The 57,398-nt window shown below is 44.2% G+C and carries 57 protein-coding genes (2 of these 57 cut by a window edge); 20 read left to right on the top strand and 37 right to left on the bottom strand.

Annotated elements, in window-relative coordinates; translation table 11 throughout:
- The 3 genes in view from AAAA78_RS01435 to AAAA78_RS01425 are tightly spaced (at most 9 nt apart) and all read left to right on the top strand, a layout consistent with a single transcriptional unit that may run on beyond the window.
- On the top strand, window positions 1–1,047 hold the end of the coding sequence (locus AAAA78_RS01435) for an ATP-binding protein (protein WP_340589953.1). 2,343 nt of this gene lie to the left of the window's left edge; the window shows 1,047 of its 3,390 coding nt (coding positions 2,344–3,390); its start codon lies off the left edge, out of view; it ends in the stop codon at window positions 1,045–1,047.
- A 9-nt stretch (window positions 1,048–1,056) separates the two neighbouring features.
- Entirely contained in the window at window positions 1,057–1,563 is a 507-nt protein-coding gene (locus tag AAAA78_RS01430) for a response regulator (protein ID WP_295900172.1), read from the top strand.
- 9 nt (window positions 1,564–1,572) lie between these two features.
- Window positions 1,573–1,980, top strand: coding sequence for an OsmC family protein (locus AAAA78_RS01425; protein WP_295900173.1), 408 nt, complete (start codon window positions 1,573–1,575; stop codon window positions 1,978–1,980).
- Here AAAA78_RS01425 and pbpC read toward each other — a convergent pair whose 3' ends face one another.
- From pbpC to AAAA78_RS01410, 3 genes are read right to left on the bottom strand one after another with little or no spacing between them, the layout of a single operon-like run.
- Window positions 1,981–4,023: a penicillin-binding protein 1C gene (pbpC, locus tag AAAA78_RS01420; protein ID WP_340589952.1), complete on the bottom strand. Its 2,043-nt coding sequence runs from the start codon at window positions 4,021–4,023 to the stop codon at window positions 1,981–1,983.
- A complete protein-coding gene (locus AAAA78_RS01415) occupies window positions 4,005–9,467 on the bottom strand; it encodes an alpha-2-macroglobulin family protein (protein WP_340589951.1) in 5,463 nt (1,820 codons plus the stop codon). The genes pbpC and AAAA78_RS01415 overlap by 19 nt, the downstream gene beginning before the upstream one ends.
- A gap of 54 nt (window positions 9,468–9,521) precedes the next feature.
- On the bottom strand, window positions 9,522–9,971 hold the full coding sequence (locus AAAA78_RS01410) for a Dps family protein (RefSeq protein WP_295898729.1): 450 nt from the start codon (window positions 9,969–9,971) through the stop codon (window positions 9,522–9,524).
- Between the two features lie 276 nt (window positions 9,972–10,247).
- On the opposite strand from AAAA78_RS01410, the gene AAAA78_RS01405 reads away from it, so the two are divergent.
- Window positions 10,248–10,832: a superoxide dismutase family protein gene (locus AAAA78_RS01405; RefSeq protein WP_340589950.1), complete on the top strand. Its 585-nt coding sequence runs from the start codon at window positions 10,248–10,250 to the stop codon at window positions 10,830–10,832.
- Between the two features lie 17 nt (window positions 10,833–10,849).
- Here AAAA78_RS01405 and AAAA78_RS01400 read toward each other — a convergent pair whose 3' ends face one another.
- Genes AAAA78_RS01400 through AAAA78_RS01390 form a run of 3 tightly spaced genes read right to left on the bottom strand, consistent with a single transcriptional unit; the run spans window position 10,850 to window position 13,079 of the window.
- Window positions 10,850–11,830, bottom strand: a complete 981-nt coding sequence (locus AAAA78_RS01400) for a fumarylacetoacetate hydrolase family protein (RefSeq protein ID WP_340589949.1) — start codon at window positions 11,828–11,830, stop codon at window positions 10,850–10,852.
- A gap of 9 nt (window positions 11,831–11,839) precedes the next feature.
- Window positions 11,840–12,382, bottom strand: a complete 543-nt coding sequence (locus tag AAAA78_RS01395) for an outer membrane beta-barrel protein (protein ID WP_340589948.1) — start codon at window positions 12,380–12,382, stop codon at window positions 11,840–11,842.
- 58 nt (window positions 12,383–12,440) lie between these two features.
- A complete protein-coding gene (locus AAAA78_RS01390; protein WP_340589947.1) occupies window positions 12,441–13,079 on the bottom strand; it encodes a hypothetical protein in 639 nt (212 codons plus the stop codon).
- 159 nt (window positions 13,080–13,238) lie between these two features.
- Here AAAA78_RS01390 and maiA point away from each other — a divergent pair, with 159 nt between their 5' ends.
- Window positions 13,239–13,895, top strand: a complete 657-nt coding sequence (gene maiA / locus AAAA78_RS01385; protein WP_340589946.1) for a maleylacetoacetate isomerase — start codon at window positions 13,239–13,241, stop codon at window positions 13,893–13,895.
- 317 nt (window positions 13,896–14,212) lie between these two features.
- On the opposite strand, the gene AAAA78_RS01380 is transcribed toward maiA, so the two are convergent.
- The 10 genes from AAAA78_RS01380 to fabG all read right to left on the bottom strand — a co-directional run bounded on the left by AAAA78_RS01380 (window position 14,213) and on the right by fabG (window position 22,791).
- A complete protein-coding gene (locus AAAA78_RS01380; RefSeq protein WP_340589945.1) occupies window positions 14,213–15,091 on the bottom strand; it encodes a protoheme IX farnesyltransferase in 879 nt (292 codons plus the stop codon).
- Between the two features lie 4 nt (window positions 15,092–15,095).
- Window positions 15,096–15,434 carry a cytochrome C oxidase subunit IV family protein gene (locus tag AAAA78_RS01375; protein WP_340589944.1) on the bottom strand — a complete coding sequence of 113 codons (339 nt, stop codon included), beginning with the start codon at window positions 15,432–15,434 and terminating at the stop codon, window positions 15,096–15,098.
- A 3-nt stretch (window positions 15,435–15,437) separates the two neighbouring features.
- Complete coding sequence (locus AAAA78_RS01370; RefSeq protein WP_340589943.1) at window positions 15,438–16,100, bottom strand: cytochrome c oxidase subunit 3 family protein; 663 nt, start codon at window positions 16,098–16,100, stop codon at window positions 15,438–15,440.
- Entirely contained in the window at window positions 16,087–17,697 is a 1,611-nt protein-coding gene (ctaD, locus tag AAAA78_RS01365; protein ID WP_340589942.1) for a cytochrome c oxidase subunit I, read from the bottom strand. Before ctaD ends, AAAA78_RS01370 begins: the two co-directional genes overlap by 14 nt.
- Window positions 17,698–17,708: 11 nt before the next feature.
- Window positions 17,709–18,665 (bottom strand): cytochrome c oxidase subunit II, encoded by a 957-nt coding sequence (coxB, locus tag AAAA78_RS01360; RefSeq protein ID WP_340589941.1) that lies wholly within the window; start codon window positions 18,663–18,665, stop codon window positions 17,709–17,711.
- A gap of 6 nt (window positions 18,666–18,671) precedes the next feature.
- Window positions 18,672–19,550, bottom strand: coding sequence for an SCO family protein (locus AAAA78_RS01355; RefSeq protein ID WP_340589940.1), 879 nt, complete (start codon window positions 19,548–19,550; stop codon window positions 18,672–18,674).
- A 13-nt stretch (window positions 19,551–19,563) separates the two neighbouring features.
- Entirely contained in the window at window positions 19,564–20,100 is a 537-nt protein-coding gene (locus tag AAAA78_RS01350) for a c-type cytochrome (protein WP_295898753.1), read from the bottom strand.
- Window positions 20,101–20,245: 145 nt separating this feature from the next.
- On the bottom strand, window positions 20,246–21,022 hold the full coding sequence (locus AAAA78_RS01345) for an alpha/beta fold hydrolase (protein ID WP_295898755.1): 777 nt from the start codon (window positions 21,020–21,022) through the stop codon (window positions 20,246–20,248).
- Window positions 21,019–22,020: an alpha/beta hydrolase gene (locus AAAA78_RS01340; protein ID WP_340589939.1), complete on the bottom strand. Its 1,002-nt coding sequence runs from the start codon at window positions 22,018–22,020 to the stop codon at window positions 21,019–21,021. The genes AAAA78_RS01345 and AAAA78_RS01340 overlap by 4 nt, the downstream gene beginning before the upstream one ends.
- A 21-nt stretch (window positions 22,021–22,041) precedes the next feature.
- The gene (fabG, locus tag AAAA78_RS01335) at window positions 22,042–22,791 is read right to left on the bottom strand and encodes a 3-oxoacyl-ACP reductase FabG (RefSeq protein ID WP_340589938.1); all 750 of its coding nucleotides are present in this window, start codon (window positions 22,789–22,791) and stop codon (window positions 22,042–22,044) included.
- A 252-nt stretch (window positions 22,792–23,043) separates the two neighbouring features.
- Here fabG and AAAA78_RS01330 point away from each other — a divergent pair, with 252 nt between their 5' ends.
- Complete coding sequence (locus AAAA78_RS01330) at window positions 23,044–24,048, top strand: ketoacyl-ACP synthase III (RefSeq protein ID WP_340589937.1); 1,005 nt, start codon at window positions 23,044–23,046, stop codon at window positions 24,046–24,048.
- 13 nt (window positions 24,049–24,061) lie between these two features.
- Window positions 24,062–25,555: an acyl-CoA synthetase gene (locus AAAA78_RS01325; protein WP_340589936.1), complete on the top strand. Its 1,494-nt coding sequence runs from the start codon at window positions 24,062–24,064 to the stop codon at window positions 25,553–25,555.
- On the opposite strand, the gene AAAA78_RS01320 is transcribed toward AAAA78_RS01325, so the two are convergent.
- On the bottom strand, window positions 25,552–26,352 hold the full coding sequence (locus tag AAAA78_RS01320) for a sterol desaturase family protein (protein WP_340589935.1): 801 nt from the start codon (window positions 26,350–26,352) through the stop codon (window positions 25,552–25,554). The genes AAAA78_RS01325 and AAAA78_RS01320 overlap by 4 nt on opposite strands.
- A 138-nt stretch (window positions 26,353–26,490) precedes the next feature.
- On the opposite strand from AAAA78_RS01320, the gene AAAA78_RS01315 reads away from it, so the two are divergent.
- Both AAAA78_RS01315 and AAAA78_RS01310 read left to right on the top strand, forming a co-directional pair.
- On the top strand, window positions 26,491–27,015 hold the full coding sequence (locus AAAA78_RS01315; protein WP_340589934.1) for a hypothetical protein: 525 nt from the start codon (window positions 26,491–26,493) through the stop codon (window positions 27,013–27,015).
- Window positions 27,016–27,162: 147 nt separating this feature from the next.
- Window positions 27,163–29,367 carry a phospholipase D-like domain-containing protein gene (locus AAAA78_RS01310; RefSeq protein WP_340589933.1) on the top strand — a complete coding sequence of 735 codons (2,205 nt, stop codon included), beginning with the start codon at window positions 27,163–27,165 and terminating at the stop codon, window positions 29,365–29,367.
- A gap of 2 nt (window positions 29,368–29,369) precedes the next feature.
- On the opposite strand, the gene AAAA78_RS01305 is transcribed toward AAAA78_RS01310, so the two are convergent.
- Complete coding sequence (locus AAAA78_RS01305; protein ID WP_340589932.1) at window positions 29,370–30,215, bottom strand: hypothetical protein; 846 nt, start codon at window positions 30,213–30,215, stop codon at window positions 29,370–29,372.
- 133 nt (window positions 30,216–30,348) lie between these two features.
- Here AAAA78_RS01305 and AAAA78_RS01300 point away from each other — a divergent pair, with 133 nt between their 5' ends.
- Window positions 30,349–30,990 (top strand): matrixin family metalloprotease, encoded by a 642-nt coding sequence (locus AAAA78_RS01300; protein WP_340589931.1) that lies wholly within the window; start codon window positions 30,349–30,351, stop codon window positions 30,988–30,990.
- Window position 30,991: 1 nt separating this feature from the next.
- A complete protein-coding gene (locus tag AAAA78_RS01295; protein WP_340589930.1) occupies window positions 30,992–31,645 on the top strand; it encodes a hypothetical protein in 654 nt (217 codons plus the stop codon).
- Window positions 31,646–31,648: 3 nt separating this feature from the next.
- Here AAAA78_RS01295 and AAAA78_RS01290 read toward each other — a convergent pair whose 3' ends face one another.
- Both AAAA78_RS01290 and rsgA read right to left on the bottom strand, forming a co-directional pair.
- Window positions 31,649–32,092 (bottom strand): outer membrane protein assembly factor BamE, encoded by a 444-nt coding sequence (locus tag AAAA78_RS01290; protein ID WP_340589929.1) that lies wholly within the window; start codon window positions 32,090–32,092, stop codon window positions 31,649–31,651.
- Between the two features lie 104 nt (window positions 32,093–32,196).
- The gene (gene rsgA, locus AAAA78_RS01285; protein WP_340589928.1) at window positions 32,197–33,285 is read right to left on the bottom strand and encodes a ribosome small subunit-dependent GTPase A; all 1,089 of its coding nucleotides are present in this window, start codon (window positions 33,283–33,285) and stop codon (window positions 32,197–32,199) included.
- A gap of 275 nt (window positions 33,286–33,560) precedes the next feature.
- Between rsgA and AAAA78_RS01280 the strand changes: the two genes are divergently transcribed.
- Window positions 33,561–33,683: a hypothetical protein gene (locus AAAA78_RS01280; protein WP_340589927.1), complete on the top strand. Its 123-nt coding sequence runs from the start codon at window positions 33,561–33,563 to the stop codon at window positions 33,681–33,683.
- Between the two features lie 9 nt (window positions 33,684–33,692).
- On the opposite strand, the gene AAAA78_RS01275 is transcribed toward AAAA78_RS01280, so the two are convergent.
- The 5 genes from AAAA78_RS01275 to AAAA78_RS01255 form a co-directional block, all read right to left on the bottom strand.
- A complete protein-coding gene (locus tag AAAA78_RS01275; protein WP_340589926.1) occupies window positions 33,693–34,292 on the bottom strand; it encodes a hypothetical protein in 600 nt (199 codons plus the stop codon).
- Complete coding sequence (locus tag AAAA78_RS01270) at window positions 34,273–35,064, bottom strand: hypothetical protein (RefSeq protein ID WP_340589925.1); 792 nt, start codon at window positions 35,062–35,064, stop codon at window positions 34,273–34,275. Before AAAA78_RS01270 ends, AAAA78_RS01275 begins: the two co-directional genes overlap by 20 nt.
- 51 nt (window positions 35,065–35,115) lie before the next feature.
- Window positions 35,116–37,788 carry a preprotein translocase subunit SecA gene (secA, locus tag AAAA78_RS01265; RefSeq protein ID WP_340589924.1) on the bottom strand — a complete coding sequence of 891 codons (2,673 nt, stop codon included), beginning with the start codon at window positions 37,786–37,788 and terminating at the stop codon, window positions 35,116–35,118.
- Between the two features lie 495 nt (window positions 37,789–38,283).
- Window positions 38,284–38,763: a tRNA (cytidine(34)-2'-O)-methyltransferase gene (locus AAAA78_RS01260; RefSeq protein WP_340589923.1), complete on the bottom strand. Its 480-nt coding sequence runs from the start codon at window positions 38,761–38,763 to the stop codon at window positions 38,284–38,286.
- Window positions 38,756–39,358 (bottom strand): gamma-glutamylcyclotransferase family protein, encoded by a 603-nt coding sequence (locus AAAA78_RS01255; RefSeq protein WP_340589922.1) that lies wholly within the window; start codon window positions 39,356–39,358, stop codon window positions 38,756–38,758. Before AAAA78_RS01255 ends, AAAA78_RS01260 begins: the two co-directional genes overlap by 8 nt.
- A 248-nt stretch (window positions 39,359–39,606) precedes the next feature.
- Between AAAA78_RS01255 and AAAA78_RS01250 the strand changes: the two genes are divergently transcribed.
- Genes AAAA78_RS01250 through AAAA78_RS01240 form a run of 3 tightly spaced genes read left to right on the top strand, consistent with a single transcriptional unit; the run spans window position 39,607 to window position 41,827 of the window.
- Window positions 39,607–39,945 carry a P-II family nitrogen regulator gene (locus AAAA78_RS01250; protein WP_295898810.1) on the top strand — a complete coding sequence of 113 codons (339 nt, stop codon included), beginning with the start codon at window positions 39,607–39,609 and terminating at the stop codon, window positions 39,943–39,945.
- Between the two features lie 40 nt (window positions 39,946–39,985).
- Window positions 39,986–41,401: a type I glutamate--ammonia ligase gene (gene glnA / locus AAAA78_RS01245; protein WP_445291986.1), complete on the top strand. Its 1,416-nt coding sequence runs from the start codon at window positions 39,986–39,988 to the stop codon at window positions 41,399–41,401.
- 24 nt (window positions 41,402–41,425) lie between these two features.
- Window positions 41,426–41,827, top strand: coding sequence for a glycine cleavage system protein H (locus tag AAAA78_RS01240; RefSeq protein ID WP_340589920.1), 402 nt, complete (start codon window positions 41,426–41,428; stop codon window positions 41,825–41,827).
- Window positions 41,828–41,874: 47 nt separating this feature from the next.
- Here AAAA78_RS01240 and AAAA78_RS01235 read toward each other — a convergent pair whose 3' ends face one another.
- A complete protein-coding gene (locus tag AAAA78_RS01235) occupies window positions 41,875–42,048 on the bottom strand; it encodes a DUF1328 domain-containing protein (protein WP_295898820.1) in 174 nt (57 codons plus the stop codon).
- Between the two features lie 175 nt (window positions 42,049–42,223).
- Between AAAA78_RS01235 and AAAA78_RS01230 the strand changes: the two genes are divergently transcribed.
- The gene (locus AAAA78_RS01230; RefSeq protein WP_340589919.1) at window positions 42,224–43,111 is read left to right on the top strand and encodes a DMT family transporter; all 888 of its coding nucleotides are present in this window, start codon (window positions 42,224–42,226) and stop codon (window positions 43,109–43,111) included.
- Here AAAA78_RS01230 and AAAA78_RS01225 read toward each other — a convergent pair.
- Window positions 43,092–44,348: a hypothetical protein gene (locus tag AAAA78_RS01225; protein WP_340589918.1), complete on the bottom strand. Its 1,257-nt coding sequence runs from the start codon at window positions 44,346–44,348 to the stop codon at window positions 43,092–43,094. The genes AAAA78_RS01230 and AAAA78_RS01225 overlap by 20 nt on opposite strands.
- 250 nt (window positions 44,349–44,598) lie before the next feature.
- On the opposite strand from AAAA78_RS01225, the gene AAAA78_RS01220 reads away from it, so the two are divergent.
- Entirely contained in the window at window positions 44,599–45,249 is a 651-nt protein-coding gene (locus tag AAAA78_RS01220) for a chalcone isomerase family protein (RefSeq protein ID WP_340589917.1), read from the top strand.
- 9 nt (window positions 45,250–45,258) lie between these two features.
- Window positions 45,259–46,242 carry a hypothetical protein gene (locus AAAA78_RS01215; protein ID WP_340589916.1) on the top strand — a complete coding sequence of 328 codons (984 nt, stop codon included), beginning with the start codon at window positions 45,259–45,261 and terminating at the stop codon, window positions 46,240–46,242.
- Here AAAA78_RS01215 and AAAA78_RS01210 read toward each other — a convergent pair.
- Genes AAAA78_RS01210 through AAAA78_RS01195 form a run of 4 tightly spaced genes read right to left on the bottom strand, consistent with a single transcriptional unit; the run spans window position 46,233 to window position 50,132 of the window.
- A complete protein-coding gene (locus AAAA78_RS01210) occupies window positions 46,233–47,654 on the bottom strand; it encodes a HAMP domain-containing methyl-accepting chemotaxis protein (protein WP_340589915.1) in 1,422 nt (473 codons plus the stop codon). The genes AAAA78_RS01215 and AAAA78_RS01210 overlap by 10 nt on opposite strands.
- Before the next feature lie 13 nt (window positions 47,655–47,667).
- Window positions 47,668–48,483 (bottom strand): transporter, encoded by an 816-nt coding sequence (locus AAAA78_RS01205; RefSeq protein WP_340589914.1) that lies wholly within the window; start codon window positions 48,481–48,483, stop codon window positions 47,668–47,670.
- 59 nt (window positions 48,484–48,542) lie between these two features.
- Entirely contained in the window at window positions 48,543–49,853 is a 1,311-nt protein-coding gene (locus tag AAAA78_RS01200) for a Na+/H+ antiporter NhaC family protein (protein ID WP_340589913.1), read from the bottom strand.
- Window positions 49,854–49,859: 6 nt separating this feature from the next.
- Window positions 49,860–50,132 carry a peptidylprolyl isomerase gene (locus AAAA78_RS01195; RefSeq protein ID WP_340589912.1) on the bottom strand — a complete coding sequence of 91 codons (273 nt, stop codon included), beginning with the start codon at window positions 50,130–50,132 and terminating at the stop codon, window positions 49,860–49,862.
- Window positions 50,133–50,186: 54 nt separating this feature from the next.
- Here AAAA78_RS01195 and AAAA78_RS01190 point away from each other — a divergent pair, with 54 nt between their 5' ends.
- Both AAAA78_RS01190 and AAAA78_RS01185 read left to right on the top strand, forming a co-directional pair.
- A complete protein-coding gene (locus AAAA78_RS01190) occupies window positions 50,187–50,942 on the top strand; it encodes a substrate-binding periplasmic protein (protein WP_340589911.1) in 756 nt (251 codons plus the stop codon).
- A gap of 133 nt (window positions 50,943–51,075) precedes the next feature.
- Window positions 51,076–51,780 carry a hydrolase gene (locus AAAA78_RS01185; protein ID WP_340589910.1) on the top strand — a complete coding sequence of 235 codons (705 nt, stop codon included), beginning with the start codon at window positions 51,076–51,078 and terminating at the stop codon, window positions 51,778–51,780.
- An 18-nt stretch (window positions 51,781–51,798) separates the two neighbouring features.
- Here the strand turns inward: AAAA78_RS01185 and infA are convergent, their stop codons facing one another.
- The 6 genes from infA to AAAA78_RS01155 all read right to left on the bottom strand — a co-directional run.
- The gene (gene infA, locus AAAA78_RS01180; protein ID WP_340589909.1) at window positions 51,799–52,023 is read right to left on the bottom strand and encodes a translation initiation factor IF-1; all 225 of its coding nucleotides are present in this window, start codon (window positions 52,021–52,023) and stop codon (window positions 51,799–51,801) included.
- A 36-nt stretch (window positions 52,024–52,059) separates the two neighbouring features.
- Window positions 52,060–52,365, bottom strand: coding sequence for an RNA recognition motif domain-containing protein (locus AAAA78_RS01175; protein ID WP_340589908.1), 306 nt, complete (start codon window positions 52,363–52,365; stop codon window positions 52,060–52,062).
- A 283-nt stretch (window positions 52,366–52,648) separates the two neighbouring features.
- Window positions 52,649–53,746 carry a tyrosine-type recombinase/integrase gene (locus tag AAAA78_RS01170; RefSeq protein ID WP_340589907.1) on the bottom strand — a complete coding sequence of 366 codons (1,098 nt, stop codon included), beginning with the start codon at window positions 53,744–53,746 and terminating at the stop codon, window positions 52,649–52,651.
- Window positions 53,736–54,176: a helix-turn-helix domain-containing protein gene (locus tag AAAA78_RS01165; protein WP_340589906.1), complete on the bottom strand. Its 441-nt coding sequence runs from the start codon at window positions 54,174–54,176 to the stop codon at window positions 53,736–53,738. The genes AAAA78_RS01170 and AAAA78_RS01165 overlap by 11 nt, the downstream gene beginning before the upstream one ends.
- Entirely contained in the window at window positions 54,176–56,491 is a 2,316-nt protein-coding gene (locus tag AAAA78_RS01160) for a DNA primase family protein (RefSeq protein WP_340589905.1), read from the bottom strand. Before AAAA78_RS01160 ends, AAAA78_RS01165 begins: the two co-directional genes overlap by 1 nt.
- 488 nt (window positions 56,492–56,979) lie before the next feature.
- Window positions 56,980–57,398: the 3' portion of a hypothetical protein gene (locus AAAA78_RS01155; protein WP_340589904.1), read on the bottom strand. The gene runs 178 nt beyond the window's last position; only the last 419 of its 597 coding nucleotides appear in the window; its start codon lies beyond the right edge, outside the window; the stop codon is at window positions 56,980–56,982.

Here is a 57,398-nt window from a genome sequence, read left to right as displayed (position 1 = left end):
AATCAGGACCAACAATATTACGTCACTATCTTTTGCAAAGCTGGTGAAGTTTTAATGGCCCTGATCAATGATATTTTGGATCTGTCGAAAATTGAGGCCGGTGAAGTCTCTATCGAAAATATTCCTTTTGATTTGAAGAAACTGATGATTGATGTCGAAGAAATGATGAAGCCTCGCGCTTTGGAAAAAGGAATTAACTATTCCTTTGAAATGACTGCGGGAATTTCTCCATACCTTATGGGGGATCCAAATAAGTTAAGACAAGTTCTGATCAATCTTGTCAGCAACTCTTTAAAATTCACCGAAACGGGCTACATCCGAGTTTCCGTGAGTAAAAATCCGTCAAAAAAGGACACACTCATGGTGAGTGTGAGCGATTCCGGCGTCGGAATTCCTTCAAACAAGCAGCATTTGATTTTCCAAAAATTCTCGCAGGCTGACAGCTCCATCACTCGACGTTATGGCGGAACTGGACTGGGCCTTGCCATTTCCAAGAGTCTTGTTGAGCTTATGGGGGGGCAAATCTGGTTTAAGAGCCGCGAAAACATGGGAACCACGTTCTTTTTCACTATTCCTTATCGTGAACAGGTCTACAACCCTGTCACTCACAAACCTCTTCACCTGCATGGGGGAGAGATGGACTTCCTTCCCTACAAACAACGCGACCCCGATAAAAAAATTCGCATCTTGATCGCCGATGACACGGAAGACAATCGCACTCTCTTCACGCACTACCTCAAAAACGGTCCTTACGAAATTATTGAAGCTGAGAATGGACTTGAAGCTATAGATAAGATAAAGTCAGGGCAGTTTGATATCGTCTTTATGGACGTGCAAATGCCAGAAATGGATGGGTATGCGGCGACGGATAAGATTCGTAAGTGGGAAGATGAAAACCACAAACAACACACTCCGATCATCGCGCTAACTGCTCACGCCCTTTCTGAGGACCGACAAAAATCCTTGCGTGCGGGTTGTGACGATCATATCGCCAAACCTTTCAAAAAGGATACGTTGTTAGGAGTGATCAATCGCTACTCATTATAGGAGGACTTCATGGGCACAGAAGAAAAAAGCCGTCTACTGATTGTTGAAGACGACGCCGATATTCGTGAGCTCCTTAAGCACTTCTTAAAAGAATTCGTCGACGAGATTGTTGAAGCTGAAAACGGAGCTGCAGCTTTGCAATACGTGAAATCTCAAGAGTTCGATACCATTCTTTCCGATATCGAAATGCCGCAAATGAACGGACTTAAATTTTTAGCTTATGTTCGTTCTTTGGGACAGATGACACCGTTCGTGGTTTTGACAGCTCATGGTGATCACTCCCGCGCTCTCGAAGCTCTTTCATTGGGCGCTTTTGATTTTATCACCAAAGATTCAAAACGAAAATTGGTTATCGAAAGTGTTTGTGCCGCTTTGAAATTCGGCCGTGAAATGAAAGCTTCTAAAAACGATCCGGTCCGCTCCAGTCACCTTCGCAAGATCTACACGGACATGTCTAAATCTTCTGAGATGCGCTTGCGCAAAATCATCGAAGAGATGTCATCGTCCTCGAATTAGGAGTTTTTCATGGTTAAAATGTCCGCCGTTTATCAAGGCCAAAAACATTGCGAAATCACGCATGAGCCTTCAGGTGCCCATATCGGTACTGATGCTCCCAAAGACAACAATGGAAAAGGCGAACTCTTTTCTCCCACAGATCTGGTTGGGGCTGCGACTGGAAGCTGCATGCTTACAGTCATGTCGATCGCCGCAGATAAAGATGGCGTTGAGCTCAAAGGTTCTCGCGTGAGTGTTGAAAAAGAAATGCACGCAAGTCCCCGTCGTATTGCCAAACTCACAGTGACTTTGCATCTTCCGCAAAGTGTGCCGCACGATTATCGTAAGAAACTTGAGACGATTGCTTTAAATTGCCCCGTGAAGCTAAGCCTTCACCCAGAGCTGCAACTTCCTGTTGTCTTCCACTACGATATCTAATTATTTCACTAGAACTTGAACAGATCCTTTGAGCTCATTGTCTTGATAGAGCTCAAAGGTGTGTTTTCCAAGCGAAGGCGTCCACAGATACGCTTGATGGGCCGAGACTTTGCTTTTGCCATCAATTTTCCAGTGAAGCGTGTGTGCTTTGGGACCCTCAACCAAAAGAGGCATCTTTTGATTCACAGACGGAATCGCCGGATCTAAAGCGAGCACCATGCCATCTTGCGGATAAACGATACGCGCATTTGGATACACTTGAGGTGCCTTATTTGTTTTATTTTGCGCAACAGGAGCAAGTGAAACTTCCGTATCTGGATACTTTTCGTAAAGCCACTCCATCACTTTTTTCCAGATGGGCGCAGCGCCGCTAATACCCATTACATTCCACATCGGCTCACCTGAGAAATTGCCAACCCAAACACCGACGGTGAAGCGCGAATTAAAACCGACACACCAGTTGTCACGCATGTCTTTGCTTGTGCCTGTTTTTACCGACGCCCCTTGCAGTGACAAGGCAGAATCTAAACCAAATCCCAAAGCGCGGTTTTCACTTTGTGAAATAATCTGCGCCACTTCTTTGGCACTTTCTTCGGTGAATATTCTTTTCTCGTTTGTGCTGTCTGTTTTTAAATCAAAACGCAAAGGAGAATAAACCCCTTTTTGCGCCAAAGTTCTATAAGCTTGTGTGAGATCTTCCAATGTCACATCAGCCACACCGAGAGCCAATGCGGGTCCATAATGGTCTGGCTCTTTAAGCTCACGAAAGTTCATGTCTTTAAGTTTGGACCAAAAAGAATCGTCATTAAGAAGCTTAAACACTTTCACGGCCGGAACATTAAGCGAAGACGCCAAGGCCGTTTTTACTTTCACCCAACCGTAAAACTGTCTGTCGTGATTTTGTGGCTTGTAAACTCCCCGATCAAAAACAATATCCACTGCGGAATCCTCAATCCAAGACTCAGCATGGAGAAGATTTTTTTCAAACGCTGTCGCATACAAGAACGGTTTGAGCGTCGACCCCGCCTGACGAAGAGCTTGAATTCCATCGACATAAGAAGATTTCTTATCACTTCCCTCGCTGCTGATGTATGCCCACACTTGACCCGTTTTATTTTCAATCACCAGAACGGCAGCGTTGTGTACGTTTTGACTTTCAAGACTGCGGAGCTGTGATGCTATGATTTCTTGAGCATAAACTTGCAAATCTTTTTGTAGACTCGTGATAACTTCGCCGTGCGCACCTGTTGAGCTGAGTTTCTGTGCTAAATGCAAAGCGTACTGCTGTGAAAGCGGGGCCGCGGATTTTTGCACCAGCTCTGCTATGCTAGCTTGAAATTCTGCGCATAACGAAGGCTCTTGCCAGCAAGCTCTTTGCGCCCACTCTGGGGGCTTTGCATTCGGTGAGCGAATTAAAACAGAAAGAAGTGTTGCCTCTTTTAAAGTTAAACCCTGAGGTCTTTTATCAAAAAGCGTCCACGAAATACTGCTCAGTCCGCGGTATTCGCCTCGGAAAGGGACTAAATTTAAATACGCTTCAAGAATTTGCTCTTTTGTCCATTGTGACTCTAGCTTGTAAGCAGCGACAATTTGTCTGAGCTTTCCCGTAACACCCTGATAGACTTTTTTATCTGTCGTGGTGAGCTTAAGTACCTGCATCGTGATCGTACTGCCTCCACGAGATGAATTTTTGAAAAGGCGTTGGTATAAGCTTGCAATCAAAGCTTTGCTATCGGCACCACTGTGCTCATAAAAATTCTGATCTTCGGATTTCAAAACAGCCGAAATCATTGCCGGAGAAATATCCTTAAGCGCACTCCACATAAAAGTACGTTCACGGGTATTTTGCCGCCACTGATGTAAAGGTTTTCCGTCTCGATCTAAAAGAAACAATTCGGAACTTCGGTACGACGATTTTACATTTTCAAACGATTCAATTGCAGGATTGGTCTGGAAGAACGCGCCCACACAAAGAGCGCCTCCCCCTAAAATAGCTGCTAATGAACAAATGAAATTTTTTTTCTTCACTCTTTCACCGTCCATGAACTTTCGGGAAGTTCAGCAAAAAGATCTGGGCTGTACATCGCCTCAACCCGTGTCACAGGTAATACATAATTACCTGCTTGATTAAAGCGCACCGTATATTCGATTTCCTGATTATCCGGCGTAAACCAAGAGAAATAGAAGCGGATAAGCTCTTCTTTTCTTTCCACGGCCGTCGCCCAAGAACTTTGCAACACAGTCGCTCCTCCTGGGACTGGATCTTCAACGACAACCCATGTCTGCGGAGCCTGTGATGTGATTTTTAATTTAATCTTTGCAACGTCTCCTACACTCCACACACCTTTGGTTTTTTGTTCCACAGGACTCACTGTTTTTTCTACTTTAAATCCCGCAAAGGTTGCTTTCGTCACAGGAGTCGCCGCTTTCGCCGAAACCGTGACCCATGGTTTGCCAGCACCTTTTTGTTCAAGCTGAACTTGCGCTTCTTTTTCTTTCCATGGAAGTTCAAAGATCGCAGAACTTCCTTTCGACCAATCATGCGTTGCTTTTTCCGATCCTAAATTCACTTGGAATGTACCTTGAACTTTTTCTTTAGAATAAGCGGCTTGGACTTTTCTCATTGTTAGAGAACCCCAGGCATTATCCGTCGTCATATACCAAGCTCCGTCTTTTTGACGAGACAGAACTCCTTGATACAGACGTGGTGTATCAGACTTCCATGAAGGCTCTGACATTGTTGCCAGAATCAGTCTTAAGATCGAGCTTTCCGAATCACGCATCAACCATGGCATGCTTTCGCGCTCTTCGTTCTTAAGTTGCAAACGTTTTGCTGAGAAATAAAAACGACTTCGCAAAAGAGCTTCAAGGTCCGCAATTTTCTTTTCTCTTTGCGGAATATTCTTTTCCCACAGGTGGATTTGATACCACTCTACGAGAGTATACAGCGGCCACTGATTTCCCTGCTCATCAATGGAAGTCAAAAGATCAATATTCAGACGACGGAAGCGAGACAACGCTTCAAAAGCTGTGATTTTTTTAAGCGTGTCATCTGCTCGACTGACATCAGTCTCTTCCTTCAGCTTTCCTTCTGCGTAGGAATTTAAAGCTTCGAGCATGCGGTTCTCAGTTTCTTCGGTAAACTTGAAACCCGCTTCATGGGCAATTGTTAAAACGTACGCGGTCAGATTCACACTTCCTTTAGAGTAAGAGCTTGGGAAATAGCGAAGAAGACCATTGCTGTCTAAATAAACGTTCAATTTAGATTCAATCTTCTGCCACAGCTTCTTATCATTTAAAGAAATAGCTCTTGAGACCTGTTGTTCTAAGCAAGTGTATTCATAGTTTTTCCAGAATTCTTTGATTCCTGCTTGAGAGCCGCCTAAGCCTTCCGAAAGTTCAACAACAACGGAACTTTTATTTGCTTCTGCTCCTGCAGGCTGTTGTAAAGCGAGTCTATTAAAATCAGGCCAAGAACCCCATTCACTTTGATAGATACGGGCAACACGAACTGGTAAAACTTTTTGGACTTTTTTAATTTCATCCAAAGTTTTTCCCTTCTCATTTTTCGCCGTCATCACGTATTCGAGCGAACCCGCTTGAGGCGCCCGAATCTTCCAATGCACTTCCTTAGCTTCTCCAGGATTTAAGCGCATCTTCTGAACTGTGAGACCTTCCATCTTTGGCGTCACATTCAAACTTAAATCCAAGTTTTGCATTTCTTTAGAAGCGTTGCGGATCGTGAAGCCCGCAAGGAAATCATCACCCTCGCGCGTAACACCAGAAAGTCCCGGCAATATCATCAAATCCTGGGACGATTGAATCGAAGTCCATCCTGTACCGAATTGATCGGCCCCCTGAAGAGCCACAGCCACGATTCTAAAACTTGTTGTTGAGTCATTCAGAGGAATTTCAACTTTGGCCTGACCTTGAGCATTGAGAGTCACTGATGGATTCCAATACAACAACGTATCAAAGAGTTCACGGCGAAGGGCTCCGCCACCGTCACCACCGATAGGAACTGCTTTTAAACCAAAGTGTCTTTTACCGATCACCAAGGATTGAGCCGTCGCCATAGACAATGTGTGAGGACGCATACGCATCATGGCACTAAGAATATCCCAAGAGTGATTATCACGAAGTTCAAGAAGTCCTTCGTCCACAGCCACCAAAGCGACTTCACCTTTTGCAGCGGGTTTGCCACTGGCATCCTTCACACTGACAGTCACCAGAGACTTTTCGCGCGCTTTATAAGTCTTGCGATCTGTGTTCACTGTGACTTTTAAAGTATTTTCCTTCCAACCGACCTTGATATTGGTCATACCAAGCTTGAAGGCAGGTTTTCCAAGATCGACAAGGGCCGTAGGTTTTGGATCATTTAAACGTCCACGAATTGCAAAAGCAGAAACAACAACGTTCGGTGCATACTCTTTTTTAATCGGTACGCGAATAACCGGACGATCCCCTTTGACATCAATCACTTCAGAGTAAAGAACAGTGTCTCTTTCTACTGTGACTAACACTTTTGCTTCCGGAAACGGTGTGCGCAATTGAAACTCTGCAACCTCTCCAGGCTCGTAAGTTTTTTTGAACGGAATTAAATCAGCTCGGTCATTGTCCTCAGATCCAAACCACTGAGTTTCTCCCGGTTTTACAATCCACTGATTCACATTGGCAATGCTTTGCCTTCCTTGAGAATCTTTCGTCGTCACAACCGCAAGAACAGAGCCGCTGACTTTGGATTTTCCGGCGCAGTTAAAGACACCTTTTGAGTTCGTTTCACCACTGCAAAGCTCTCCGATTTTTTTGTATTCACGGAAGTCTTCGTACGCATAAAAGCCCCCGACCAAGCGTTTGCGATGTGAGTAATAACGGCTGGTATAAAGATCGACTGTCACTTTCTGCCCTTTTAAAGGCTTTTGCAGAAGATCTAAAGCGACCACATCAAACTCAACAAAATTCGGCGTGGCCCACCATGATTTCGCCTTAATTCCCAAAACAACTGACGAAGGCCACATTGTGAACGAACGAATCACACTTTGAATTTCACCATTAGGATCTTTATATTCGGCTTCAGTGCGAAGTTTTTGTGGCCCTGCTCCGTATTTAAGATTTTTGACATCGACTTGATAAGCACCTTGCTTATTGAGTTGAAAATTCTCAACTCCACTTTGCGGAATGTGACGTACCCCCTCATCTTCACCAGAACGGAAAAGACCTTCTTTCACTCCGCCATTGGCAAAAGTAAAATCCTGGAAGTCGTCGTCCTCAGGGTTGAAATAACTAGGCTCAACACTCCAACGCATCTTCATTGGAAGATCCACTGTCGGTCCGCCCGAAAAATAAGTGCCACTGATTTGGATCGGAATATTTTTTTCCAAAACAAATGACGGTGTCGCACTTTGCAAACGCACTTGAATCAAAGGGACACGGAAGCTTTCGATCGCAAATTCTCCGACAGACAGGGACAAGGCGGGCGTCTGCTTTTCAAGCGTCAGCGTCCAGCGTCCCATCTTCACTCCTGCTGGCGAAGTCCATTTCAAAAGAGCCACACCTTTTTTCTTATCCCACTGCAAAGGCAGCTTAAACGATTGCAAACCCGAATCGTGAGATAGATTTAAAGTCGTTGGCCATTCTTTTTCGGAAGGCAATCCTAAGCCTTTGCTTTGAACTTTTCTCAAAACAATTTTCGCAGAAAGAGTTTCTTCAGGTTTTAATAGAGTGCGATCCAAAATCGCGTGCCCCATCAAAGAAGACGAAGAATCGCTCATTCCCAGTTGATAACGCCATGACTCGATACCTTTATCCCACGAAGAGTGCGTAAAGCTAAAGTCATCTCCTTTTTCTGCAACGGCAAAAAAGCCATCATAGAACGAGCCTTCGTTATTGCGTGGCCAATCCATTAAAGATTTTTTGAACTGAACATAAGCAAGACCTTTGGCATCGGTCGTTGCCTGCGCTACCACATTACCAGTGACGTCATAGATTTTTACTGCAGCGCCAGGAACGACCTTCGCACTTTTAAGTTCCGTCACCCACACCCAAGCTTCGTTATTGCTGTATTTCACATGCACAGCCATATCCGTCACCAAAGCAGCAGAACGAACAAAGAAAGGAGCTTTTTTATCCAGAAGACTTTGTCCTAAAAGAGGACTTTCCATTTCAACAATATAGAAGCCTGATTTTTTAAGAGGGATACCTACGACTTCTGTCTCTGCAGCCTTATTAGGTTTTTGTACCTGCATCTTTTGCACTGGCAAGTTCTTCCAAGTGCTTAAACGAGTGTCTCCTGTAGGATTGCGATTGATCTCGTTTAGATTTTTTAGAATTTCTTTAAAATTATTTGCTTCAATTTTTCCAGACCAACCAAAGAATTTCGTCTGGATATTTTTTTCCACACGACGCAAAGTTACAGCCATCGCGGCTTCAGGCCCGGCCTCTACAATACCGAAGTTCGCTGCGAACTTTAAAAGTGAAGGGTTCTCTCCAGTTTTAATTGTCAGAGGAAACTGGGACTCATTTGAAAGCCTACGTCCATCTTCATCTTTAATATCTGACGGGATCATCAACTTGTAAGTTCCGTTCTGCGCGAAAGGACCTTTAAATTCCAAATAGCTGATTCGTTCCTTTAAAGAAGATTCGCCATCCATATTTGTCACAAGGATTTTCTTTTTACCGGCGTCTTCCAGATAAATAGCTTTGGCATCTTTAACGGAGATGGGACTCGAAAACGACAAACGCATTGGCAAAAGTGGGATACAAGGTTTTTCCGGCGCTTCACGCTCGCAACTAAATTCAGCCTTAAAAGATTCCGCTACTGTGAACTCAATCACTTCATCTTCTTTTGAAGAAGCACCTGATGCTGACTGAACTTTTTTAGACCACACAAGGCTCACATGAGAACCAGGAGCAAAAGCGCGGTCTGCTTTTACGACAACGTAATCTCCTTTAAAACTGTCTTTTTCGTAGATGTACTCTTGTTGAGCCGCTTCCTTGATTTTCTTCGCTTCGCTGTCCCCTAAAGCTTTTGCAGGAATACGATCACCCAATCCTTCAACAACAAAATAAACGCCGTCATTGATGGATTCTTTTTTCACCGGAGAATCTACAAAAAGAACAAAGCTTTGCTCTGGATCAATCGGACGATAGCGAAGTGGGAAGGTTTCTTTAATATGCGGACCACCTGTATTAAAACTGTAATTTTTCCCCATCGCCGAAATTGTACATGCCGCTCCCCCCGGTAGAGCTTCATTGAAGTCATAGACCCAATTGCGCGTGTCAATCCAACGACCCTGTCCGTTTTTAAAACACTCACTTGTTGCGGGAGCGTCCAGCTTAATGTCACCAAAGCGAACCATAGGCTGTGAAAACTCAATACGAACCTGGCTGACTGATTTCACAAATCCCTGCGGAGTGACGGTTTTCACCTGCACTTTTTCTTGAGCAAAAGAAACCGAAAATAGAAAAGAAAAGAGGAAGCTTAACATAGGAACTCCTTGTCCCTTCAAGCTTCCTCGGCGAATCACTTGTGTGTCATCTGTTTATGCCCTATGGCTACGAATCATCCACGCGGCTTTCTCATGAAAAGAGATCAGATCCTCGTAGACGACAACGGCATGTGTGTCGCCTGACTTCTCCGCTTCTTCATGATGCTCTTTAAGACGTGCGGCCATGGCCAAATGATCCTTGTTTAAAATCTCAATCATTTGGTGAGCGGTAATAACGTCAGATGGCGCTTCATCGATCAGAGCGGTCTTTAAAAAATCACGAAAACTTCCCGGGGCTTTAGCTCCGTACGCACGAATGGTTTCCGCGACGGTATCGGCATTCTCTCCTAGACTCTTGTATTGAGACTCAAACAGGTTATGTAAAGAAAAGAACAAAGGTCCTTCCACGTTCCAATGAAAGTTTTGTGTCTTCAACATCAAAACGTATTCTTCGGAAAGAGTTTTCGACAACGTCTGCACTGTTCTGGTCGAGTTCATGTTCATAGATTCCTCCAGTGATTTATCTATATGTCACTTAGATATTATCTATTGGTTCGGTTCTGGCTACTTGTGAGATAATTGACATATTAAGGAGGGCATTATGACAACGCTGCAAACACGCGCGCTGCTTGCCCCGAAAATCCGTCTGGGTCGAGCCGTATTATTTTTCTACCTGACGACCTTCATTGTTGTAGGACTTCTGACTTATCTTTCGAATCGGTAATGACTTCTTTCTGAAGAGGAGTAAACTACTCCCATATTACTAAAAGAGGAGACTTCATGAAGAATCTGATTCTTGCCACCTTTGTCACAGTGGCTTTAAGTGCGTGTGCTCAGTTCCATAAAAAATCAGAAAATGGTACAGCACCTTCTCAAACAACCACGACGCCTACTGCAACTCCTGTTGCAGCAACAAAAGCTCAAGCTGTTCTTAAGCCTTCCATCAACTCGAAGGTAAAAGGTATTGTGCACTTTAGCGAAGACGGCGACGCCGTAAAAATTGAAACGATGGTGGAAGGTCTGAAACCAGGACCTCACGGCTTTCACATTCATGAAGTCGGAGATTGCTCTAAAGCAGATTTTTCTTCTGCAGGCGGACACTTTAATCCAGGCCACGGCAGTCACGGTTCTTTAGATTCTAAAGACGCAAAAAAACGTCATGCCGGAGATTTAGGAAATCTTATGGCCGATACGAAAGGCAAAGCCAACGCCATAATTATTGTCGATGGTCTTACAGTAAAACCAGGACCTCACAGTATCTTGGGAAAAGCCATTATCATTCACAATGACAAAGATGATTTGAAATCACAACCAGCTGGAAACTCCGGCCCCCGCGCCGCTTGCGGAGTGATCGAAGCTTTATAGAAAAGAAAAAGGCCGTTTTAAACGGCCTTTACTTTTTGAGAGATCTTTCCAAAAATGCTCTGTCCTTTTTCATTGAGCATTTGCATTTCCACCGTATCACCGGACTTCATGAACGGGGTTTTGATAGATCCCGTTTCAATTTGTTCAATCATACGTTTTTCAGCTAAGCAGCTTGAACCCTTGTCATGACTTTCATTGGAAACAGTTCCACTTCCGATCACAGAGCCAGCTGCTAAATTTCTTGTCTTCGCCGCATGAGCAATCAACTGACCAAAGTGAAAGTGCATTGCACCTGCGTTGGCTTTACCAAAGAATTGACCGTTGTAATTCACTTCCAGTGGCAAGTGAATACGTCCGCCCTTCCAGGCTTCGCCTAGCTCATCAGCCGTGACTGCAAATGGAGAAAGTGCTGAAGCTGGTTTACTTTGGAAGAAACCAAAACCTTGCGCCAATTCTTCAGGAATCAAACCGCGCAATGAAACGTCGTTAATGAGCACAAACAAACGAATGTACTTAAGAGCTTCCTCTGGCGTTACACCCATCGGAACAAAATCAGTCACTACTCCCACTTCACCTTCGAAGTCTGTTCCGTGAGAGAAATCCCTTTGCGGAATATCTTCCGTCGGCGCCAGGAATTGACCACACTCACCTTGATACATCAAAGGCACTGTTTCCAATGTCTCTGGAAGTGGAGCTTTACGAGCCATACGTACAAGTTTGATATGATAGATGAAAGCCGAACCATCAGCAAAAAGCCACGTGCGCGGAAGTGCTGAGTGAAAGTTTTTTTCATCAACAGGAAAAGCATTCGCCGCTTTTCCCTCATTCAGATCTGTGTAGAGCTTTTGCAAAGAAGCTTCTTTTTCTTTCCAATGCTCCAAAGCCTCGCGCAAATTTGCAGAAATGTGCGTCGCTTTGACAGCCGTTTTTAAATCACGGCTGACCACACAAAGCTCCCCGTCTAAACTTTGCGGGGATTTTAAAGAACCTAGTTTCACGTCTTATCCTTAGTCAAAAGTGATCATCAAGTTGGCGCCGACAGCACGGTAGTTTTTCAAACCTTCCGCTGCTTCACCGCTAGCGCTTTCATAGTACAACGTCGCACCCAAGTTTGGAGCGAACTTGAAGCTCGCACCGATCAAAAGCGGAATCAATGGAGACTTCACGTCGTTCACAGTTCCAACGTCTGCGTTTTTATCAAGATTCAAACCCAAAGAAACACCGGCAAAAACACCTGCGTATTCTTCGAATTTGTACATCAATGCCACCGGAATATCGAGGTAGTTCATTGTGATTTTGTTGTCTGTTACACCTTCAACAGTCAAAGGTCTTTGCGTGTAAAGCATTCCCGTTCTTAGGTGCCAAGCACCAGAAATTGGAAAGTGCGCCGTCGCACCAAACTGCATACCCATTTGAGATTTTGTAGAAGCGCCATCCACGTCACCAGATTGCTGACGGATTCCTACTTCTAAACCGTAATCGATATCCGCCAACGCAGCAGAAGACATCATTCCTACAGCAGCCACTAATGCTAGAGCCAACTTTTTCATTCTAAACTCCTTCACAATGCCTTCTTAAAAAGGCTTTCAAATAGTCCCACATTTTATTTTATTTATCAAAACACCACACAGCATTAAGAGCCATTTCGTTTATAGCCTTTATTGTCGACACTTCGCTGTGCTCCAAAGCTAAATGATGCGGTTCGACTGTACCACGAGCGGCCAAAACAATAACGATCAACGGAAGCAAAATGCGCAATACTGTTTCAAGTTTTGAACCAGGATGCGGAGAGTATTCGTCTTTCCATTCTCCGAACTTGATACTTTTTGTCAGCATGTAGCCCAGGCTGAAAAGCATCACTGTGATAATACAAAAAATCCACACTTGGTTTTGCTGCAAACCGCGAGCTTGCTCCAATAAGACATCAGGTGTCCACGCCATGTAATCATTAAAGCGCATGCGAACACCGTGGCGCGCGAAGTGGAAATAATCGATAAACGTCAAAGTACAAATTAAAAACCACACGCCGACAAAATAAACCTTGTAAGCTGCAAACATCGAGCGAGGCCATTTTTCCGTCAGAGTCTGCAAAAGAATAACGAAATAAAGAGGAATAAAAAGAAATCCAAAGATTAAAAGATCAAAACGGAAGCCCGCAATAAACGACTGCGCAATTTCGGTAAAGACAGCATCAGGTGTCGCATGAAAAACCGAAAGAAAATACAGATTCAATCGGAAGAGCGTCATAAACAGAATCATCGCCAATGCTAAAATTCCAAGTTTAAAAAACACCTTCGTTGAAAAACGCAGCGAAAAGATAAATCTATTCGGCACTGAAAAGTCCTTTGACTGAGCAAACACAAGTGAAATAATGAGCCATCGAAAGCAGCCTTTATAGGAGCGTATATGGCGTCTATGGTACTTTACAACTATTTTCGAAGTTCCACTTCCTACCGTGTTCGTCTGGCAATGCACATAAAGGGCCTCGACTTTGAATACAAGCCCGTCAATCTTTTGAAAGCAGAACAGCGCTCTCCGGAATATCTAAAAATCAATCCTCTTGGAGGGGTTCCAACACTCGTTCATAACGGTAAAGCGATTCCAGAATCTTTTGCGATCATGGAATATCTCGATGAAGTTTTCCCCGAACCAGCGCTTTTCCCCAAAGATGTTTACCTCAAAGCACGCATTCGCCAAGTGTGTGAGGTGATTAATTCCTTTATGCACCCAATGGGGAATTTAAAAACTTTGAAGTACATGGAGACCCATCACGGTTACACTCAAGAACAAAAAGAAGAGTGGTTTAAGCACTGGGCGACTCAAGGACTCGAGACTTTAGAATCAACACTTAAGGAATTTTCGGGCACGTACAGTTTCGGCAACCAAGTCACGATGGCGGATCTTTTCTTGATTCCACAGCTCGTGACTTGCCAACGCTTTAAGGTGGACCTTTCACCTTACCCAACTCTGGTAAAGATCAGTGAAAACTGCAACAAACTTGAAGCTTTCCAAAAAGCTCATCCATTCAAACAAATCGATACACCGGAAGAATTTAAGAAGTAGATCAATCGAAAAATTCAGGCCCTAAAAATGCAACAGCGGATCTCTGCTCTCGCCAGATCCGCTGTGAGTGATCCCTTTGTCCGAAACACAAAGGAGGTCCGATATGCGTAACCACCAGTTACGTACTATTCGGCGTATTTTACGCATCACTAAAGCTCTGTTGATAATTATTCTTCTCATTCTGACAATTATCGCGAAGCTAAAAGCTCTTTAATAACTTTGCCGCAACCTAAATCCCAACAAGTAACATAGGACTAAGGTCGGGACTAAAAATCCCGGGCAAAGCGAATCAGGGATCTCAGCCCTGGCGAGAGCGCCTAATTAGAATGGATAAAAAGGAAATTCCATTTGTCGATCACGGGAATCGTGATGAAGACCAACATCGAAATATTAAGCCACATGAAAAAAGCCAACCAGCGTTCAGTGCCGTTGGATTTGTAGTAGCGATAAAATTCCTGCATGACTTTAAAACAGAATGGGAAAGTTAGAAGGATAAACATCCAACTTGCGTGCACGAACATCGGTGCTGCCAATGCAACTCCAACGTACACGAATGTATAAAGACCTACATGGAATAAAGTTCTTTGCATTCCCAAAGCGACCGGCAAAGTGGGGATTCCGCCTTTAGCGTAGTCATCTTTAAACTTGATCGCCAAAATCCAGAAGTGCGGCATCTGCCATAAGAACATGATCAAGAATAAATACAAAGATTCAGGATTAAAGATATCGGGATTCGCAACTGCGTATCCGATGGTCACTGGCAAAGCGCCCGGAATGGCCCCCGGAACGGCGGCAAACACCCAACGTCTTTTCCAAAACATCGTGTAAGCAATATTATAAAGAAAAACGCAGAACAATCCCACCCAACCTGCAACAGGTTGAAGTGTGAAAAGGAAATTCAAACCGACAACGATAAAGCTCACGGCCAAGATACCCGCAGCAGCTGGTTTGATTTTTCCAGCAGCAATCGGACGTTTTGCTGTACGAGGCATTTTTTGATCGAGCTTCCACTCTTGAACTTGATTCAAAGCCAAAGAACCCGAACTTAGGAAATAAATCCCCGCCAAGGTCTCTAAAAAGATTTTCCAGTCAAAAGTGTGTTCGATTTGAAAACCGGTGGCATAGCCGGCCAATCCCGCAAGGACCGAGAACACGACTATGCCAAACTTAGTAAGATCCGCGTAAATTCTTAACACGGTCTTATAGAGGACTTACCTCAACAACGCGTGTAACGATGTCCACAACGCTAAAGAGGAGAAGAACAATTAGGAAGAAGAAACCTGTCGCGAAGATCGCACGATTCATATTTGTGTCGTCTTTCAAGTGCATGAAATACAACAATACGAATGTCGCTTTAACAGCCGCGATCAAGAACGCGATCGGAGCTGCGAAAGCACCCAATTGCGCGTTGAAGTGATGCGCGATCACCGTCAAGAAAGTCAAACCGAACAAAGCACCAGCGACTTTAAGGTAAGTCGACATGGGTGTGATGTGCGGATGAAGAACGTTAGCTTCGTTGTTTGAATTATGATTCGCCATTGATTACCCCACCAAATAGAGAAGAGGGAACAGGAAGATCCAGATCAAGTCGACGATATGCCAGAAAATACCGACACCTTCTACAGGCAACCAGTATTGAGAGTGGAAATCGCCACGGATAGTTCTGATCAAAAGCCAAGTGATCAAACCCATACCGATCAACACGTGGATACCGTGAAGACCCGTCATCGCAAAATAGAAACCAAAGTACATACCAAGGTTTGCATGCTCAGGGTGAACTTTCGCGATGTCCAACAAGTGACCCGGGAAAAGACCCATGTGGAACTTATGCGTGTATTCGTAGTACTTGATACACATGAAGATCGCACCGCAAAGAACTGTCGTCGCCAAAGCGATTGTCGCATTCTTTGTTTGGTTCTTCTGGATGAAAGAAATCGAAATCGCCATTGTGAATGAAGAGAAGATCAGAACAAGAGTGTTCACGAATCCCAATCTCCAGTCCAAATACTTCGCGCCTTCAGCAAACATCTCAGGATAGATGTTGTGGAAGATCGCGTAGCCTACCAAGATCGCTCCGAACATGAGGATCTCGGTAACCATGAACAACCAAATACCTTGTTTACCAGCATCGTACTCTTGATTCGCATCTTTAAAGTGGTGCGAAACGTGAGCTGAATGGGTGTGCTTAATGTTATCTGTACTCATATGGCCCCGCTGTTACAATCGGTTCAACCGCAAAGTTATCGTGAGGAGGAGGAGAAGCCGTTTGCCACTCCAACGTTTTAGATCTCCAAGGATTCATTGGAGCCTTCTCACCTTTTCTGATCCCTTGAACGATAGTCCAAAGACCGAACAAGAAACCAGTTAGAATCAACCAAGATCCGACAGTTGAAACCTTATTCAAAGTTTCGTAAGCCGGGATGTAATCGAAGTAACGACGTGGCATACCCATCGCACCCAAGATGAATTGAGGGAAGAATGTCACGTTGAAACCAACGAAGATGAATACGAAAGACAAACGCGCTGTCGTTTCGTTGAACATCTTTCCGAACATTTTCGGGAACCAGTAGTAGAAACCACCCATCAACGCCATCAAAGTACCACCCACCATCACATAGTGGAAGTGAGCTACGACGAAGTATGTATCGTGGAAGTGAACGTCGATTGGAAGAGTTGCAAGCATGATACCTGTCACACCACCGATCGCGAACAAGAACAAGAAGCCCAAAGCAAACAACATTGGAGAATCAAAAGACACAGAGCCTTTGTACAAAGTTGCTACCCAGTTGAACATCTTGATCGCCGTTGGAACCCCCACCAGCATCGTGATGAAAGAGAACAAGATACCTGCTGTTGCTGACTGACCAGATACGAACATGTGGTGACCCCAAACGAAGAAGGAAACCGCTGCAATACCTAGTGAAGAGTAAGCAATCGCAGTGTAACCGAAGATCACTTTGCGAGAGAATGTTGTGATTAATTCAGACACAACACCCATCGCAGGAATGATCATGATGTAAACCGCAGGATGCGAGTAGAACCAGAAGAAGTGTTGGAACAATACCGGGTCACCGCCCAATGCTGGATCGAAGATACCAACACCGAACAATTTCTCAGCCGCCAACAACAACAATGTGATTGCAAGAACTGGCGTTGCCAACAATTGCAAGATCGCTGTTGAGTAAAGCGCCCACACGAACAAAGGCATTCTGTGCATTGTCATGCCAGGAGCTCTTAATTTGTGAACCGTTACGATGAAGTTCAAACCCGTCAATACAGAAGACATACCCATGATGAAGGCACCAAGCACCATCATCACTGTCGCAGTTCCAGTTCTGATTGAGTAAGGAGTGTAGAACGTCCAACCTGTATCGATTTTCTTAAAGAAGAAAGTCAAAATCGCAAGAGCCGCACCCGCCATAAAGCAGTACCAGCTTGCCAAGTTGATTTTCGGGAAGGCCACGTCTTTTGCTCCGATGTGCAGAGGCAAGAAGAAGTTACCCAAGATCGCCGGAATACCAGGAACGATAACCATGAAGACCATGATCGCACCGTGATAAGTAAGGACTTGGTTGTATACGTCGCCGTTTTTCAAAACTTGACCCACGTTTGCTGCGGTATTTGGAGCGAAAAGTTCCAAACGAAGAAGCAAGGCCATGATTCCACCGACAAGGAAGAAGAACATAACCGTGATCATGTACATAAGGCCGATACGTTTATGGTCAACAGTCGTTAACCAAGACCAGAGGCCTTTTTCGTGATTAATATAGTTGTCACCGTGATGAGCTGAATTTGTAGCCATAGGTGCGCTCCTTATTTCAATTCCTTGATGTACTCAACAAGCGCGCTGAGTTCATTTTCGTTTAACTGACCCTGGAATGTTGGCATAACACCTTTAGGGAAACCTTTTACGATATGTTTGTTCGGCTCAAGAATCGATTCGCGGATGTAGTTTTCATCCACCATGATTTTTGCACCGTCATCGATCGTCTCTTCTGTGCCGAATTTCTTGAACAAAGAAGGACCGACTTTAACCGCAGGAGAATCAACAGAGTGGCAAGAAGCACAAGCTTTCACCGCAAAAAGTTTTTCACCTTTTTTGGAAAGAGGAAGATTTCTTTCTTCCTGGCCTTGCTCTAGGTATTTGTCGAAATCTTCGCGAGAAACGACTTTCAACTTACCGATCATGCCCGAGTGAGAAGTTCCGCAGTACTCTGTACAGAAGATGTGGAAGTCACCCAATTTATCCGCGCGGAACCACAAAGCTGTGTAACGACCCGGAACGGCGTCTTGTTTAATACGGAAAGATGGAACGAAGAAAGAGTGGATCACGTCGTTCGAAGTCAAAAGAAGTTTTACATCTTGTCCAATTGGAACAACAACTTCATTCACGGTTTTGTAACCGTTTTTGTATTCGATTTCCCACGCCCATTGTTTACCAAGAACGTTAATTTCTAGAGCGTTCTTCGGCATTGTGCGCATGTCGTGATAGATGTACCAACCCCAAGCAAACACCGCGAGGAAGATCACAAGTGGAATGAATGACCACAAGAACTCCAAGAAAGTGTTGTGAGAGATGTAGGCAGTTTTGTCATCTGGAGTTTTACGACGATACTTCCAAACGAAGTAGATCATCCCACCGATAACAAGAACGCAGGCAATGAAGCTTGTGATCAACAAGAAACCATAAAGATTGTCTACCTGCTTTGCAATCTCGGTTGCTTGTGTGGGCATGAAGGATTGGGCCTTCGCTAAATTAAACCACATCATGTACTTTTATCTCCCCGCCGACTTGGTCTTCGCTCTGCGAGAGCGGATGTAAATCGGCAATAACCATAAAACCATCACCAGAACCATCAACGCTCCACCGATCTTCATCACATTGAAGGCCGCTAAAGTGTACTTGCTCTGTTGTGGGTCATACTTAAAACAATAAAGCACCAGGTGCTCAACGAAACTTCCGATTTTTCCATCAGCAGCTTCGTTCAACGCAAGCTTAATGTCCTGAGGATTAAACATAATCCCTGGCAAATAACGTGAGATTGTTCCGTCAGGAGTGATGATCACCGCCGCAGAAGCATGTGCCCACTCTTGAGCTTTTTCGTCCCACTTAAATTTAAATCCCAAAGACTTCGTCAGCGTTTGAACTGTCGCTTCATCCGCTGTGATAAAGTGCCAGCCTTGTGCGGCTTCAGGGCGCTCATACAGCTTCATGTAAGTCTCTTTTTTCTTGGCAGCCAAGTCGGGAGTCTCTTTTGAGTCAAAACTCACAGAAAGAATTTTATACTTCTTTCCTACCGTCCAATTTTGGTCCATCAATCGCAAAGCGTCTGTCAGACCGTTCAAATGGAAATTGCAAAGACCTGGGCAAGAAAAATAAACTGGAGAAAGAATCACAGGGTGCTTGCCATCGAAGAAAGAACCCAAAGTCACTTCTTGGCCGTTATCGTCTTTCACCTTAAGTGAAAGATCGATTTTTCCGCCGAGCTTTTCATCAATGCCGACACCTGCAAGTTCCTTCGGTTGCTCGTTAGCGACCATCGGCGCAGGCTGTCCGTCATAAGCTTGTGCATTCAATGAAAACAAAACGAGAACGACTGCAGAGAGAGCCGTTCCCATTGTTTTCATTTTCAAAACAAGCTTACTGTTTCGCATTTTAAATCCCTAATTATTGTGCTGTTTTTGCAAACTCAGCAACTTTAGCAGGATCGTCTTTAGATTTATTATTAGTGATAGAATCGATGTACCATACAAGGGCCCAACGGTCTGCCGGCTTGAAGTGAGCGTAAGAAGCCATTGAAGAACCTTTGATACCGTTCTGAAGAACTTTAAAGTGAGCAATCACGCCTTCACCTTGAGTCCACTTACCTTCAACAAGGTTACGAGGTTTTGGGTTCAAAGCCGCACCGGCAGCACCATCACCGAGACCTTTTTCACCGTGGCACATAGCACAGTTTGTTTTGAAAAGCTTTTCACCGTAAGCAACAAGCTCAGGAGTAGAAACCCAAGGTTCTTTTACTTGAGTGATATCGAAAGCCGGAGCAGCTCCTTCAGCAACTGGTGCGTTCGGATCAACTACGTTTTCCGCAAGATCCACACCCTTGTTCACAACAACAAGGTAGAAGAAGAAGGCAAGGCAAAACGCCATGGAGAAAGCAAATGCAATCAAACCAGCGCGATTATATTCATCTCTATTTTCAGACATAGGTTGGCACTCCCTAGGGGACGCAAAATAGTTTTGTCACAATATTGTAATGTATTGTTCTAACTAACGTAAAACCCGAGTGTCGGCAACTAATTACGCCGACACCGTCGAGATACTTAATTGCGACGCTATGCGCCAAGATGAGTTAGAAAAGATAACCGCGAGTGATGTTCACAAACTTTTCAGGAGATTCCACGTTGGCGCAGTGGCCTTGACCTTCAATAACCTGAAATTTTCCTCGAGAAAAAAGACTCGCCAAAGCCTTCGATTCATCCATCGACAAGAGTTTGTCGTGTTCGCCGTGAAGAACCAGAACTTCATTGTTCACTTTTTTCATATCTGCACGAATATCAAGCCCATCAAGGGCTTCAAGGACCCAGTGGCCCACAGTTTTCACTGCGTGAAACGCATCTTCTACAACAACTTGTTTAAAGAAATCCGTCTCAGGATTATTATTATGAATCGTAGAACCGATCACTGCCGCTGTCAGATTCTTGTCTTGTTTCATCTGCTCAAAGGCCGCAATCATCGAGCGATCAAACGTAACACCTTGCGCTCCGACAGGGTCCAGTAAAACAGCCTTCTTAAAAAGACCGGGTTCTTTGGCCATCATCAAAGCTGCAATTAGACCCCCGGTGGAATGCCCAACGACATGCATTGGACCACGGCCTGACTTCTTGATTACAGAAATAAAGTCATCAGCAAAAGTGTGCAAATTCACTTCGCTCGCGTCTTTAGGAGGCGTGCTCTTACCGCAACCGCGAAACTCCGCATAGATCAAAGCCCCTTTGTAGTCCTTCCCAGCAGCACCCTTTTTCCAAATCTCTTCAGAAGGATACCACCAACGATTCGAAGACAGATTTCCGTGAATAAAGAAAACATCTTCAGGAACTAAACCTTCTTTGACTTCAAAGTGAATCATTCGCGACCTACCTTGATTTCGTCATTTCCAGAGCGAACTTCACCACGGAATGGATAACCTTCGAAATCCTGACCTTTGAAAAGTTTTTTATTCCCAGTCACGATTTCGTAAACCCAAGCCGCTGTGAAATTAGGAACTGCTTCCACCATTTTGTGTTCAGAACCGTTGATATATAGACGGCTTGCACGAGCTTCCATCGGAACCGCATCCCAGTATTCATCAAGAACGCTGGTGTTGATGTACTGATCTTGACGAGCGATCATCAAGTGCAAGGCGCGCGCAGGAATAGAGGCTGTTTGATCAATAGGACGAGCTTTGCGAATCCCTTGCACCAAACGATAAGTCGCCTCAAGCTTGAACGGATTTTCTAAAACAATCGGCTCTGCTTGCGGATATGTCGCATACACGATTTGGTGAAGATAATAATCATACAAATCATCGTCTGACATTTTGTTGAACGGGAAAATCTGACGAGTCGCCCAGATCTGCGCCTTGATCCAATTATCTGTGCCATCAAGAGGACGCGTGAACGGCGCCATCATGACCAGATTCTTCACAAGGTTTGGATAAGCAGCGGCAAAGCCTGCGGCAATGCCGCCACCGTAGGATAGCCCAACTAAATTAAAAGGGCCTTTAAAATTCATTTTAGTCAAAAGTGCTTTCAAATCTTGAACTTGATTCTGAAAAGGAATCACTTCCAAAATCGGCGCATACTTTAAAAGTGTTTGTCCTTGTCCGATAGGATCATAGCGGAAAACACCAATGCCTTTTGCAACAAGAGCTTCTGTGAAGCTATCCCATTGACGAGTGCTGTAAGTAAGACCGTTGATCAAAATGACCGTCGGCTTCTGACCTTCAGCAGGCACATAATCAACGTACAATTCTTTTTGCGGAGAAATTGCCACGAAACCCTTAAAGGCTTCTGCTTTCGCGAGAGACTCCATTGAAACGAACAAACCGGAGCAAACAACCAAAGTAGCCAGAATCAGAGATTTCATAAAAATTCCCCCTAAAGAATTTTATAGAACAATACCGCCGTCGACGCTGATGACTGCGCCGTTAATATAGCCAGCCTGTTCACTTGCCAAGAACAAACATGCGTTTGCAATATCTTCAGTTTCCCCAAGGCGTGCCACGGGAACTTTGGCTGCCATAGAGTCGATAACCTCTTTAGGCATTGCGTTTGTCATCGCTGTTCTAATGAAGCCTGGAGCAATGGCATTTGAAGTAAAGCCTTTGCGACCCAATTCTTTGCCCCAAGTTTTCGTCATACCGATCACGCCTGATTTTGCAGCGGCGTAATTCGTTTGACCAAAGTTTCCGTAAAGACCCACAACAGAAGAGATGTTGATGATGCGTTTACTATTTGAAGATGCGTTGAATTTTTCCAATAACGTTTTCGTAACGTTGAAAAGACCCGTTAGGTTTGTGCTGATCACCGCATCCCAATCTTCAGGCGCCATCTTCGCAAAAGATTTATCGCGAGTGATACCGGCGTTATTCACAAGAATATCCACAGCCCATGGAAGAGAAGCCGCTGCTTTCGCAACGGAATCACGATTTGTTACATCGACTTGTGCAATGTGAACTTGCTCACCAAATTTTGAAAATTCTTTTTTGGCGTTTTGCAAAGCTTGTTCAGAATAATCCCAGATAGAAACATTTCCACCGGCTTCTAAAAAGTTTTGTGTGATTTGAAAACCGATACCGGAAGCTCCTCCAGTAACGATGGCATTTTTATTTTTAAAATCGAAATTAATATTTTTCATATAACGGGCTTACCCCGACAAGCCCCGGTGCCGTCAAAGGAAATCGGACTTTTTCGCTCTGTGAATAGAGCAAATACTCAATATTTCTTTTCTTGCCAAAAGCCGAAAAATGCTTTGTAGATTAGCGAAATCGTGAGCCTATTTAAAAAGGCCAGATGCAAGGCACGAGGAGGAAAGCGTACTCCTTGTACGCCGACGACGAGTAACGCAGTCAGCTGGCCTTTTTAAATAGGCTCAAAAGGAAATATAACGATGAATAGACAAAAAGCGACAATCGTAGGAACCGGAATGTACGCGCCCGAGCGAGTCATTTCCAATCAATATTTCAACGATCTTTACAAAAAAGACATCGGAACTTTCTTAAGCGAGCAAAGAAATATTCGCGAGCGCCGTTGGATGACGGAAGATCAACGCACTTCAGATCTCATCATTCCTGCTGCGGAAGAAGCGATGAAAAAAGCGGGCATCACAGCCAAGGATCTTGATCTTATTATTGTCTCTACAGACACACCTGATTATCTCTCCCCTTCAACAGCCTCTGTTGTTGCTTATCGCATGGGAGCCGCGAACGCCGGTACTTATGACATTAATACAGCGTGTGCGGGTTTTGTTGTCGGTTGTGATATCGCTTCTAAATATATTGCAGCGGATAGCAAATACAAAAACGTGTTAGTTGTTGGTGCCTATGCCATGAGTAAATATTTGAACTTCGACGATTACAAAATCGCTTCGTTGTTTGCAGATGGTGCGGGGGCTGTGATTCTTCAACCTTCTAAAGACGGCACCGGATTTATCGACAGCCAAATGTACACTGACGGCCAATACCATGACTACATGGGGATTTATGCCGGAGGTTCTGCCCAACCTGTTACTCACAATGTGATTGAAAACAAAGGTCACTTGTTGGCTTTCCCAAAACGCATTCCGCCAGAGACAAACGGCATTCACTGGCCACGCCTAACGGGAATGTTGCTGGATCGTTTGAATAAAAAACCTCAAGACATCAAACATTTCTTTATCACTCAATTTAACGTTCAGAGCATTTATGAAACTTTGGATAAATTAGAACTTCCTCGCGATCGCGCTCATTACATCATGGATCGCTATGGCTACACGGGCTCTGCTTCTATCGGTATGGCCGTTGCGGACGCAGCCAACCAGAAGAAAATGAAAAAAGGTGATTTGGTCTTTATGTTGGGTTCTGGCGGTGGTATGAGCATGGCTGCTCTCGCCCTAGAGTGGGGATACGACACATAACCGAGGGTGATTTATGGAACTAGATTGGCTAAAACGCTGGAAACTTTATTCTCCGAATAACATCGCTATTAAAGATGGCGAGACGGGCCGTGAATTTTCTTACGCTAAACTTTTTGATTTAGCCAACCGTGGCGCTCACCTTTTGCATAAAGAATTCGGCATTTGTAAAGGCGACCGCGTCGCCGTTCTTGCCACCAACGAACTTGAATATGTGTTTTTGTTTTTCGCTTTACAAAGGCTCGGCGCCATCATGGTGCCGGTGAATTTCCGCCTCACTCAGCGCGAGGTGGATCACATCATGACGGATTCATCTCCGAAATTGATTTTGTTCCAAGAGCCTTATCGTGAAATCGTTGAAAATCTTCCGAAGTCTGTGAATCCGGCAAAGCTTCTTTTACAAGGTGAAAACAGTTTTGCAACGAAGCTTGAAACGACGGAAGCTTCTGAATACAAATTCAATGTTCAAGAAACTGATCCTGTGATGATTCTATATACGTCAGGCACGACAGGCTCTCCAAAGGGCGCGATCCTCACGTATAAAATGCTTTTCTGGAATTCCATCAATACCACATTCCGACTGAATATCTCTCAATCCGATTGCACGGTGATCTTCCTTCCGTTCTTTCACACGGGCGGCTGGAATGTTCTTACGACTCCTTTCATCCATCGTGGTGCGAAGGTTGTGTTCTTAAAGAAATTTGATGCCGAGCAAATTCTAACTCTGAGCGAGCAAGAAAAAGCGACGATCATGTTTGGCGTTCCGACAACAATGGACATGATGGCGCGCTCTGCGATCTTCGAAAAAACGAATTTACAAAGTGTTCGTTATGCCATCGTCGGCGGCGAGCCGATGCCGATTGAACTTATTAAAGTTTGGGACAAAAAAGGCATTCCGATTCGACAAGGATACGGTCTGACAGAGTTTGGCCCGAATGTGTTTTCTTTAAACGAGGAAGACGCTCTTCGCAAAATCGGTTCGATTGGTTTTCCTAATTTTTATATCGAAGCGAAAGTCGTTGATAACGACGGCCGTGAGCTGGGTGACAATGAAGTGGGCGAACTTGTTTTGCGCGGACCGATGTGCATGCAAGGTTACTGGCACAATGAAAAAGCGACTCAAGAGACGATTAAAGAGGGCTGGCTTTATACCGGAGACCTGGTTCGTCGCGACTCTGAAGGTTATTTCTATGTTGTGGGCCGCAAAAAAGACATGTTCATTTCTGGCGGAGAAAACGTGTATCCTCCAGAAGTAGAACAAATCCTGCGCAAACATCCTCAAGTGCTTGAAGCCGCTGTCATCGGTGTTCCTGATGACAAGTGGGGCGAAGTTGGCAAAGCGTTTGTTGTCGCAGGTAATACGTCGCTAACAGCGGATGAGCTTCACAATCACTGCTTACAGAATTTAGCGAAATTTAAAATTCCAAAACATTTTGTGTTTTTGCCGTCATTGCCAAAAGGTGATAGCGGAAAGATTTTAAAACGCAAACTTGCGGAAACAGCTCTTTAATCCTCGCCGTTCCATTCGGGCGGACCGAAGAAGTGTTTTATTTTTTTTGTGATTCCTGGGGCTCGTTGAGCCCCTTTGCACATATCAATGAACTCACGCATGTTTGACTCAAAGGGATTTCGATAATTCACTTTTTTAGTAATACCGTAAACGCAAGCTTCTTCTTCAGGCACAAATGTTCCAAACATTTTATCCCAGATAATCAATACTCCAGCATAGTTCTTATCAATGTATTGCGGGTTCTTTGCATGGTGCACACGATGATGGCTTGGTGTATTTAAAATCCATTCTAAGGGGCCTAAGGATTTCACAAGCTGCGTGTGCACGAAAAATTGATAGGCTAAATTCAGTGACACGATAAACGTGATCCACTCTGGACTAAATCCCAAATAAGCCAACGGCAGCCAGAAAATCCACATGCCTGTGAATGGATACAGCACACTTTGGCGAAGGGCCGTGGAAAAGTTCAGATATTCAGAAGAGTGGTGCGCGACATGAGCTGACCAGAACCAGCGCACTCTGTGGCTTACCCGATGAAACCAATAATAAAGAAAATCCTGCGCAACAAAAAGCACCACAAACCACAGCGCACTGATATTTTCCGGGACAAGATGCAGACCGCGCTCATAGAGATTTGTATAAAGTGTCACAACGAAAAGCCAATTGATAAAAAGAAACAAGAATTCGGCTCCTTGTTGAAGCAAAGATAGCGCAGCGTTATTCGCCATGTCTTTTAAATCAAATCTCTCAGGATGATTCTTACGGCTGAAAAAATATTCGCCGACAATAAAGAGCACAAATATTGGCCCCAATCCTAACAACAAAAATTCGGGCTTTATCGGAGGAGCATTCATACAAACGCATAATATCATAAAAATTTTGAATTATACATCGGCGTTTGGTGGGTTTATACCAAGAGACCTTTAGGAGGCCGTATGTTCAAAAAAATTCTCATTTTCGCACTGGCTGTGACTGCTCTTTCTTTGAATGCGCAAGCGGATCAACATTTCGTGGGCGCTCGTCAATTTGCTGACATGATTGAAAAGTACAAAGAGGCTTGTGCGCAAACTTGCCAAAAACCTTTCCGTGAAGCTGTCCTCTATAAAAACGGAAAAAATTATTCCGCGTTTCTTTCAAACACGGAAATGCTCGCGCTTCAAAAAATCGCTTTCCGCCAATCTTACATTTGGGCGGATACGATTCTTGAAGGCGACTTCTATGCTGACGGCAACACGGTGTTAACTGAAGTCATCGGCATTTTCAGAGGCAGCAATCTTGTTGGTTACAAAATCGCTTATGCAGAGCGCGCTTGGGACACAAGTGCTTGTGACTTTGACGGCGAAAACATGTCGACGTTGGACTCTTGCACTGAAGGTGTGATCCGCGAAACAAGTTATGTTTCCAAAGATCTTAAGACTTTCATTCGTAATCACGACGACATTGCGAACTTCTATAATTAATATTTCTTCACAAAGAGCCCGACCTTTCTACAGCACGGGCTCTTTGCGCGAACTTCACGGAATATTTCTCAAAATTTCCCCGTCTCAATTCAAGACTTCTCGACTAAAAATCTAAACTTTTCCCAATAGATAGCCGAATGAAAAAGAATGAAACGGTGTCTATTCCTACTTCTATTTTCATTCGGAATTTTATCTTGCACGAACGTTCAGCGCTCACCGAGTTCTGAAATGTATGATGCCGATCGCGCCAACCGCGTTCAGGAAATTGATTTAGAACTTTCAAAGTATTGGAATAACGACTGGCGTGCCAGCCAGCAAGCTTTTCAAACAATGCGCGAAGCCACCAATCAAACTCTTTTTGATGGCAGTGCTTTGCGTGACCCTAAGGTTCGTCAGCAAGTGGAAAAATTGATGGGCGAAAGACAGTTTCACGTCAATCAACTTTCTTCGAAACTGCAACTGCGTGACTGGTCCGGTTTGGGACCATGGTTTGAAGCGACATTCCGTCCCCGTCTTTTTGACAAAGAAGAAGTGATGGAGGTTAAGAACCTGGCCGATTTCAAATTAGGAACGAAAAGAAATCCTTTTCCGCTAGAACACCGCTTTTACGATTCGTATACTTTGCGTTTCGCAAATCTTCTACCTGCGGGTTCAGAGGCTCCCTTTGCTGGCGACAGAGACGATCGCCAGCAAAAATACTTAAAAGCGCGACTTGAGTGCAATAACGATATTATCTATGACGACGGCTTTTTGTTTTTTACAAGTGAACGCCACAGTCGCGTTTACGAATTCAATTGGTACTACAACAAAGTCAACGGTCAGAAAGTGCGCGTGAAGTTCGCCTCGGCTGTGAGCTACTGCCAGTTTAAATTCTATGACCCTGACGTCTCTTCGACGTGGACTCATGGTTTTGAGCTTGCCGATATAGCAGATGCTTCCCCTGAGTGGATTAAGCTGACAAACCAAATCGATATTTGCGCGCGTCCCGAAGGAAACTTCGGCAATACTCCGACAAGTTTTTTCTGGCAGCAGGATTTTAACTTTACGACATGTCCTCAGTCTTTTGAAAAAATGGTGAATCTGCGTGATCCTTACGTTTCTATGAACCGCAAGGTTATGTCACTCACGGGATCAGGTCTTAAGCGTAAAGACTTTAATGATAAAAACCCGATGGCAGAGCTGGATTTTTCAAAAGCACCGAAATTTGACGTCATTTGGGTGTCGTCGCTGAATTTTTCTGCCGACTTTTACGGAATGATCATGGCACGAGCTCTTCGTTACCACGCCGAACGCGGTACGCAAGTTCGTATTCTGGTTCCTGAAGTCACGATGACGAAAAAAGACAAACATATTTTGGAATGGCTGCAAGTCGGCGTTCCGAATATCAAAGTTCAATACTACAAATACCGTCTTTCAGAAAGGCACGACGGTGGTTGGCTGGATAAGTTTCACCGTGTGAATCACACAAAGCTTATCATCGGCTACTCGGCTAAAGATCCAAGTGCCAATTTCTTGATTACGGGTGGCCGTAATATTCGTGATTCTTATATCTTTAGTGATACGCCTTTTTATAAAGCTTATAAATATTTAAAAAACTATGGCGAAGGTGAAGAGGCATATATCTATTATAACGATTTCGAGATTGAACTGCGTGGTTATCAATTTGTGAAATCTGTAACATCACAGATGTTGGCCTTCTGGATGCGCGATCCGGAAACTCAACGTTTTAGATCAACAAATCTGAACGTTCCAAAACTTGCAGATGCAGACCAAGTTCGTCGTCTGACGTCGTTACCGACGTTGTATCCACTAGTCCGTCATATTATGTCTTTGCCTTACTTTGACGGTTATCAGTTGGAAAGATTTTATATCAATATGATTGATTCTGCGCAGTCAGAACTCCTTCTTACCACTCCTTACTTCCGTCCTTCAGTGGCGATCAGTGCGGCCCTAGACCGCGCCGTGCAAAGAGGTGTGAAGGTCAAAGTCATGACCCGTATTCACTTAGCCGGCGACGGAACTCCGCAAATTGCAGAGGATGTGAATAAGCAAGGCGTGAATAGACATCTAAGCAATGTTGATATTTACGAGTGGACGGACGAAAAATCCATCCTGCATGCAAAGCTTCTCGTGATTGATCGCAAGCTTAGTTTTGTAAGCAGTGTAAATTTAAACCGTCGCAGTTTTATTCATGACACTGAAAGTGGCGCTTTGATTCTTCATGAAAAAACGGCCGAAGAATTACGCACAGAGATTCTGAACTTCTTACGTCAGGGTCGCAAGATCACAAATCAAGAAAGAATTTCTTGGATTAACGGTACTCTGATTGATTGGGCGGATTCTTACTTCTAAAACTATCGATATGGAGCCACCGGCGGCACTAGCTCTGAAGGCTCCACATTAACAAAAGCCAGCGGTGTTCCCCTTAGCAAAAATTCTTGGTACTCCTTTGAAGAAACATCGGCAAACGAATTGAGTTTGCTTTCTTCCCCTAAGTTATCCACAGAATGCTTGCAGGATTTTTCTGAAGAACATTTTTCACAAGTCTTCGTCCACCCTTTTTCATTTTTCTCGTAGGAAATATGTTTAAATCCATCTTCTGAATCGCCAGAAATTTTTACCGCTTTCACAACCGCGCCGTTTTCTTTCTTAACAAAGAGCCCGTGCAAATTGCGCACGTCAGAAATGCTACCCTTCACTGGATTTATATCTACCGTTGCCAACATACGAAGATGCAGATTTTTCTTAGCATCACTCCATTCATAGCGAAGCTTGCCGGTTTTACGCTCAACCCACATCGACCATCCGGCGGTGGAGTGAGCCCCTACGTACTTTTTATCCTGGCGTGTATAGAGAACAAACGGGGCGTGATCTTTGATTTTGATTTCTACAGAATGATCCCACGCAAACATAGCGTGCCCAGTTGGCAGCGTTTGGCTGCGAAACTCCACCTGCTGGTAAGATTCATTTTGATTCTTCTTGCGGCATTTAACAGGAACCTTGAGCGAAGCTTCTTTCTTCCAGCGATTGTCGTAAGAAAGCAGGCGTTGATTCTCAAGACTGCAAAGGATTTGCTCTTCAAATGCCATTTCGGCCGTCGCGGCTTCAATTCCTCCCACATGTTCAGCCGCCCAAGAATCCGCTTCCGGGAAATGGCTCCATACGTTCAGAAGAAAAGAAAAGACCAACTCCATTAACATGGCCCTATCTAAAAAGACTTTCAGGCGGATTGCAAAACAAAAAGCTGTTGGCTGTTTGAAATCGAACAAAACTTTCGTCGAGCTTTAAAAATCCCGCAAGATATACGAAGAGAACTCGTGTAAACTGACAGGTATGTATAAATACCTCATCCTTCCTTTTATTATGTTGGCTTTATGCGCATGCCAGCAAGGACCTACGCTGGGCCCAGGAGATGAGGATCATTTGGCCAGTGCCGCAGAATCTGACTGCGGTTTCGTACAAAATGCCTATGGGCAGCGCGTTTCTTGGAAAAAAAATATTCCGGTTGTTTTAGAACTCCATAAAAGTTTCGCGCCCGAATACGAAGACATTCTTCAGCGTGCAGCCCAACACTGGAATGATGCTGCGGGAATGACTTTGTTCCGTTTTGAAAGAACGGCCAGCACACTTTCTGAAAAAGCGACCAAAGATTCCATGAACACTATTCACTGGATGCTGGATTGGCCAGAGTCGCAAAAAAGTCTGCAAGCTTTGACAAATCTCTATTGGCGCAGCAATCAGCTTTATGAAGCCGATATTGCTGTCGACAATAAATACTTTAATTACTTTAGCGATGTTGCGACAACTCCCTATGATGTTCACTTGGAGAGTCTTTTAATTCACGAATTGGGACACGTTTTAGGACTGAAACATCGAAGCACCGTTCCCAGCGTAATGTGGGCCGTGCTCAATGGCGCTATTAAAAGAGACACCTTAACTGCCGCAGACCGAGACACACTGAAATGCGAGTATTGAGATGAAGAAAAAACTAATCTTGATTCTAATTCTTGTAGCACTTCCTGTGGCGCTTTTCTTTTTGGATAAGAAGTTTTCTTCCAAAAGACACGTTGCCACTGATGGCAGTGCAAGTGAAACAGCGGCGGAAGACAAAGATCTTTCCAATGCTTCGCCTGAAGAATTTAAAAAAGCTTTTAAGTATCAGGTTCTAAAAGATGCTTCCGCTGTGGAAACTTCAGCGGGCCCCGGCGTGCGTTTAGGTTTGTTTTTGATGAAAAACCAAAGCGGCAGCAAAGTTTTTGTCTGCGATGAATATCCTACGGTTGATTTGATTTTTTCGGCCGAAGGTGTTGCGTTTTCTGGTGAAATTCCTCAAATGGTTGTCCGAGCTCCTTGCCTTGTAGGTTCTGACCAAGAGCATATCGAAGCTTTGCCCGTTCCGTTTTCGCAAATCGGAAAAAGCCCTTTGTCACAATACGAATTCACAGTGGATCTTCCTGGCTCTCGTGAGCAAGGAAAAGTCTTTTTCCGAAATGTCGTTGAGTTTTGGCCCACAGAGTGGACATGGACCGGCGTAAAGTTCTACGGAAAAAATCCAGACGATGTTTTAAGTATTAATGGCTATGAAGTGATCTCGGTTCTAGGAGAGCCTTTAGTTATCAAAGCTCCCTAATCATTAGCGGACGGGTTCAAAACTTGGAACGTAGCGGACTTTATCCTCACCTTTGCTTTGTGCTTCATACTCTTCATAGCTGCGACGGTGCTTTTCTACATCACGAGCAATCTGCTCATCGATCTCTCTGTTTTTAACGTCATTCGTCGTATCCATCGCAACGGCTGTTCGATTGGCTTCCGGTTGCGAAATATCACCGACGTAAATAGCACTGCCATCAAAGAATTGAACTTCTTTTTCGAAGCGAATGCGTTTGTCATAGAAAACGTAGGTCCAACGGTCTTTGCCATGATAGCGCTGCGTGCGAGTGGGAGTTCCCATCAAATCCAGGACATCGTCTTTTTCCATGCCGGGTTTTACTTCTGAAAACTGCTTGAGCATTGATGTCTGACAAGCTGTCGTTAGAAGCCCTATTAAAACGACAGGAATAGCCAAATATCGGAGCATAGTTCCCCCATCCTTCTACGTTACCAGTTTACTCGGATCCGTTAAAGGTCGCTACTCCCTTTTGTCTCGTTTTGATGCATTTTTTAAGAGCCCGAAGGCCGGGGTTAAATTTTTCCCCGGCCTTTTTGTTTTAAACGGACGCGCAGGTCTTTACTGATCTGCTTCCATTTTTTCTTATCTTCCGCGAACTTGTTTTTATCCTCTTTGCGAGCTTGGAAGGCGACTTCCTTTTGCAGTTTTAAATAACTTTCCCACCTGTCTTCCTGCAAAGTTCCGTCTTCAAGAGCTGCTTGAATTGCGCAGCCTGGTTCTCCATGATGAGCACAATCCCTGAAGCGACATGAAGAACCTAATTCTACGATGTCTTCAAAAAGTCCTTCGACACCCTCTTCCTGATCTACCAATGCGAGCTGCCTCATCCCTGGTGTGTCCATCAAAAGAGCGCCTTCTGGTAGTTGATACAGAAAACGTGACGTCGTTGTATGTCGGCCGCGATCGTCATCTTCTCTGGCACTTTGAGTTTTAATAATTTCTTCTCCTAAAAAGAAATTCGTCAAAGTGGATTTGCCAACCCCTGAGGAACCCATCAACACGACGGTTTTTCCTGGTTTTAAATATGTTTTTAAAACCTCGCACGTTTCAGGATTTAAAACACTCACTCCATGAATCGGAATACCGACATAAGTGTTTTCAAGTTCCTGAATAAGGGCTTCTGCGTCTTCGGCCAGATCCATCTTGCTTAAAACTACAACCGGTGAGGCGCCACTGTCCCAAGCCATGCTGAGATAACGATCCAAGCGTTTTAAGTTCATGTCCCTATTCATAGAGGTCACAATAAAAACGACGTCCATGTTCGAGGCCACGACTTGCACACCTTGCATCGGATCTTTGCGATAAAAACAAGAACGACGGTCGAGCACTTGTTGAATGAGTGCTCGATCTTGTTGCTCTTCATTCTTACAAACGACCCAATCACCGACCGCAGGGAAAGATCCTGACGACATTTCATGATCATGGCGAAAGCGCCCTGAAAGCTGCGCCCAGGAGGTTTCCTCTGCGGAAAAGGCCACACGATATAATTCGCGTTCCTGGCTGATCACGCGGCCGACTTGAAATCCTTCGTTTAAATTTTCTAACTGTTGTTCAAAAAATACGTCCCACCCCAAAGGGATGAGCTTTGAATATAAATTCACGCAATAACTCCAAATAATTTTTAAAAATTAAAAATAAAAGCGGAGCTCTCGTGGATTTGAGATTTTAAAATTTTAAAGAGAAATTAAAACTGAAAACCCAGAGAGCTGTGGTTTGATTTAAAGAATGTGACAATCATCGAGCCCTCCTGGTTTGTGGATTGATAAGGTCATACTACTTTTTTTGAAATGCCGGGTCAAGCCCCCCCTTGAGCACCTTACAAGTTCGTAGTGATTTTACAGCCTAATTGAAATATACAGAAGCCAGAGGGAACAACATGACTGAAAAAAATATTGAAAATGACGAACAAAGAGCCCGCTCTAAAACCCTTTGGGTTCTTGGCGCCACGTTCTTATTACCGATAATCATCACTCTGATTGCTGTGTACGTTTATCTTTAGGATCGAAAATTATTTCTTCAAAATCACCGGATCAATAAGTCCCGGTTGTGGTTCTTTGACTTGTTTTTGCTTCGACTCAGAAGCGGTCTCTTCGTGATGTTTACCCGGCTCGCCATATTGTGAACGGACTTTTTTTAAAGTGCGTTTCACGGAGGAACCCAAGCTCATCTGCGTTTCCATATCTTCGATGGATTTAAGCTCGATGCGTTCGTATTCTCTTTTTTCGACTTGGCCTTTTTCAGGATAACGGTATTTCAAAAGAGCACGTTGTTGATCGTATTCTTTGAGCGTATTCGCAACATCCTTATGTAAAGCCATCATCTGACGAATGATCTCGTTTACTTTTTCAGGATCTGTTGTGTGTTGTTTTTCTAGAATCAACTTTTGAATTTCAGCTTCGCCGGCGTGAACTTTCGCCTCCAGCCCCTGAACACGGGCTTGAACAACGGCGTAAGTTTCTTCTGAGGATTTGACTTCTTTAGGGGCTGCTGCCGGAGCTCCATGCTCCCCGCCGCTGCTTTCTTCTTTTTTCTCGCCACCTTCATTGGCAAACGCCAATGAAACCACTGTCAAAGAGATCAACAAAATCTTAGGAACCAGAGAGAACATCCTGCCTCCAGGAAATTTTAAACGGCAGATATTTAATTCGGTTGATTAGCACCGAGGCTTTAGCGGGAGACAGTCCTTTTAACACCAATCGGCCGCCGCCCACTTGATTTAAAAGTTCATTCACATCCCAACCAAAACGAGAGTCCGTCATGGCTTCTTTTAATTGCATTAGAAGACGACTGGATTCGATACCTTCGATAACCACAGCATACGTTAAAGGTCCCGCAGTCGTATCTGCATTGGCGAAATCCGTAACGTCAGAAAAATCAGCATTATCAGTCGTACCAGATGGAGTTAAAGCCTCAGGAATGCGATCCAAGGTCTGACTAAAATCATACGGAGTTTCTGACTCCGCAGGAACTTCCGCTTCATAATTCATGGGCGTTTCAATTTCAGTTCCCGGAGGAATTTCTTCTGCCGGAGTAAGATAAGGATCTTCCGGAGGAGTCATTTCATCAGGAATATTTTGTGGGATCTCACCACTAAAAACAGGTTCGGGATGAGGAATCATCTCTTCGCCAACACCACTCGCCCCCGCAGGAGGAGTGTAAGCGTAATCTTGTTGTGGAGGATTTTCAAAAGAAGTTCCTGATTGAAAGTCGGCGCCACCTTCGAAATCGGTGCCGCCTTCAAAGGACTCAGGAGTTTCAATCTCTTGTTCTAGTTCTGGCTCGGGCACTTGTTCAGGTTCGTGCTCGGCCATCTCGGGTTGCCCATTCCAATCGATAAAGTAAACCGCATTGCAGTGGGGACACGTGAAGAGGGTCCCCATATGCTTCTCGAGTATCTCTATCGGCTTCTGGCAACTCGGACAAGGGATCAATTATCTTTTTCCTTTACCTTGTTTATCCAAACGACGACGTTCTTCGCGGTTCATCGGACGATCATCACGAGGTCCGCTTTGGAAAGTCATCTTACGCGTTGGAGCTTCAGCCGTCTCCATCTCAGGCAAACTGTGCCCAATGTCAGACTCTGAAGGAGATGAATAATCTAACTCATCTAAGTCTGCCTCTTCGGGCCGAAGGCTTTCAAGAACTTGCTCCTCAGATTGCTGAGCAACAAGCTGAACACGCATGATTTTTTCAATGGCGTCGTTTTTGATTGTGTTATTCAAAGTTTCAAACGCTTTGAAAGCTTCTTTTTTGTATTCAATCAAAGGATCTTTTTGTGCGTAACCACGAAGGCCGATACCTTCTTTCAATTTATCGATCACGTACAAGTGGTTCTTCCAGTGATTGTCGATGCTTTGAAGCAAGATCATTTTTTGAACTTGTTCAAAGAAAGGACCCATTGAAGATTTTTGACGTTCAAAGACTTCTTTCACGCCGTTTTTCACAGCGTCCGTCACCGTTTCTGAATTGATCGCCATTTTTTCAAATTCAACTTTGAATCCGAAAGTCTGCGCCAAAGAGTTGTTAAGTCCGTCAAGACTCCACTCTTCTTTTTTACCGTCTTCAGGGATGTAAGTATCAAGAAGACTTGAAACCACGTCTCCCAACCAATCCAATGTTGTTCTTTCGATTTCTTGGCCTTCAAGAACTTTTCTGCGCATTCCGTAGATCGCGTTTCTTTGCGCATTCATGACAGAGTCGTACTCCATCAAGTTTTTACGAATGTCGAAGTTGTGTCCTTCAACTTTGCGTTGCGCGCCTTCGATCGCGTTCGTCACCATTTTCGCAGTGATTGGTTCATCTTCAGGAATGTTGAGCATTTCCATGATTTTTTGGATGCGCTCGCCGTTGAAGATTCTCATCAATTTATCTTCCAATGAAAGATAAAAACGAGATTCCCCTGGGTCCCCTTGACGGCCGGAACGACCACGAAGCTGATTGTCGATACGACGAGATTCATGTCTTTCCGTACCGATGATGTACAAACCACCAAGACTACGCACTTCTGCACGCTCTGCTTCCACTTGTGGTTTTAGTTTTTGATACATCTCTTGATATTCTGGAGAGTCGTCATTACCAACGGCCGCTTTTGCCAACATCTCAGCGTTACCACCCAGCATGATATCCGTACCACGACCCGCCATATTTGTTGCGATTGTCACGGCACCTTTACGACCCGCTTGCGCGACGATTTCCGCTTCACGTTCGTGTTGTTTTGCGTTCAGAACTTCGTGCTTGATACCTTCTTTACGAAGGAAGTTGCTCAAAGCTTCTGATTTCTCAATAGACTCTGTACCGACGAGAATCGGCTGGCCTTTTGCGATACGCTCTTTGATGTCTTTTGTGATCGCTTTGTATTTTGCGTTCTCAGACTTATAAACCACGTCCTCTTGGTCTTTACGTTGGATTGGTTTATTTGTCGGGATCACGTTCACATCAAGCTTGTAGATTTTTTGGAACTCCACGGCTTCTGTGTCAGCTGTACCTGTCATGCCCGAAAGTTTTTCGTACATGCGGAAGTAGTTTTGGAAAGTGATCGTCGCCAAAGTTTGGTTTTCAGATTTAACTTCGACACCTTCTTTAGCTTCGATAGCTTGGTGAAGACCATCACTCCAACGACGACCTGGCATCAAACGACCTGTGAACTCATCCACGATCACGATTTCGCCATCTTTGATCATATATTCAACGTCGCGACGGTAAAGATAGTAAGCCTTCAAACCTTGGTAAACGTGGTGAAGAATTTCGATGTTTTGTGGATCGTAAAGGTTGGAAAGACCCATAAGTTCTTCCACCTTCGCGTTACCTTCATCCGTCAAAGATGCTGTCTTCGTTTTTTCTTCCATTGTGAAGTGAACATCGCGCTTCAATTGCGGAATGATCGCGTTCACAGCGTAATATTTATCAGTGGAAGATTCCGCAGGACCCGAAATGATGAGCGGCGTACGAGCTTCATCGACAAGGATGGAGTCACACTCATCCACGATCGCAAAGTAGTGACCGCGCTGAACGTAATCAGCCAAATCAAACTTCATGTTATCGCGAAGATAGTCGAAACCAAGTTCATTGTTCGTGCAGTACGTGATATCGCAAGCGTACATTTCTTTACGTTGCTGGTCGTTCAAACCGTGAACGATAATTCCTGTTGTAAGACCCAACCATCCGTAAAGACGGCCCATCCATTCGGCATCACGACGAACAAGGTAATCATTCACCGTAACAAGGTGAACGCCTTTTCCAGTCAATGCATTCAAGTACACAGGCAAAGTTGCAACAAGTGTTTTACCTTCACCGGTTCTCATCTCGGCGATGTTGCCACGATTCAGAACGATACCACCGATCAACTGTACGTCGTAGTGGCGCATTCCCAAAACGCGCTTCGCAGCTTCACGGCAGACCGCGAATGCTTCTGGTAAGATGTCATCAACTGTTTCGCCTTTTCTAAGGCGCTCTTGAAATTCAGGCGTCTTGGCTTTGAGTTGTTCATCCGTGAGCGCTGCCATTTTAGGCTCTAGCGCATTGATACGATCCACCGTTGGTTGGATCTTTTTCATTTCACGGTCGTGCTTCGTTCCGAACATTTTTGTGAGAATTTGTGTAACCATAGGCTATGAGAATAGACTGAAAGACATGCTAGCGACAAGCAAAGGGGTGATTTCTAGTCGCGTCATTAACTCGATTTCATTCGAGAAAATGAATTTCAGGACCAAAGACGAAATTCGTGCAGAGCCCACCTTGACGAACTCAAATACGAATACAAGTTACGCATTGAATTTATTGGCGCCCTCACCAGACTCATCCATGTTTCAACTCCTACCAGATTAAACAGTCCGCATCTCAGTCACCAGTCCCTGGACTGTGCTCGTTACTTGTTGGAGGTTTGAATTAAAGAGCCTTGAACTTTGCGACCATCGTCAAGATTAGAACAATGATGATCAAAAGACCTTTAGTAATCTTCAAAACACGTCGAATACGTAAGTACTGTTGTTTACGCATCGGACACCTCCTGTAAGTTTTCGGACAGGAGATCCACCAAAAGCGAGTCTGGCAAAGGCCATTCTCGCTTTTGCATTTTTAGAACCACATTAAGATCTTATTTATTACTTTTTGAAATTAATCTGTCGTACGCCTTCGTAGGCGGCGATGGCGACACTTGTTGCGAGATTCAAACTTCTTGCGCCTTCACCGATCATCGGAATGGTCACCGTTTGATTGGGATATTTTAAAAGCAAATCTGGGTCTAGACCTTTCGTCTCTTTTCCGAAAACAAACCAATCGCCCGGTTGATAATCAGGTTCAAAGTAAGTGCGTTTTGTTTTTGTCGTGAAAAGCCAGATGCGAGAAGGATCTTCGACGTGCTTCCACCAGTCGGCGAAGGTTTCATGACGATGCCACGTCAGATGCGGCCAATAGTCAAGACCCGCGCGTTTTAGATTCGTGTCGTTGATTTCAAAACCCATTTTGCCCACGATGTGCAGCTCACAGTTCGTGGCCACACACGTGCGCCCGATGTTTCCTGTATTTTGCGGAATCTCGGGCTCGATCAATACAATGCGGAATAATTTCTGAGTCTCAGGCAAGATGCTTATAAACCTCTTGGCCGAATTTTGAGAGAGCCAAACGACGACCTTTATCGACGATCAACTCTAAGTTCATCAACTCACGATACAAAGTGAGATCAATAGGAACAATCTCTCGGCCTGTCGAGCGTCCTAATTTTTGAATGTACGTGACTTGTTTTTCAGTCAATTTTGACGTCAAAACAGGTTGCTCCTCGATCGACTTTTTCCAGTCTCCGCCAGGAATCACCGCCGCATTCACCGGAAGTTTTAACGGATTTAAAAAATAAGTCCAAGCTTTCACAGCCTGCGATGCTCCCTCAGGGAACACCTCGATCTCTTCCCTAGAGTAAAGGCTCTGCTCCGGATCTTGGCGGTTAAAGCCAAAAAACTCATCCAAAAGACCCAGCAGAAGTTCGGAGCCTTTGAGTTCAACAAGCTGCCCCGGAACCAAGTCAGAACCGCCTTTGACCATCGCAGGAAAGCCCACTTTAAGGCGGTAAGCCGTGGCTTTCACGCGCGCAAATATTGAAGATTCCACGAAATTTTGGATCTTTGAAAAGTGAACCATGCCCTCACAAAAAGATCCGTAAACGAAAAAACGTGTTGTAGTCATTATCCCCCCCGAGCACGACAACAATATAGGTTTTCCGAAAAAGAGGTCCCGTGTGTACCAAAAACCACATGGCACCGCAAGCCGCTTTCTGGGGGCCTCGTCATTTTTTCCAAAACGGTGACACTTACTGTTTCGCGTTATTGGAAATTAAAAAAATCAAATGACTTTAACAGTTTTTGCTTTCTTCAAGACCTTTGCTATCCTCTTCAAAAGTTGTTTTAGGACATTCCTTAGCACGAAGAAGTTAAATGAAAAAAATTGAGGCCATTATCAAACCCTTCAAGCTCGATGATGTGGTCGATGCTCTCTCTGAGGTCGGCGTAGAAGGGATCACTGTCTCAGAAGTTCGTGGATTCGGAAGACAAAAAGGTCGCACTGAAGTTTACAAAGGTGCGGAATACGTTGTCGATTTTCTCCCAAAAATAAAAATTGAAGTGGTTTTGCCTGACGCTCTTATAGATAGCGCGGTGGAAGCCATTCGCAAAACAGCTCATACAGGAAAAATTGGTGACGGAAAAATCTTCGTTATTCCTGTAGAGTCAGCTCTTCGCATCCGCACCGGTGAGAAGGACGAACAAGCTTTATAGATTTAAGTTTTTAGCAAGGCTCGGAGGCCCCATGACCCAAATGACAGGAAAAGACGTACTGAAGTTCGCCAATGAAAAAGGCGCAAAGATGGTAGATCTCAAGTTCTGTGACATGATCGGAACTTGGCAACACTTAACAGTTCCATTGCATCAGCTCAATGAAGAGACTTTTGAAAATGGTTTCGGATTTGACGGCAGTTCCATTCGCGGATGGAGAGGGATTGAAGAATCAGACATGGTGATCATGCCAGATCCTTCCACTGCGATGATGGACCCGTTCATGCAAGTGCCGACACTTTCTGTGATCTGCGACGTGTGCTTGCCGGAAACTTTGCAACCTTACAATCGTGATCCTCGTCAAGTGGTTAAAAAAGCGATCGCTTACATGCAATCAACAGGGATTGCAGACACAGCTTACTTCGGGCCTGAAGCTGAGTTCTTTATCTTTGATGATGTTCGTTATGAACAAACAAGCAACTCTGCTTTCTATATGATCGACAGTGATGAAGCTTCCTGGAACACAGGACGCGACGAGGGCGGAAAAAATTTGGGTTATAAAATTCGCTCGAAGGAAGGTTACTTCCCAGCTTTGCCAACGGACTCTCAACAAGATCTGCGCAGTGAAATCTGCTTGGAACTTGAAAGATGCGGTATGCAAGTTGAACGTCATCACCATGAAGTCGCGTCTGCGGGTCAAGGCGAGATCAACTTCCGCTTCGATACGGCGTTAAATATGGGCGACAAAATGATGTGGTTCAAATACATCGTGAAAAACGTAGCAAAACGCTATGGAAAAACAGCGACGTTCATGCCGAAACCACTTTTCGGTGACAACGGCTCTGGAATGCACATCCATATGTCTTTGTGGAAAGAAGGAAAAAATCTTTTCGCGGGAAATAAATATGCTGGTCTTTCTGAGATGGCTCTTTATTATATCGGTGGAGTTTTGAAACACGCTCCGGCTCTTTGCGGTATCATCAATCCAACGACAAATTCTTATAAACGTTTGGTTCCGGGTTTTGAAGCTCCGACGAAATTGGCTTATAGCTTTAAAAATCGTTCGGCGGCGATGCGTATTCCAAACTCGGGTCCAAATCCGAAAGCGAAACGTATTGAATTCCGCACTCCAGATCCTGGTGCCAACATTTATTTGGCGGAAGCGGCGATCTTGATGGCGGGTCTTGATGGTATTATCAATAAAATTCACCCAGGTGATCCACTTGATAAGGACATCTATGGACTTCCTCCGCAAGAAGCGGCGGCGATTCCTTCTGTTCCAGGCACTTTGGAAGAAAGTTTGAATCACCTTCGCGAAAACTGCAGCTTCTTGAAAAAAGGCGACGTTTTCAGTGAAGATTTGATTGAGACATGGGTTCACTATAAAATCGACAAAGAAGTTCGTCCGGTTCAACAAAGACCGGTTCCCTACGAGTTTCACTTGTATTATGATTGTTAAAAAACTTACAACTTAGGATAAGACATGGCATCAGACGACGTTAGAAATTTTATGGGATACCTTTGGGTCCGCCAGGAAGATGGTATCATCACTATTGGTATCAACGAAGATGGACTTGAGGACTTTGAAGAGATCAGTTCTGTTGAGCTTCCTGCTGAACAGGAAAAAATTGATGCTGACGTCGTTATCGGTACTTTAGAAACAGATGACGGTCCATTGGACATTTACTCTCCTGTTTCTGGAACTGTGATTGAAGTGAACAGCCAAGTTGTCGAAGATCCGTCTATTATTATGGAAGATCCTTACGAAGAAGGATGGCTCATCCGCCTTGAAGCTGATGAAGACATGGACGACGACGATGAGGATGAAGACGATGATGACGACGACGATGAGGATGAAGACGATTACGAAGATGATGAAGATTAATTAAAAAAAGCCCCGGACATCCGGGGCTTTTTGTTTTCTGGGCCTGGTCACCGCTGCCCCTTTCGCCCCATAAGATTGATGAGAAAGCTGACCACCGCCAAAGCTAAGAATACCAACAAGAGCAATCGGCCGATTTCCATCGACATCCCTGCAATTCCTGTGGCTCCAAAGATAAAGGCGACGATAGCTATAATAAAAAAGACTATAGCTGCTCTTAACATGGTGGGCCCCCTTTCTTGCAATGAAGGTTCACGATTATTATCCAATGCTCTTCTAAAAAGCGCATGATTCTTTGATCTCTTTGATAAGATTCAATGAATATTCTGTGCTTTCACAGTTAGACAGTGACCCTCATATTGTCCTCTGTTACAAACAAGATATTTACAGGACTTCAGAATGACATCCCGATTTGAAAATCTAATTCTCTATTCTATCTGCACATTGATCTGGGGTTCGACATGGTTGGTGATCACTTTTCAAATTGATTCCGCATCGCCTGTGACTTCGGTGTTCTGGAGATTTCTACTCGCTGCGGGAATTCTTTTCGCCTTTTGCTTTTTTAAAAAACAAAACCTCAAATACTCTCGCAGAGAACATTTTCTTTTTGCGGCTCAGGGAATTTTCATGTTCTCGGTCAATTACATGCTGACTTATATCGCCGAGACGATGATCAGCTCAGGCCTTGTGGCTTTAAGTTTCACCGCTTTGGTTTACTACAATATGTTTGGCATGCGGATCTTCTTTAAAAAACCCATCACAAAAAATGTGATCCTGGGTTCTTTATTGGGTGGCCTTGGAATTGTCTTTATCTTCCTGAATGAAATTTTGCATTTTGATCCAAGCTCGCAAACGATTGTGGGTCTTTGTGTCGGCTTCCTTGCGACGCTGTCCGCTTCCACTGGAAATATGGTGGCGCAAAAAAGTTATCAGTTACGAATTCCTGTTGTAGTTACAAATACTTTTGGAATGCTTTACGGAAGTCTGTTCACACTTATCATCGCGCTGATTCATGGTGATAATCTGGCGATTCCTCTGACTGGAAAATTCTTAGGAGCACTTTTATATTTGGCCTTGTTCGGATCTGTGATCGCTTTTGGCGCTTATCTGTCCTTGGCGGGAAAAATTGGCGCAGAAAAAGCGGCTTATACAAGTGTGATTTCTCCGGTCATTGCACTTGTTCTTTCAAGCTTCTTTGAGAATTTCAAATGGACGCCCTACATTCTTGTGGGCGTCCTGCTGTGTTTACTTGGTAATGTGCTGACTCTTACCAAACGGGCGGGTTGATCCCCGGAGGAAGGAAAAACACTCCCGTTTGATACATGATGGAAATCGTTTTTTCTGTTGTTTTTCTAAGATCACGTCCTTGTGGAGCGCCGTTGTCTACGATGATCATGCCGTCGTCACTTGCTGACGTATAAGTATGTCCCGGCGTTAAGCCTGATCCATTCATCAAAAACGCGCCGACAAGAGGACGATACAAAGTGGAATCCCACGCAACCCAACCTGCTTTGTAAAGAGCCATTGAGAAATTCACAACGGCAGCACTGTTGCTCCAAATAAGCGGATTGCCCTTCGTATTGTTAAAATCATCTGTCACACGATAACCCGCGCGTTGGTACGCCTGTCGCAAAAGTTCTGACTGAAATTCCGCACAAGGCACATTGGAAAAACCATGACGAACTGCCGTGCCTTGAGTCGCGATGGTCCACGCTCCCACTGTTGAGATCGTTCCTTTTTTCTCAAAATCGATAGAGGCTTGTGTGGCTTTGGTTTTATCCGTCATCAAATAAGATTTCGGAGTTTCCACTGTGCGATTCACGGCTTTTTTTAATTCATTGTAAATGCTTTGCCATTTTTCTTTTTCAGGGAGTGATAAAGAATTTGCATCGACACCTTTATTCAAACGAGGACCGAAACGCTTTGTCACTGAGGTTGTATACTTAAACTTCGGCTTTCCCGTCGGATTGTAGTATTTCAAAAAACCTGCACCGGGTACTGCTGCACTTACAACGGCAAAATTTCCCTCAGTTCCCTCAAGATTCCCCACAATAGAGGCAAAAATAAAAAGTCCACCTTGAGTTTGATTAAGACTTTCAATCTTACTTTGTGGAAATGAAGACTGATATTGCGAAGCCACCGAAATAATTTTTACAGGATATAAGAAGCCCGTACTGGATCTTTCCACAGCGCCGCTGGAATTACGAAAGTCCAAATGTTTAATTTCGTAATTGGAAGGAACTTCGATTTGTGTTCCTTCAGGAAGTTCGATCTTTGACTCTAAAATCCCTGCTTTTTCATAACGAACGGTCATAGCTTGACCTAGCAATAGCTTTTGCGTCGTCGGCGCTCCGGGAGTTTTTTCAGGTGAGGGAGTCGTGACCCCTGGAGTGGGTTCTACAACCGAAGCTGTTTCATCTCCCGACTCATCAAGGCTTGGCCAGTCGTTTGAGCGGGCACAAGCCATCAATCCCGTCAGTGAAAGAAACAAAATCATTCTTGTTACGTTTGTGGTTCCGACCATGGACGACCTCTCTTTCAAAAGGGTCTTCGGTCGGCTCACATTAGAAATTGAATGTTTTTAAGAATGTCCAAATCGTTTTCAGGACTTTTTTCTCGAATGAAAAACTAATTTATAAAAATCGTGGCCTCACTGTTTGTTTAGGCCAGTCGCATTCCGTCTGCTTTGCTTTTTTGAAATATTGATTGCCACCTTATAAAGCGACGAACGAACACCTTTGCCGTATCAAGTATCACTCATAAAAGGAGTTCATATGAAAGCACTTGCACGTTTTATCGTTGCACCCGTTTTGGCTCTCTCAGTTTCTTCCGCTCACGCTTCTGTTTTAAAAATGGAAAAGGGCCCGCGCAGCATTGAAGGAGTGAATATCTCCAAATCAGCCGTAGCCACTATTGAAAAAACAGAAACTCAACTTGGCACCGTCGGTGCTGGTCTGCGCTGGAAGAAAGTTCTTTTTTCTAAGGTCAAAGTTTATGTTGCCGAGCTTTTGGTGAGCAGCCCTCAACGCTTTGTTAAAAAAGGCAGCGAAGCTTTAAAATCATTGGATGACAGTGACGTTGTCGCCATTCGCATGACGTTCTTAAGAACCGTCGAAGCAGACAAAGTGCAAACGTCTTTCCGCGATGCACTTAGCGCCAACAAAGTGGATACGACAACTCCATCTATTAAAACATTCCTAGGCGCTGTCAGCAAAGGTGGCGACGCGGCTTCTGGTGGTCATCTCACTATTCTAGTGAAGAAACACTCCGATGGTTCAGAAACTTTGATTTATGAAGACACCGCTGGAAAACAAACAGTGCTTGTCGGTGAACGCGGTATGACCCAAAAGATTTTTTCAATCTGGTTGGGTATTCCTGCGGATGACGGTGTCGCCTCTTTGAAAAACGACCTTTTAACTCCTTAAGGAGACGCTGTGAATTCTTTAATTAAAGTATCCTTAGCTGGTATTTTATTACTTTCCTTAGCCGCCTGCGATTTGCAGGAGGCTTTGGATGGCACTAAAAAAGTTCCAGGCAAAATGGACGAAACCAATGCCAACATGAGAAAAATGTTGGATGAAATGAAGACAACAAACAAAGGGGTTCACGATCAATCTCTTTTAATTCCGTTAGAAAATCTTATTAAGGCAGAAAATCAGGATACTTTGGCTCCTGTGCCCTTTAAGCTGATGCCCTATGGAAAAAAATTTGCTGAAGCCGCCTCTGCAGAGGAGCTGATTGATTTAACTTATCTATGGCTTAAAGAAGTCGATGAAGCTTTGCCTAATAAAGACATCGATGAGGCCACCGGAGAAGAAGTTCCTTATACAAAAAAACAAATTCAGCGAATCAATACCCAAAAACTTGCCAAACTGACGGCCTTACAAGTGATCGCAGGTTTTGCTCCGCAAGAAGTCGTTCAGGAAATTATTCAACGAAATATTATCGGTGAAAAACTTGAGGGTGGTCGTCGCTTTGAGGAAACGGCGTATTCCTTTTTAATGTTAAGAACGATGTTCATCCGTGACGTTCTTTTAAAAGAATCTATTTTATCCACGTCCATCGACAACATAGGCAAACTTGAAGAAGCGATGAAGTACATTAAAAAAGTCGACAGTATCGCCCGCTTGCGTTTTGCCGATAAGATTCAATTTAAATCTCACGGTCTAATTGATTTTGAAGGAAGACAGCTTCCTGAAGACCAGCAGCCCCAGGAAAAGCTCAATCAAGATGTGGCCTTTAATTTATGGACATCAATTTATGAAAAAGCCCAGTCGCAAATGCGGATGGATGAGCGAAGCGTCGGAACTGACACCAACGATGACCAACGACTTTTAAATGAAGAAAAAAAGCGTCTACAATACGACTTGCAGTTGATTGAACAAAATCTTCAATACTGGAAAGGCCGTCAACCTTGACGGCCCACCATGGCTTTGAGTTCGGTCACAAGCCCTTGCATACCTTGAGAAAGCTCTGACATCTGATCGCTGGTTTGAGCGACCTCTTGAGCAACTTGCGCATTCTGCTGCGATGCTTGATCCAATTTATTCATGGCTTCACTGATAAGGCCCAACCCACGAGCTTGCTCTTGGCTGGCTCCTGCGATTTCGTTGTTAATTTCCAAAACTTTTTGTGCGGAAGAAAGAAATTTACCAAGAAGTGCGCCACTTTGATGAGCGACTTCGCCACCTTCGTGAATTCTCGAAACGCTTTCTTGAATCATTTTAGAAATATCTTTTGCAGAATCAGCACTTCGTTGGGCAAGGCTGCGAACGGCATCGGCAACAACAGCAAAGCCTTTTCCCTGCTCACCGGCACGAGCCGCTTCCACTGATGCATTTAAAGCAAGAAGATTTGTCTGAAAGGCGATATCGTCAATGACCTGAATCACCTCTTCGATTTTTGTCGCCGAGCTTTTTAAAGCATCCATGCTTTGAATCAACTTTTGCACAGATTCAGCACCCGCCTTAGAGGCTTCAAAACTTTCCGAAGATAATGTGGAAGCGTTTTTAGCATTTTCCGAATTAAGTTTCACCATGCTGGAAAGTTCTTCCAAGGAAGCCACCGTTTCTTGCAAAGATGCCGCCGACTCCGTCGCTCCGCTTGCGAGATTTTGGCTGGCTTTATTAAGATGGTGACTGGTCTCATCTAAAGAATGGCCCGTCTTTTCAATGCGATTTGAAAAAACCGACATGCGGCCTATCAAACTTGAGGTGATCCATGCTCCACCGAGCAAACAGAAAAGACCGCCTACTATAGTAATAATCAAGTTGATAGCACGGAAAGCTCCACCAGATTCGTGTGCGACTTCTGCGTCTTTCTCAATCAACTCTCCCAGATTTTCCATTTTTCCTTCAAGCACCTTGAAAGTATCGTTGAACTTCGGAAGTTCTGCTAAGGCGGTTTTATAGCCCTGAGCCGCCGCCAGATTCACAATTTTTCTTGTGTGCTCGATATATTGTTCCATCTGAGGTTTGGTTTCTAGAATCGCTTTTTTAGTTTCGGCATTTAATGGCAATGCTTCTAAAGCTGAAAGATACTTTTTAAATTCCTCTGATTTTTCTTCAGATTCTTTTTGAATGTTTTTTAGCTCAGACGCTTCACCACTTTCCGCTGAAAGCAAGGAAGCTAAAACCACAGAACGAAGTCCATCGTGCATCATATCTGCGAGAGTCATATTGCGAACAGCTGGCAGTTGCACGTTGGCGACGTTATCAAATTGTGTCATCAACCGCGTGGAATTAATAAAAGAAAGACTTCCAATGCCAATTAAGACAAGTAAAAATCCTCCGCATAAAAGCAGCAGTTGTTTTTTAATAGAAAGACTCATTCACCCGACCCTGTTACCAAAGTTTCGACTCTACTGAAAGATATAAAAAGACACCGCGTTCGTGTTCAGCAGCGGAAGGACCTACACCAAGAAGTGCGCCGATTCCGGGAACAATCTCCGTCTCTTGCCCGGCTTGAAAAGCCGTACGAATGCCGGGAACAACATAATAAGTCGCCTCTGTCGCCTTAGTGTCTTGTCCGGCAACGACCTCGTTATTATTCATTACGAATTCGCAGAGAAGATTTGTCTTTGGTGTGACATTGTAGACAACACTTGTTCCAAAGTTAAAACCAAAAAGGGAAGCCGTTTCTCCCAATTCATTCTTTGCATCTGGTGTGTATGTAAAACCAGCATTCCAATGATTGGTCCAGCGATCGTTAAGCGTGATGGAAACAGCATGATTAAACTGGAAGCCTGCCACGCCATTGCCGAACCCTTTTTTGTAATCTCCTGTAGGAAGGATGATTGAAAAACGCGGAGCCATAGAGATCATCTCTGTGTTTATCAATTGGTAACGGTAATTTAAAAGGACATCACCAAGCTGCGTTTTGTCGCCATCACCACCGACGGCACTCTTTTTTAAAACAGGAATGACGTAAGAAAATTGATGAGTCTCATCTGTGATAGGAATTTCGTTTGTGAACGAGTATCCCCATTCGTGTGCGGGATCAAGATACTGATAAGTCTGAATAAACTGCACAACACCGGGTTCCTGGTTGTATGCTTCCTCAATAAGAAAGGAATTATCCTTTACAACCTCGGCAGCATTCGCTTTCACCGTAAATCCACCCCACAACGCCAAAGCGACTGCATACAATAAAACGCGCATTCATTTCCCCTTTTCTTGAATAAGAAAAAGAACATTCTTTCCAAAATTATGAGGAAAATCTACGCTGAATAATTTAGACTGGTCTTTGTGCGTGAAGCTCGCCAGAACATCGATACCAAAGTCATTCCACCGAGGATGTAACAGTAATGGACTTCTCCGACCAGAGCCAAAGGAGACAGTTTCGCCATTTGGCTAGCCAGTAAAATCTGAGCACCATAAGGAATCAAACCTTGAATCACGCAAGAAAAAATATCCAAAAGACTCGCACTGCGTGGCGCGGGCACCTGTTCTGCTTTAGAAATTTCTTTAGCCAAGTCGCCAGTAATTAGAATAGCTACGGTGTTATTGGCGACGGCCAGATTCGCGATGCTCACTGAAAGAGCGATGCTAAATTCCGCCCATAGTTTTTCTAAACGCGCGCTTTGAAACTTCATCTTCTTAAAGAGCCCTCGCAAAATCGCAATACCGCCTTCGACTTTCATCATCTGCCCCAGGCCACCCATAAAAAGGGAAAGAAGAAAGATCTCTTGCATATCCTTAAAGCCTGCATAAATGTCCTGGGCCCATTGCAAAAGAGAATACCCTTCCGTCGCAAAAAGTCCCAAACCTCCGGCAAGAAGAATTCCCAGAACTAGGACCAAAAAGACATTTACTCCTAACAAGGCCAATATCAAAACCACGGCATAAGGCAGAGCCTTAAAAATTTCCATTTCCTTCACGGAAACCGCGTGGCCCGGAGCGAACAACAAAAAGAGAATCACCGCCGTTAGCAATGCCGCTGGTAAACTTAAACGAAAGTTCACGCGGAATTTATCCTTCATCGAACAACCTTGCGACCGTGTTGCCGCAATTGTCGTGTCAGAAATAAAAGAAAGATTATCGCCAAACATGGCACCGCCAATTAAAGCGCCGAATACAAGAGCTTTCTCCAAACCACCCGTTTCAGCGAGCCCTAAGGCAATCGGCCCCAACGCTGAAATCGTTCCCATGGATGTACCAATAGATGTCGAGATCAAAGCAGCTAATAAAAAGAATCCTGGTAACAAGAAATTTTCCGGCATGATTTTCATTCCCCAGAAAATCACCGCATCGACGCCACCAATTGCTTTTACAACACTTCCAAATGCACCCGCCAAAAGATAGATTAGACACATCGTAAGAATATTGTGATCAGCAAGTCCTTCCATGAACGTGTTCACCTTTTTATCAAAGGTTCCCTTCATTAAAAGAAAAGCTAATATGATCGCTGGAAGTGTTGCGACAGGAGAGGGCAGTTTGTAAAAAGCAAACTCTGCTCCTTGCAAGTGATAATAGATTCCGCTGCCAAGAAAAAAAGCGATGAACGTTAAAAGAGGAAGAAAGGCTCTCACTTAGAATTACTCCGTTCTCTTTATAAGATGATAACCAAACTTCGTACGTACAGGTTTTGCGGTCGTTTCACCGACCTTCAAAGAGAACGCAGCCTCTTCAAATGTCTCATCCATGCGACCTTCAGAGAATGTTCCCAGATCTCCTCCCACGGAGGAGGAGGGACAGCGAGAGTGTTTACGTGCTAATTCTTCAAAGCTTTTACCACTCTTTAAGGCTCGTAAAAGATCATCGGCTTCATATTGATGCTGCACCAATATATGACTGGCTCTGATTTTCACGTTTCCTCCGTATTTAATTTGACCCAGCGCTTTGCACTCCCGTAAGGTCGGAATGTGAAATTTTCTTTAATTTTTCTTTTTCTTTCCAGCATGGCCTTCGCCAAGCCCACTCCTGTCGACATCGGCGGGTATGAATTCCCTCCCTATGTCATCAGCAAGAACAACGGCTTTCAAGGTCTGACTTTGGATTTGATTCAGCTTTTAAATCAAAAACAATCAAGGTTTGAATTTCGATTTGTTCCCACTTCACCTTCAAGAAGATACCACGATATGAAAGAAGGGCGATACCAAATCATCGCCTTTGAATGCAAATCGTGGGGTTGGAATCCTGATCTTGTGACCTCAACAAAAATATTTCAAGAAGGTGGAGAGGTCTTCATCGCTCTGAATGAGCCCTCCCGCACCCAAGCTTATTTTAAAGATCTAAAAAGTAAAAAGATTCGAGGCATGCGCGGCTATCACTATGGATTTTTGGGTCTGTCCACCGGCCCCAAAGCTCTGAAAGAATTCAATTTAGAGCTTACCAATACTCAGGAAGGAAACATTCGCGCCGTACTGAACAAGCGTACGGACATCGCTATCGTCTCTAAGGAGTACTTGGATATTTATTTGAAAGAAAATCCACAAGATCAAAAGTTTTTGCTCATCTCAAAAAATTTCGACCAGATTTATCGGCTAGGTCTTCTTGTTTCAAACGGACAATCGACAATCAAAGTCGCAGACTTAAATAAGCTGATCGACGACATCGTAAAAGATGGATCGTGGGATGATATCTTAAAAAGAAAAGGCATTACCAACAAACGCCCTTAAGGAGTCCGACCTGTTAAAGCACATTCAATTCGATAGAAACTTCTTGTGAATTTTAGCATTCACGCCGTGAGAAAATTGCCTCACTAAGAGTTTAAGAGTCTGCTTTAACAATACTTTTTTAAGGAGATTCTCTATGAAAAGCACCCCCGTTCGCGATCAGGTCAAAGATCATTTGCTCACACCGAAAAATGCAGTCCTCGTCATCATCGATTACCAACCACCACAAATTATCACAACAGTTTCGATGGATCGCCAGACACTAATCGGCAACATGCGCGCCTTAATTAAAACAGCAAAGGCATTTGATGTTCCGATTGTTTTAAGCACTGTAAACACAACAAATGGCAGAAATCCTGACACCATTCCACAACTTAAAGAACTGCTTGCTGGAGTTCCCTCGATAGACAGAACTTCAATCAACGCTTGGGAAGATGAAGAATTTTATCAGGCGATCAAAGCCACCAAACGTAAGAAACTTATTATCGCCGCTCTTTGGACGGACGCTTGTTTGTTATTTCCAACAATGGATGCAATCAAAGAAGGCTACGAAGTATTTCCGGTCGTTGATTGCGTCGGTGCAAATTCCGCCGAGGGGCATCGAGCGGCTCTTCAACGCATGATTCACGCGGGAGCGCAACCGGTGGGCTGGAACTCTATCGCCTGCGAACTGCAACGCGATTGGGCCCGCCATGAAACTGTCACTGGTTTTATGGACGCCGTCAAAGAACAAGGTCACGGTTGGGGTTGGTTCACAACGGTCTCTCAAGAAATCGAGGAGTATCACAACTATAAAGGTGCTTCAGCGATGCAGGTTCACGGCACCCAACCGCCGCATTAAAAAAGGGCCTTACGGCCCTTATATTTTATGTCGATGTAAGATCAAACCGTGAGTGGGATCGTAGGGCGAAACTCCGACGCTCACCCGATCTCCTACAACAACCTTAATATTAAACTTTTTCATCTTTCCACACAAACGGGCCTTGATTAAGACCCCGTTAGGAAGAGTTATGGAGTAAACTCCTCCACCGGAAAGATCCACGACTTTTCCATCCGTGGTGACCAAATCGTCTTTAGCCATCATAATCCTTTGCTTAATTGATAATGAAATCGCCGATATTTAGTATGAACGGCGAGAGTTGAAACCACCGCTGCGACGATTGCCACCAGAACGGTTTTCTTGCGGTTTCGCTTCAGAGATATTCATCGCACGACCAGAAACTTCTGAACCGTTCAATTTTTGAATCGCTGTTTGCGCTTCTCCATCTGTAGACATTTCGATGAATGCAAAACCTTTACTGCGGCCTGTTTCTCTGTCTGTGATCACATTTGCGGAATCAACAGTACCAAACTCTGCAAAAAGATTTGCAAGCTGATTTGAATCAACTGTGTATGATAAATTTCCGACGTATAATTTCTTTCCCATATTTGCCTCCTTAAAAGCTTTCGGGGGCCATTCGCAGAAGACAAAAGAGAATCAATTGAATAATGAGAACGACGTGTAGGATCAGTAGACCTGATCCACGTCCTAATAGATATAACCAAATAATTTTATTTTTGATAAGCAGCCATCTCTACGTGGTTAGAGTTGAGATAGAATAAGGTCTTGCTCATTATCAAGTGTGAAGAAACAACAAAATGGTAGGGAGTGCGGAGGTTGAAATTGTTTAATGATTTCAATAGCCCTTTACTCCCATTCCGACCACTTCCTACACTGGCTTAAATTTGACTACCTTACCAGTGGTGACACCGTGTGTTTCCATATTATCAAGGACACTGGTTGAGTTCTTAATATCAATACCAGCCTTGCGCATATAGATCATCATGGTGTCCATATCCTTCCATCCGCCCATTGCCATAACTTTGCTAGGGGCTACCCCTTTACTCAGCAATAGCGTAGCCCAGGACGCTCGCAGATCATGAAAGCGAATCTGTGGTAAACCCAATGAAGCAAGAAGAAATCTTAGCTCACGGGCCTGATCGCCTTTGTCCCACTTATTTAATCTAGGCAGGACAAAATCACTCCCATCCGATTGTAGCCTTAGCTGTCTAAGCGTAGGCAACAATGGAGTGGGGATCTCGATAATACGATCATCACCGGACTTCGTGGACTTGTAGCCATTCTTGCTATTCCAAGCCACGTTCACTAAGATCTGTCGCTTATCAAGATTCACCTTGTCCCAGGTTAACGCGTAGATCTCTCCGTTTCTCATACCTGTGAACAGCGCTACTGCATAGTGTGGATACCACGGCCAGTTCAACTCTTGAGCTTTACGAAGTAGAAGAACAATCTGTTCCTCATTCAATACCGCGTGAATCTTATCAGCGATTTTGAATTTCAATAGCGGCGTGGGGTTCCTTACAAGAATCCCTTGCTCAAGTGCATATTGGAATACTCCGCGAACGCACTTGATAAAGAATTTCTTGTGAGCCTCAGCATTGTTGCCAAGCCTAGCATTCAGCAGTTTGTGAATCTCCTCGGTAGTAATTTCGTCAATATACTTTTCTCCCCATGTGGGCAGCGTATGACAACGCAGTACTTTCTCTCGATTATATATCGTCGAGTTCATTAGTCCTGACAGCTTCATACTCTCAAAGTATTGAGTGAGAAAGGTACCCCAAGTAGGCATAACCTTCTCTTTGATTTTATCATTTACCGATACGATCAACTCAGCTTGAATACGTTTTGCTTCAGCCAGAGTCTTGACGTTAATTCTCTTTAGACCAACTGGTTTGCGTGTAATCGGATGTCGTTTTGCATAGCTGACAATATAAAGATCTGTCTTGGGATCTTTCTTAATACCCATTGAGTACTCCTCTCTTGTTAGAAAGGAGCAACTGATTCAACTGACTCCGTGAATATCGGTTCGATCTCCCTAACTTTACATAGGGTACCCTTCCGTTACTGGCCATATTCCTGAGTGTGCCCTCAGAGATACGGAGATAGTCAGCAGCCTCTTTACTTGTCAGCCACTCAGCCTCTTCAGTTTTCAAAGAACTTTCACTCTCTAGCGAGGGAGAGTTTTTAGGTCTGCCTAAATGCTGGAACTTCTGATCGTTGTCAACAGATGAGATGACGACTTTTTTAATTGAGAACTTTTTCGCATCATCAGAATCTGAAGCGATGTTCCCCTGTCGCACAACTGCACAGGGGCTATTCTCTCTTTTATATTTTCTTTCTTTTCTCTGATTCAATTTTACCCGAGGAGTAATAAAGGGTTGTGCAGCCTGTGCCATTACCACGCCCCTCCCTCTGTTCCTCCGAAGCTTTCAAGACTGAGCCCACTCCATACGCGCTCGCGCCTTTTATCTCGCATTACCTTTGGCTGATCGGATTTGATAGCTTTTGGAAATGCTTTACGGATCGCCGCTGCAAATGCGGCACTAGTTACCACTGGGTGTCCGTTGAATTTTGAGTAAGAAGTATAGTTAGAGTAGAGTGTCGTCGCACCGACTTCACCTTTTGCATTCTCAGTCAGGTGCTCTTCGATGAAAGAAGATACATGATCTGATTCCTGACGGAAGCCTGCCTTAAATTCAGAGGCACATTTTGGTTCAACAAAGTACCCACGTCCCATGAGTCTTTGCAATCCAGCGATAGCCCAATTCAAAATACCAGCAAGCTCCTCTGATCTTTCCCAGTACTCTACGCGTGACAGGTTTTTATTCTGCTTCGACTCATCAAGGATCTGTACTTGCATTGGGATGACAATCATACGGCGCCACAATCCATCAGATCGGTCATAGAATGTTGGCAGCGTGTTCGTTGCAAAGGTGAGACGCGCGGTTGGCTTCTGCTCCACGCCATCCTTTCCTTTGCGTTCAACATTCATCAGCGATCCACTGACAAATTGTTTGAGAGTTGCTTCCACTCCCTTTAGCTGACCCATCTCATCGACAACATTCGCAAGCTTTCCAATGGTTACGGCGATTGGAAATGTTCTTGTAGCTGTGAAGTTCTCAAGAGGAATCGCAGATACGTTCTGCTTACCAATCAACGCAGTCAACACACTCAAGACGACCGTCTTGCCATTAGCACCTTCACCAAGAAGAACAAGAAACTTTCCTTGGCTCGTATCGTGAATCAGATTGTAGCCGAACCACTCCTGTAGGAAGTCTCTTGTATCTTTATCCGGAAGGATTTCACTAAGAGTCTTTAGGAATGAATTGCATTCAGCATTGGGCTCATAGCAGTAGGGCAGCGCAACTTGCGAGAAGTAACGGGGGTCATGGGGCAACTGCTCAACTTTCCAGGCATTCGATTCGTCAAGGTTCAATACGCAGTTCTTTAGGAAGATAAGATTCTTCTTTTTGTTGGGCTCAAGAATGTCTGCTCCCGCCTCAATATTCGGAGACAAATGACCGAGGCCTGTCAAACCAGTCACGGCTTCGTCAACCCAAGGGAGACGGAACTTATCACTGTAAACACTAGTAGTAAGGAATGATACAACCCTAGCTCTTAGATCACTCATCTTAATTTGTTGATACTTTGATCCATCATAAATAAAGAATTCGCCACGCCAGAAGCGGATATGATCCGGCGTCAAATTCTCATGCTGAATGAATAGACTACTCAATTCTGAAACTGAGGGCTTCTTATCATTCTGATTTAGGAAGTACGGCTGGAACATTTTCTTCTTATGAACCTCTTCCTCACGCGCAATCATTCCATCAACTTCAGACTCTGATAGACCCGAACGTAGACAGTAGTCCTCGAGAGCTCCTGCAATTACTGATCTCTTCATGCCGAATGCAAGCCCCTCCCTCACCAGGTTGAGTGCAGTATTGTTTCTGCCACCCATGGGGTTAGCGCTACCTTCATCCGTAGGTAGATCTTTTGCCCAGCTTTTAAACTTGCGATCAGTGATACTTGCCACGCCCTGAGAGCTCTTAGATTTGGCAGATCCGTCATATTGATCAACGACATGGAAGGCTTGTTTGATTTGCTCCGTTGTGTAAACCAAGTCAGTCCTTGCAAAGATGCTAACTGGCTTGGGGTTACTTGGATCTTTAACATGAGCAAACCCAGGGACGCGCATCAAACGTGCTGGATCTTTTACTGTTGGATCTGTTTCTAAAGATTTGGCAATGGCTGATTGAATCTTCGTGAACTCATCGACTTGCATATCATTCACAAGGAAGTAGCCGTGGCCGCCACGTCCAGACTTCACTTGAAAAGTTGGGGCGAGTGGTGGCTCCACAGTATTCTCACTATCGTTGTCGAAGAATACCGCACGAATTGCTTTTACATTTTCATTCTTTCTATCCCCATCACACTCATTGACCGCCATGAAAATATCAAACCCGTCTCTATTCCAGGCAACTAGAGACTGATAAGCTTCTTCGATAGAACCAACAATCGTTTTGATTTGAGGTTTTGCCATCGAAGATTTCTTAATAGCGGTGAAGATATTCTTTGATCGTACAGAGCCAGTTAGCAAACTGACAAATGACCATACCTCATTCTGGTCGATTGGAAATGTATTGGGTTTCTTTGTGACTGCTTGTCGTTGCAAGCGAGAAGTGACTTTGGAGTTCAACTTCTTTTTCATTTGAGAGCCTTTCGGACACAGCAATGCCCGGCGCGTAAAACTATATACGCAAATTAAAAAGTTAAAACAACGTCGCTACGAAATGCAGCGAACGATGAGATCAACTCACGCCTCGAATTTTATTGAATCATAGATCTAGCAGCTCGCCTCATGGCTCTCGGCTAACGCTTCCCTGCACTTAGAATCTCGGCTCTCGCCTAATGTATCACGCCTCTTTTTATGACTGGAACTGTAAGAAGATTTCTTACCCAGCGAGGAGAACAGTTTCCTGCTACCCTGCGATCTTTTTATTGTTGCTCTGACAATCGGTCAATCTGGAATTTGAGGCGTGAGGTTCGCTTCTCGCTAAGTGACTGAAGTGATTTGATAATTTTATTTTGTGTTCTTTTACGCGTCGTCCATGTCTATAGCTATACCTATACGCGCCTATAGACATAGGGAAGGTAAGTCTATAGGGGCCTGCTTCTGGTATTGCGAATTGAAAATTACTACTTAGAAATTTCTTTCTGAATTTCTTCGTACCTTTTCTTTAGTAGCGGCTGATATGAGGAGCTGACGTGAGCTTCCTTAAGAACTGTTTTAATGTCCGTATTCAAGAATTTAGCCAAAGCTTTAGAGTTCTGCTTCTTCATTATCGTAGAGATGTCTACTTGCTTCTTATTGCTAAGGCCTTCACAAGTTTCGGATACGGCAAAAGCATTCGCATGAGATCTCAAAGTCGATGAATAGAGCGAGTGAATAATAATCAAAAACCCATCAATTGATAGAGTCTTCTTTTTTACTGCGCCCTCAAGACTCTCCGCCACTTGAGCAGAAAGAACTCCTTCGGTTGCGGCGGAGTCACACGCAAGAACTATAGTACTCATAAGATCATCATCAATATCTATACCAACGGCAGATGACCGAA

This window comes from Bdellovibrio sp. BCCA, assembly GCF_037996825.1.
In the GTDB taxonomy this organism is placed as follows: Bacteria; Bdellovibrionota; Bdellovibrionia; order Bdellovibrionales; family Bdellovibrionaceae; genus Bdellovibrio.
The sequence above is the reverse complement of the archived record's forward strand: the minus strand, read 5'-3'. Positions and strand labels throughout refer to the sequence as shown.

Excerpts from the sequence above, each read along its gene's own strand:
- AAAA78_RS01430 (WP_295900172.1), top strand. The coding sequence starts at position 1,057 with ATGGGCACAGAAGAAAAAAGCCGTCTACTGATTGTTGAAGACGACGCC.
- AAAA78_RS01425 (WP_295900173.1), top strand. The coding sequence starts at position 1,573 with ATGGTTAAAATGTCCGCCGTTTATCAAGGCCAAAAACATTGCGAAATC.
- pbpC (WP_340589952.1), bottom strand. The coding sequence starts at position 4,023 with ATGGACGGTGAAAGAGTGAAGAAAAAAAATTTCATTTGTTCATTAGCA.
- AAAA78_RS01415 (WP_340589951.1), bottom strand. The coding sequence starts at position 9,467 with ATGTTAAGCTTCCTCTTTTCTTTTCTATTTTCGGTTTCTTTTGCTCAA.
- AAAA78_RS01410 (WP_295898729.1), bottom strand. The coding sequence starts at position 9,971 with ATGAACATGAACTCGACCAGAACAGTGCAGACGTTGTCGAAAACTCTT.
- AAAA78_RS01405 (WP_340589950.1), top strand. The coding sequence starts at position 10,248 with ATGAAGAATCTGATTCTTGCCACCTTTGTCACAGTGGCTTTAAGTGCG.
- AAAA78_RS01395 (WP_340589948.1), bottom strand. The coding sequence starts at position 12,382 with ATGAAAAAGTTGGCTCTAGCATTAGTGGCTGCTGTAGGAATGATGTCT.
- AAAA78_RS01390 (WP_340589947.1), bottom strand. The coding sequence starts at position 13,079 with ATGACGCTCTTCCGATTGAATCTGTATTTTCTTTCGGTTTTTCATGCG.
- maiA (WP_340589946.1), top strand. The coding sequence starts at position 13,239 with ATGGCGTCTATGGTACTTTACAACTATTTTCGAAGTTCCACTTCCTAC.
- AAAA78_RS01375 (WP_340589944.1), bottom strand. The coding sequence starts at position 15,434 with ATGGCGAATCATAATTCAAACAACGAAGCTAACGTTCTTCATCCGCAC.
- AAAA78_RS01370 (WP_340589943.1), bottom strand. The coding sequence starts at position 16,100 with ATGAGTACAGATAACATTAAGCACACCCATTCAGCTCACGTTTCGCAC.
- ctaD (WP_340589942.1), bottom strand. The coding sequence starts at position 17,697 with ATGGCTACAAATTCAGCTCATCACGGTGACAACTATATTAATCACGAA.
- coxB (WP_340589941.1), bottom strand. The coding sequence starts at position 18,665 with ATGATGTGGTTTAATTTAGCGAAGGCCCAATCCTTCATGCCCACACAA.
- AAAA78_RS01355 (WP_340589940.1), bottom strand. The coding sequence starts at position 19,550 with ATGCGAAACAGTAAGCTTGTTTTGAAAATGAAAACAATGGGAACGGCT.
- AAAA78_RS01350 (WP_295898753.1), bottom strand. The coding sequence starts at position 20,100 with ATGTCTGAAAATAGAGATGAATATAATCGCGCTGGTTTGATTGCATTT.
- AAAA78_RS01345 (WP_295898755.1), bottom strand. The coding sequence starts at position 21,022 with ATGATTCACTTTGAAGTCAAAGAAGGTTTAGTTCCTGAAGATGTTTTC.
- AAAA78_RS01340 (WP_340589939.1), bottom strand. The coding sequence starts at position 22,020 with ATGAAATCTCTGATTCTGGCTACTTTGGTTGTTTGCTCCGGTTTGTTC.
- fabG (WP_340589938.1), bottom strand. The coding sequence starts at position 22,791 with ATGAAAAATATTAATTTCGATTTTAAAAATAAAAATGCCATCGTTACT.
- AAAA78_RS01330 (WP_340589937.1), top strand. The coding sequence starts at position 23,044 with ATGAATAGACAAAAAGCGACAATCGTAGGAACCGGAATGTACGCGCCC.
- AAAA78_RS01325 (WP_340589936.1), top strand. The coding sequence starts at position 24,062 with ATGGAACTAGATTGGCTAAAACGCTGGAAACTTTATTCTCCGAATAAC.
- AAAA78_RS01315 (WP_340589934.1), top strand. The coding sequence starts at position 26,491 with ATGTTCAAAAAAATTCTCATTTTCGCACTGGCTGTGACTGCTCTTTCT.
- AAAA78_RS01310 (WP_340589933.1), top strand. The coding sequence starts at position 27,163 with ATGAAACGGTGTCTATTCCTACTTCTATTTTCATTCGGAATTTTATCT.
- AAAA78_RS01305 (WP_340589932.1), bottom strand. The coding sequence starts at position 30,215 with ATGTTAATGGAGTTGGTCTTTTCTTTTCTTCTGAACGTATGGAGCCAT.
- AAAA78_RS01300 (WP_340589931.1), top strand. The coding sequence starts at position 30,349 with ATGTATAAATACCTCATCCTTCCTTTTATTATGTTGGCTTTATGCGCA.
- AAAA78_RS01295 (WP_340589930.1), top strand. The coding sequence starts at position 30,992 with ATGAAGAAAAAACTAATCTTGATTCTAATTCTTGTAGCACTTCCTGTG.
- AAAA78_RS01290 (WP_340589929.1), bottom strand. The coding sequence starts at position 32,092 with ATGCTCCGATATTTGGCTATTCCTGTCGTTTTAATAGGGCTTCTAACG.
- AAAA78_RS01280 (WP_340589927.1), top strand. The coding sequence starts at position 33,561 with ATGACTGAAAAAAATATTGAAAATGACGAACAAAGAGCCCGCTCTAAA.
- AAAA78_RS01275 (WP_340589926.1), bottom strand. The coding sequence starts at position 34,292 with ATGTTCTCTCTGGTTCCTAAGATTTTGTTGATCTCTTTGACAGTGGTT.
- AAAA78_RS01270 (WP_340589925.1), bottom strand. The coding sequence starts at position 35,064 with ATGGGGACCCTCTTCACGTGTCCCCACTGCAATGCGGTTTACTTTATC.
- secA (WP_340589924.1), bottom strand. The coding sequence starts at position 37,788 with ATGGTTACACAAATTCTCACAAAAATGTTCGGAACGAAGCACGACCGT.
- AAAA78_RS01255 (WP_340589922.1), bottom strand. The coding sequence starts at position 39,358 with ATGACTACAACACGTTTTTTCGTTTACGGATCTTTTTGTGAGGGCATG.
- AAAA78_RS01250 (WP_295898810.1), top strand. The coding sequence starts at position 39,607 with ATGAAAAAAATTGAGGCCATTATCAAACCCTTCAAGCTCGATGATGTG.
- glnA (WP_445291986.1), top strand. The coding sequence starts at position 39,986 with ATGACAGGAAAAGACGTACTGAAGTTCGCCAATGAAAAAGGCGCAAAG.
- AAAA78_RS01240 (WP_340589920.1), top strand. The coding sequence starts at position 41,426 with ATGGCATCAGACGACGTTAGAAATTTTATGGGATACCTTTGGGTCCGC.
- AAAA78_RS01235 (WP_295898820.1), bottom strand. The coding sequence starts at position 42,048 with ATGTTAAGAGCAGCTATAGTCTTTTTTATTATAGCTATCGTCGCCTTT.
- AAAA78_RS01230 (WP_340589919.1), top strand. The coding sequence starts at position 42,224 with ATGACATCCCGATTTGAAAATCTAATTCTCTATTCTATCTGCACATTG.
- AAAA78_RS01225 (WP_340589918.1), bottom strand. The coding sequence starts at position 44,348 with ATGGTCGGAACCACAAACGTAACAAGAATGATTTTGTTTCTTTCACTG.
- AAAA78_RS01220 (WP_340589917.1), top strand. The coding sequence starts at position 44,599 with ATGAAAGCACTTGCACGTTTTATCGTTGCACCCGTTTTGGCTCTCTCA.
- AAAA78_RS01210 (WP_340589915.1), bottom strand. The coding sequence starts at position 47,654 with ATGAGTCTTTCTATTAAAAAACAACTGCTGCTTTTATGCGGAGGATTT.
- AAAA78_RS01205 (WP_340589914.1), bottom strand. The coding sequence starts at position 48,483 with ATGCGCGTTTTATTGTATGCAGTCGCTTTGGCGTTGTGGGGTGGATTT.
- AAAA78_RS01185 (WP_340589910.1), top strand. The coding sequence starts at position 51,076 with ATGAAAAGCACCCCCGTTCGCGATCAGGTCAAAGATCATTTGCTCACA.
- infA (WP_340589909.1), bottom strand. The coding sequence starts at position 52,023 with ATGATGGCTAAAGACGATTTGGTCACCACGGATGGAAAAGTCGTGGAT.
- AAAA78_RS01175 (WP_340589908.1), bottom strand. The coding sequence starts at position 52,365 with ATGGGAAAGAAATTATACGTCGGAAATTTATCATACACAGTTGATTCA.
- AAAA78_RS01170 (WP_340589907.1), bottom strand. The coding sequence starts at position 53,746 with ATGGGTATTAAGAAAGATCCCAAGACAGATCTTTATATTGTCAGCTAT.
- AAAA78_RS01165 (WP_340589906.1), bottom strand. The coding sequence starts at position 54,176 with ATGGCACAGGCTGCACAACCCTTTATTACTCCTCGGGTAAAATTGAAT.
- AAAA78_RS01160 (WP_340589905.1), bottom strand. The coding sequence starts at position 56,491 with ATGAAAAAGAAGTTGAACTCCAAAGTCACTTCTCGCTTGCAACGACAA.